34 protein-coding genes and 1 pseudogene are annotated in these 45,396 nt (G+C 53.8%); 17 read left to right on the top strand and 18 right to left on the bottom strand.

Going from position 1 to position 45,396, the window contains the following annotated elements:
- Positions 1 to 370: 370 nt before the first annotated feature.
- The 5 genes from PHQ58_RS19745 to PHQ58_RS19725 all read left to right on the top strand — a co-directional run bounded on the left by PHQ58_RS19745 (position 371) and on the right by PHQ58_RS19725 (position 6,706).
- The gene (locus tag PHQ58_RS19745; protein WP_300114634.1) at positions 371 to 1,273 is read left to right on the top strand and encodes an HDOD domain-containing protein; all 903 of its coding nucleotides are present in this window, start codon (positions 371 to 373) and stop codon (positions 1,271 to 1,273) included.
- A gap of 196 nt (positions 1,274 to 1,469) precedes the next feature.
- Positions 1,470 to 2,693, top strand: coding sequence for an ABC transporter substrate-binding protein (locus PHQ58_RS19740; RefSeq protein WP_300114631.1), 1,224 nt, complete (start codon positions 1,470 to 1,472; stop codon positions 2,691 to 2,693).
- A 111-nt stretch (positions 2,694 to 2,804) separates the two neighbouring features.
- Positions 2,805 to 5,246, top strand: coding sequence for an ATP-binding protein (locus PHQ58_RS19735; RefSeq protein WP_300114628.1), 2,442 nt, complete (start codon positions 2,805 to 2,807; stop codon positions 5,244 to 5,246).
- Complete coding sequence (locus PHQ58_RS19730) at positions 5,243 to 6,238, top strand: diguanylate cyclase (protein WP_300114625.1); 996 nt, start codon at positions 5,243 to 5,245, stop codon at positions 6,236 to 6,238. Before PHQ58_RS19735 ends, PHQ58_RS19730 begins: the two co-directional genes overlap by 4 nt.
- Before the next feature lie 69 nt (positions 6,239 to 6,307).
- A complete protein-coding gene (locus tag PHQ58_RS19725; RefSeq protein ID WP_300114623.1) occupies positions 6,308 to 6,706 on the top strand; it encodes a response regulator in 399 nt (132 codons plus the stop codon).
- Between the two features lie 614 nt (positions 6,707 to 7,320).
- Here PHQ58_RS19725 and PHQ58_RS19720 read toward each other — a convergent pair.
- Positions 7,321 to 8,154 carry a hypothetical protein gene (locus tag PHQ58_RS19720; RefSeq protein WP_300114620.1) on the bottom strand — a complete coding sequence of 278 codons (834 nt, stop codon included), beginning with the start codon at positions 8,152 to 8,154 and terminating at the stop codon, positions 7,321 to 7,323.
- A gap of 719 nt (positions 8,155 to 8,873) precedes the next feature.
- Between PHQ58_RS19720 and PHQ58_RS19715 the strand changes: the two genes are divergently transcribed.
- Together PHQ58_RS19715 and PHQ58_RS19710 are read left to right on the top strand one after the other, a co-directional pair.
- The gene (locus PHQ58_RS19715) at positions 8,874 to 9,701 is read left to right on the top strand and encodes an HDOD domain-containing protein (protein ID WP_300114618.1); all 828 of its coding nucleotides are present in this window, start codon (positions 8,874 to 8,876) and stop codon (positions 9,699 to 9,701) included.
- A gap of 216 nt (positions 9,702 to 9,917) precedes the next feature.
- Positions 9,918 to 10,193: an XRE family transcriptional regulator gene (locus PHQ58_RS19710; protein ID WP_300114615.1), complete on the top strand. Its 276-nt coding sequence runs from the start codon at positions 9,918 to 9,920 to the stop codon at positions 10,191 to 10,193.
- 123 nt (positions 10,194 to 10,316) lie between these two features.
- On the opposite strand, the pseudogene PHQ58_RS19705 reads toward PHQ58_RS19710, so the two are convergent.
- Both PHQ58_RS19705 and PHQ58_RS19700 read right to left on the bottom strand, forming a co-directional pair.
- Positions 10,317 to 10,623 (bottom strand): annotated as a pseudogene (locus tag PHQ58_RS19705) (integration host factor subunit beta).
- 283 nt (positions 10,624 to 10,906) lie between these two features.
- Positions 10,907 to 11,446, bottom strand: a complete 540-nt coding sequence (locus PHQ58_RS19700) for a hypothetical protein (RefSeq protein WP_300114612.1) — start codon at positions 11,444 to 11,446, stop codon at positions 10,907 to 10,909.
- Positions 11,447 to 11,513: 67 nt separating this feature from the next.
- On the opposite strand from PHQ58_RS19700, the gene PHQ58_RS19695 reads away from it, so the two are divergent.
- Positions 11,514 to 11,747: a hypothetical protein gene (locus PHQ58_RS19695; protein WP_300114610.1), complete on the top strand. Its 234-nt coding sequence runs from the start codon at positions 11,514 to 11,516 to the stop codon at positions 11,745 to 11,747.
- Positions 11,748 to 12,236: 489 nt separating this feature from the next.
- On the opposite strand, the gene PHQ58_RS19690 is transcribed toward PHQ58_RS19695, so the two are convergent.
- The 5 genes from PHQ58_RS19690 to PHQ58_RS19670 all read right to left on the bottom strand — a co-directional run bounded on the left by PHQ58_RS19690 (position 12,237) and on the right by PHQ58_RS19670 (position 24,569).
- The gene (locus PHQ58_RS19690) at positions 12,237 to 12,527 is read right to left on the bottom strand and encodes an ATPase with chaperone activity (RefSeq protein WP_300114608.1); all 291 of its coding nucleotides are present in this window, start codon (positions 12,525 to 12,527) and stop codon (positions 12,237 to 12,239) included.
- A gap of 78 nt (positions 12,528 to 12,605) precedes the next feature.
- The gene (locus PHQ58_RS19685) at positions 12,606 to 12,809 is read right to left on the bottom strand and encodes a hypothetical protein (RefSeq protein WP_300114606.1); all 204 of its coding nucleotides are present in this window, start codon (positions 12,807 to 12,809) and stop codon (positions 12,606 to 12,608) included.
- 265 nt (positions 12,810 to 13,074) lie between these two features.
- Positions 13,075 to 13,863, bottom strand: a complete 789-nt coding sequence (locus tag PHQ58_RS19680) for a hypothetical protein (RefSeq protein ID WP_300114605.1) — start codon at positions 13,861 to 13,863, stop codon at positions 13,075 to 13,077.
- Between the two features lie 36 nt (positions 13,864 to 13,899).
- Positions 13,900 to 23,580 (bottom strand): cadherin-like domain-containing protein, encoded by a 9,681-nt coding sequence (locus PHQ58_RS19675; protein WP_300114603.1) that lies wholly within the window; start codon positions 23,578 to 23,580, stop codon positions 13,900 to 13,902.
- A 254-nt stretch (positions 23,581 to 23,834) separates the two neighbouring features.
- Positions 23,835 to 24,569, bottom strand: a complete 735-nt coding sequence (locus PHQ58_RS19670; protein ID WP_300114601.1) for a response regulator transcription factor — start codon at positions 24,567 to 24,569, stop codon at positions 23,835 to 23,837.
- 173 nt (positions 24,570 to 24,742) lie between these two features.
- On the opposite strand from PHQ58_RS19670, the gene PHQ58_RS19665 reads away from it, so the two are divergent.
- Complete coding sequence (locus tag PHQ58_RS19665) at positions 24,743 to 26,659, top strand: sensor histidine kinase (protein ID WP_300114599.1); 1,917 nt, start codon at positions 24,743 to 24,745, stop codon at positions 26,657 to 26,659.
- A 207-nt stretch (positions 26,660 to 26,866) separates the two neighbouring features.
- Positions 26,867 to 27,046 (top strand): hypothetical protein, encoded by a 180-nt coding sequence (locus PHQ58_RS19660; protein WP_300114597.1) that lies wholly within the window; start codon positions 26,867 to 26,869, stop codon positions 27,044 to 27,046.
- Between the two features lie 85 nt (positions 27,047 to 27,131).
- Here PHQ58_RS19660 and PHQ58_RS19655 read toward each other — a convergent pair whose 3' ends face one another.
- A complete protein-coding gene (locus PHQ58_RS19655) occupies positions 27,132 to 28,385 on the bottom strand; it encodes an IS110 family transposase (RefSeq protein ID WP_300114596.1) in 1,254 nt (417 codons plus the stop codon).
- 529 nt (positions 28,386 to 28,914) lie between these two features.
- On the opposite strand from PHQ58_RS19655, the gene PHQ58_RS19650 reads away from it, so the two are divergent.
- Together PHQ58_RS19650 and PHQ58_RS19645 are read left to right on the top strand one after the other, a co-directional pair.
- Complete coding sequence (locus PHQ58_RS19650; protein ID WP_367187355.1) at positions 28,915 to 29,322, top strand: DUF4113 domain-containing protein; 408 nt, start codon at positions 28,915 to 28,917, stop codon at positions 29,320 to 29,322.
- 378 nt (positions 29,323 to 29,700) lie between these two features.
- Positions 29,701 to 30,054 carry a hypothetical protein gene (locus tag PHQ58_RS19645; RefSeq protein WP_300114595.1) on the top strand — a complete coding sequence of 118 codons (354 nt, stop codon included), beginning with the start codon at positions 29,701 to 29,703 and terminating at the stop codon, positions 30,052 to 30,054.
- Positions 30,055 to 30,065: 11 nt separating this feature from the next.
- On the opposite strand, the gene PHQ58_RS19640 is transcribed toward PHQ58_RS19645, so the two are convergent.
- From PHQ58_RS19640 to PHQ58_RS19620, 5 genes are all read right to left on the bottom strand, one after another.
- The gene (locus PHQ58_RS19640; RefSeq protein ID WP_300114594.1) at positions 30,066 to 30,401 is read right to left on the bottom strand and encodes a hypothetical protein; all 336 of its coding nucleotides are present in this window, start codon (positions 30,399 to 30,401) and stop codon (positions 30,066 to 30,068) included.
- Between the two features lie 42 nt (positions 30,402 to 30,443).
- Positions 30,444 to 30,680: a hypothetical protein gene (locus PHQ58_RS19635; protein WP_300114593.1), complete on the bottom strand. Its 237-nt coding sequence runs from the start codon at positions 30,678 to 30,680 to the stop codon at positions 30,444 to 30,446.
- Between the two features lie 303 nt (positions 30,681 to 30,983).
- Positions 30,984 to 32,045, bottom strand: a complete 1,062-nt coding sequence (locus PHQ58_RS19630; RefSeq protein WP_300114592.1) for a hypothetical protein — start codon at positions 32,043 to 32,045, stop codon at positions 30,984 to 30,986.
- Positions 32,046 to 33,173: 1,128 nt separating this feature from the next.
- Positions 33,174 to 33,593: a metal-dependent hydrolase gene (locus PHQ58_RS19625; protein WP_300114591.1), complete on the bottom strand. Its 420-nt coding sequence runs from the start codon at positions 33,591 to 33,593 to the stop codon at positions 33,174 to 33,176.
- Positions 33,594 to 33,920: 327 nt separating this feature from the next.
- On the bottom strand, positions 33,921 to 34,370 hold the full coding sequence (locus tag PHQ58_RS19620) for a hypothetical protein (protein ID WP_300114588.1): 450 nt from the start codon (positions 34,368 to 34,370) through the stop codon (positions 33,921 to 33,923).
- A 300-nt stretch (positions 34,371 to 34,670) separates the two neighbouring features.
- Here PHQ58_RS19620 and PHQ58_RS23695 point away from each other — a divergent pair, with 300 nt between their 5' ends.
- The gene (locus PHQ58_RS23695) at positions 34,671 to 35,153 is read left to right on the top strand and encodes an excalibur calcium-binding domain-containing protein (protein ID WP_367187354.1); all 483 of its coding nucleotides are present in this window, start codon (positions 34,671 to 34,673) and stop codon (positions 35,151 to 35,153) included.
- A gap of 258 nt (positions 35,154 to 35,411) precedes the next feature.
- Here the strand turns inward: PHQ58_RS23695 and PHQ58_RS19610 are convergent, their stop codons facing one another.
- The gene (locus PHQ58_RS19610) at positions 35,412 to 35,744 is read right to left on the bottom strand and encodes a DUF3301 domain-containing protein (RefSeq protein ID WP_300114586.1); all 333 of its coding nucleotides are present in this window, start codon (positions 35,742 to 35,744) and stop codon (positions 35,412 to 35,414) included.
- An 856-nt stretch (positions 35,745 to 36,600) separates the two neighbouring features.
- Between PHQ58_RS19610 and PHQ58_RS19605 the strand changes: the two genes are divergently transcribed.
- From PHQ58_RS19605 to PHQ58_RS19595, 3 genes are all read left to right on the top strand, one after another.
- Positions 36,601 to 37,923 carry an IS110 family transposase gene (locus PHQ58_RS19605; RefSeq protein WP_300114584.1) on the top strand — a complete coding sequence of 441 codons (1,323 nt, stop codon included), beginning with the start codon at positions 36,601 to 36,603 and terminating at the stop codon, positions 37,921 to 37,923.
- Between the two features lie 344 nt (positions 37,924 to 38,267).
- Positions 38,268 to 39,590, top strand: a complete 1,323-nt coding sequence (locus PHQ58_RS19600; protein ID WP_300114584.1) for an IS110 family transposase — start codon at positions 38,268 to 38,270, stop codon at positions 39,588 to 39,590.
- 698 nt (positions 39,591 to 40,288) lie between these two features.
- Positions 40,289 to 41,170, top strand: coding sequence for a PEP-CTERM sorting domain-containing protein (locus PHQ58_RS19595; protein WP_300114582.1), 882 nt, complete (start codon positions 40,289 to 40,291; stop codon positions 41,168 to 41,170).
- Positions 41,171 to 42,105: 935 nt separating this feature from the next.
- Here PHQ58_RS19595 and PHQ58_RS19590 read toward each other — a convergent pair.
- The 3 genes from PHQ58_RS19590 to PHQ58_RS19580 all read right to left on the bottom strand — a co-directional run bounded on the left by PHQ58_RS19590 (position 42,106) and on the right by PHQ58_RS19580 (position 44,405).
- A complete protein-coding gene (locus tag PHQ58_RS19590; protein WP_300114580.1) occupies positions 42,106 to 42,966 on the bottom strand; it encodes an isocitrate lyase/phosphoenolpyruvate mutase family protein in 861 nt (286 codons plus the stop codon).
- Between the two features lie 385 nt (positions 42,967 to 43,351).
- A complete protein-coding gene (locus PHQ58_RS19585; RefSeq protein ID WP_300114579.1) occupies positions 43,352 to 43,669 on the bottom strand; it encodes a DUF6794 domain-containing protein in 318 nt (105 codons plus the stop codon).
- Positions 43,662 to 44,405: a DNA/RNA non-specific endonuclease gene (locus PHQ58_RS19580; protein ID WP_300114577.1), complete on the bottom strand. Its 744-nt coding sequence runs from the start codon at positions 44,403 to 44,405 to the stop codon at positions 43,662 to 43,664. Before PHQ58_RS19580 ends, PHQ58_RS19585 begins: the two co-directional genes overlap by 8 nt.
- Before the next feature lie 454 nt (positions 44,406 to 44,859).
- Between PHQ58_RS19580 and PHQ58_RS19575 the strand changes: the two genes are divergently transcribed.
- Positions 44,860 to 45,285 carry a CBS domain-containing protein gene (locus tag PHQ58_RS19575; RefSeq protein WP_300114575.1) on the top strand — a complete coding sequence of 142 codons (426 nt, stop codon included), beginning with the start codon at positions 44,860 to 44,862 and terminating at the stop codon, positions 45,283 to 45,285.
- Positions 45,286 to 45,396 lie beyond the last annotated feature (111 nt).

Here is a 45,396-nt window from a genome sequence, read left to right as displayed (position 1 = left end):
CTGCCAGATAAGCGAAATTATGTCCAGCGCAACGCTCAAACTAATCGCAAATCGCAAGCGTTTACGCGGCTTGCCAGCCTACTCTGAAGGCGAACTTCTCATAACTGGGGTCTTTGCATAACGCTGCTTATGGAAATCTTTCCATAAGCGGCGTTAAGAGTCAGTCACGAGTACCCGCTATGGGGCAGTCCAATTAACCAATTTCTATTGTCGGGCTTCTGCCTGTCATGGCAGATTTCTTCGTGACCACGGTGTTTCGCCATGGGGTAAGGCGGCATTGGTTCAAACCGGTGCATCGAGATCACTAAGCTGGCCTTGGCCAACGATAATCCTGATGCGTGCACCTTGCGCTCTAGAATGAAGCTTACCCATGACTGACTCTGACGATTCAACCGCCAATTCGGAGAAGCTTGTCTTGGCGCTCAAGGATGAACTCGTCTCGATCGGCATTCCCCCGCGCCCAACCATTCTGCAAAGCATTGAGCGGGAGATGCGTAAGGATGAGCCAGATTTTTCGACACTCGAAATCGTCATCAGTCTCGATGTCGGGGTCGCAGCAAGTTTGCTGAAAATCGCAAACTCTTCATTTTTTGGAATTTCATCCACCCACGTCAACACCATCAAAGATGCGCTTCAAATTCTGGGGCTCAAAGTTGTCGGTACGGCCATTGCGGGCCTGTCACTGAGAAAAGCGTTTGCTAATGTCCCCAATCTGGAGCGATTCTGGGATGGTTCTGCCTGTATCGCACAAATATCAGCTTGGCTGACTTTGCAGGTTCCCTGTTCAGACAGAACGGTCAGGCCAGCGGAGGCCTACACGCTTGGTTTGTTCAGGGATGCGGGTATCCCAGTGTTGATGTCAAATTTCTCGGATTACATAGATACCTTGAAGATTGCCAACTCCGACGCGGTTCAACCCTTTACAGCCATCGAGGACCTTGAGTTCGGTGTTAATCACGCGTTCATTGGCGCTAAGTTAGCGAAGGAATGGGCGTTGTCGTCAGAGTATGGGTATGCCATTGAGTTCCATCATGACAGGTCCATGATTGAAGGGGTCGGACCGACCGCAATTCCCGATGTTTCAAGATACTTTATTGCAATATCTCAGTTGGCTGAGCTTTTTCATCAGCGTGCGACACACCAGAGCCATACCCTTGAATGGGATAAGTTGGGCTCGGCTTGTTTGGATGTGCTTCACATCACGCAAGAGCGCCAAACGGAACTGTATGAGCAGATGCTGGCTGAAAAAGTGCCCCTGCGTCCAGCGTTTTGATGACCATGCATTGAGTTGGGCTACCCTCCAACGTCAGCTATCTGATGCCAAATTCTTCAACCAGTCAAATGTTCGACACCTGGGTTTGCGTGTGGGGGTATCATTAAGTCCGGTAGGAAAACATATGAAGCAGTCAACATACCCTATCTCTGCAATTTGAACCCAGCACCGATATGGGTTGCTTCATCAAAATTCAATGAATCCCTCTAAAACCGAAAAAATAGACATCATTGCACGTATGAAGAAGCTGAAGTCCAGTCTGCTGATATTTGGCATTCTGAGCATTCACCTCAGCGTAGTAGCAGCAGGCAATATCAAGATCGCCGTCGATGCCGAGTTTGGCATTCCGTTAAGCACCTCGGCACAAGCCGTTCGCAATGGCGCACAAGTTGCTGTCAACGAGATCAATGCCGCAGGTGGCCTTCTCGGTCGCAAGCTCGAAATCATTGAGCGCGATAACCGGGCGGTTCCAGCCAGGTCTTTGAATAATCTGCGGGAACTGGCGGCCGACCCGGATGTGGTTGCTGTCTTGTGTGCAAGGTACAGTCCGGTCGTTGTCGAACTTTTGCCTGAAATTCACCGACTCAAGATGGTGGTCCTCGACCCATGGGCGGCAGCCAACGCCATCACGGACAACGATTACTCTCCCAACTTCGTGTTTCGCCTGTCCCTGAGGGATTCGTGGGCTTTGCCGGTCATGATGCGCCATGCCCTCAAATCAGGCGCACGCAAAGTCGGGCTCATGCTCCCCAACACTGAGTGGGGTCGCAGCAGCCTCAAGTCTGCTGAAATCACCGCCACTAAAGACACCCACCAGGAAATAGTTGACATCCAGTGGTACAACTGGGGCGACCCCAGCATGATTGAACGCTATCAGGCCATGCGCAAGGCAGGTGCCGAGTCTGTGATCTTTGTTGCCAATGACCGCGAGGCTGTCATTCTGGTCAAAGAAATGGCCAAACTGCCCAAGGAACAGCGCTTGCCCCTCGTCGCACACTGGGGCCTGACCGGAGGCCAGTTCTTTGAACAAACCGGTGCAGCCCTGAGCGCCGTAGACTTATCGGTAGTGCAAACTTACACCTTTATTGGCAAAACCGACCCGGTCGCCAAACGCGTTCTTATGGGGTTGAAGTCAGTGACTGGCAACGATGATCCCCGAAAAGTGGTGTCGCAGGTGGGCGTGGCTCATGCCTATGATCTGGTGCAATTGCTTGCCAGGGCCATCAAGCAAGCCAAGAGCACCGATCGACTACTTGTTCGCAGTGCGTTGGAGAAACTCGGACCGTATCAGGGCCTTCTCGGACAAATCGACAAACCGTTTACATCCAAACGCCATGATGCGTTGACCATCAGCGATGTCTACATGGCGCGTTATGCGGATGACGGTGCGATCGAGCCAGTTGGCAGAACCAATCGCTGAATCGATTCCGTGAACATGCCATGGACCCGTGACGCCCTTCGGCGTTGGAGCCAATATAGTCTGGCCAATGCCTTTGCACTGCGCTCCGCGCTGATTGCCATTGGCAGTAGCATGGTGGTGGCAGCCATTTTCCTTACCGTTGTATTTTGGACAGAAGAGTCCACACTACACACGCATTTGCAAGAAAAATCCAATCGCCTGGCGGAGCGGGTCGAACGCACTATTGATGTCGTCGAAAGTGCCGTCTCTGATCTTGCAACCAGTGCCATGTTCATGACGGCCTTGCTAGATTCCCCGGGCCGTAACACTTACGTTGCACCATTTTTAGAAAACTATAAGTTTCCGATTGCAGCGTCAAGTGGGTTGGCGTTGTGTGACATCAATGGTGCGCGCTTGGCCGGTACGCGATCCTCCCTGTCGAAATGTCATGCGAACTCGCCACTGTTCAAACAAGTGATTGCACAAGGTCAGTTACTTAGGGAATTGACACGACTGAGTAACGGCCACCTTGGATGGGTGATATATCACGCGGTCGTGTTTCCCTATACCGGGACAGTTGAAGGTGTCGTTGTCACCGAACTTGATTTGGTCGACATCTTGGCCAGCGTGCCGAAGGATCTTGATCTGCAGGGTGTCGAGTTGGTGCGTTCGGGCACGTTAGAAAGTATGGTTGGCGTAGGCGTGACCATGTCGGCAAATTCTTCGCTGGAATCAGAACGGACTTTGCTATTCAAAGGGAAACCAGGTGCCACGCCTTTTTCAATTGATGTTGTCGCCACGGATGACATCACGCCTTTTAAGAACGGGCTATTGCCACTCGTCCTTAGTTTCATTTTGAGTGTCTTGCTGTTAGTGTTGGCCGTTGTGTATTGGGCACGCCGCACTTCCCGCCATGCGATCAAGCCACTTACTGAATTGACCGAGGTCGCCCAGAAAATTGCAGCTTCTGGCGACTTGACTATCAAAGTTCCACACTTTGAGGCCAATGAGGTCGGGCAATTGGCCAGTGCGTTCTCGGTCATGGTCGATACGATTCGGTTGTCAGAGGCGTCACTTGAAAGCAAGGTCGCTGAACGCACTGCGGCCTTGGTCAAATCGGAGGCTGCTGCCGAAGCAGCCAACCTGGCCAAATCCCAGTTTCTTGCCACCATGTCGCATGAAATTCGCACTCCAATGAACGGCATTCTGGGTATGGCGCAATTGCTGTTGACGCCGAAGCTCACGGTCACCAATCAGCATGACTACGCACGCACCATATTGAACTCTGGACAGACCTTACTGAGCCTGCTCAATGACATTCTTGATTTGTCCAAAATTGAAGCCGGAAAATTTCAACTCGAGAGTGTGGCGGTGGAGCCAGAACAACTGGTCCACGAAATTCATTCACTGTTTGAAGGTTCTGCCAAAGCGAAAAACTTGCGGCTTGAGGGTAAATGGTCAGGGCCGGATGGCCAGCGCTACATGACTGATTCCCACCGCTTGCGCCAGATGATCTCCAATTTGGTGGGTAACGCCATCAAGTTCACCGAGCGGGGTCATATCCATATTGATGGCACCGAGATCGAACGCGATGACAAATCAGCTCTGTTGGAGTTTTCAGTGACAGACACCGGGATCGGCATACCCGCAGACAAACTTGACTTGTTGTTTAAGCCGTTTTCTCAAACCGACAGTTCCATGACACGTCAATTCGGCGGCTCCGGACTCGGTTTATCGATTGTGAATAGCTTGGCCAAACTGGTAGGCGGTGATGTAGGTGTTCAGAGCGAAGCGGGCAAAGGCTCGCGCTTCTGGTTTCGCATTCGTGCTGATCTCGTTGCCAACGGCGCAAACAGCCGAATGGGCGAACGTTCGCTTGAAGCGGTCTCGCGAACGGAGGTGTCAGACACCGCGTTATCTGGACACGTACTGGTGGTTGAAGACAACCCGGTGAACTGCATGGTGATTGAGGCACTGCTGGATCAGCTTGGGGTGCGTGTGACTCTGGTAAATGACGGTCAACAGGCCGTTGACGCCGTTACCCAAGGTGAATCACCGGATGCGATTCTGATGGACCTGCACATGCCGGTGATGGATGGTTATACCGCCACCGAACAGATACGCCATTGGGAAGTTGAAAACCTGAGGCACCGACTGCCGATCATTGCCCTGACGGCTGACGCCTTCGAGGAGGATCGTCAGCACTGCATGGTGGTGGGCATGGATGACTTCCTGACCAAACCGATTGCCCTGGATGCCCTGAAGCTGACACTTGCCAAGTGGCTGCCCAACACCGCTCAGGCGAAGACAACAAGCAGTGTGCCGCTAAAGCCAGTTGACATTGATGCGTTTATCGCCCTGGTCAGCGAACTGACACCTTTGCTGCAAGAAAACCAATTCGCCGCCTTCGATCGCTTCAATGAGCTTCAGAATCTTGTAACTGGCACCCACTTGGCCGAAGCGGTTGAAGCCCTGGCACCCATGCTGCAAGAAATGCGTTTCGACCAGGTGCTGACGCGCCTGCGCCTCATCTCCACTGATTACGTCACCATTGCCAGTGAAATCCCGTCATGACAGCCCGGCGAGCGCGAATTCTTGTCATTGATGACACACCAGCCAATCTGATGACGCTGTGCTCGGTGCTCAAGGACGAGTTCGAGTTGCAATTTGCCACTTCAGGTCCGAGTGGCATCGCGTTGGCCTTGCGAAATCCGCCTAATCTGATACTGCTGGATGTGATGATGCCAGAGGTTGATGGTTTTGAAACCTTCAGCCGACTTGCGGCACAACCTACTCTGCAGGACATTCCTGTGATATTTGTGACTGCGTTGAATGATGAGGATTCCGAAGTGACTGGCCTGTCGCTTGGTGCCGCCGACTACATCACCAAGCCCATCAATGTGACCATCGCGCGCCACCGTATTCGTAATCTGGTGGAACGTGAGCGCTTGCGTAAAGAAGTCGGGGTGCAGCGAGATCTGCTGCAAGGAGAAATAGCCCGACGCGTGAAGTCCGAGGAGCGGGTGCGCCATCTCGCCTTGCACGACACACTCACTGGGCTACCCAACCGCCGTATGTTGGGAGACCGCCTAAATCAAACGATGGCCGCAAGTAAACGCAGTGGGTTATATGGTGCGCTGATGTTTTTGGATCTTGATAACTTCAAGCCCCTCAACGATGCCCAGGGCCACGAAGTAGGCGACTTGCTGTTGATCGAGGTGGCCCATCGCTTAACCGACTGTGTACGTGAAATGGATACAGTGGTTCGATTTGGGGGCGATGAGTTTGTGGTGATGCTCAGGGAGTTGGATGCCGACAAAACCATGTCAACTGAACAGGCCACAGCCGTGGCGGAGAAGATCCGCCTCAGGCTTGCGAAACCCTATCAATTGACAGTATCGTTACCAGGACGAATCGAGCACATCGTGGAGCACTATTGCAGTGCCAGCATTGGTGTGGTCGTGTTTAACAACCACGAAGAGTCTCAGGCCGACATCTTGAAATGGGCTGATGCGGCGATGTACCAGGCCAAAGGAGCCGGGCGCAATGTGGTTCGGGTTCATTAAGTGACCATGGCGACGGGGGCAACCTTGTCAAAATACTAGCCACATTTACAAAAAATCAGGGAATAAAAAATGAATTTCGACACTGTAAAAGTCCTTGTGATTGACGATGATCCAATAATGATCTCTTATGTGGTCAACTTGCTGCAGCGCATTGGCGTTGGTCAGGTGATACAAGCCAAAGACGGATCAACAGGATTGGCCATTGCTGCCAGCGACAAGCCCGACGTCATCCTTTCTGATATTCACATGACACCCATGGATGGACTTGAGTTTGTCAGGAACCTACGCAAACACCCGGTGACCGACCTGCGTAGAACCCCAGTTCTGATCATGAGTGCAGACAGCAGCACTGACAAGCTCAATGAAGCGCTGCCCTTGGGCATCGCCGGGTACATCGTCAAGCCACCGGCGATTTCGGCTTTGCAGGTGAAACTGGAACAAGCGTTGAAGTTTCGATATGTTCGATAGATCCATGCACTTAAGCGTGTCGCAGCAAGGCACTTTATTGCCGAGGGTCAATTGAGCCAAGGATCGACGCGTTGGGCATCCAAACCGAAATACACAAAAATACTGACAAACCGGCTGCCGACTCTCTCTTGTTGATGACTGGTATAGGGCGACAAATTCAACAAGTCTATTGACCGGAGTGGGTCTTTATGCAGAGATGTACATAGAGGCTGTTATGCACAGTTCCCAGTTATGGGCAATTGCCGTTTGAAGTGAGTTGCCTGTCATTGGCAAATTCATACCAATGCAAGGTTTCTTTCTCTACATAATTTCATCGGTCAGCATTTGACTAAGCCTCGGAACGGCGAGCCAATGATGAGCGTGGTTTTACGTGTTCTGAGCACTATTTGATACTCGCCTCCATTGGGCGGGGGTGACTTTGACACAAATGCGTGGCATGTACGCACTACAGCGGAAACGCACGACTAGAAAATTTTGAGGTGTAAGAATCAGCAGAATTATGGTGAGTTGCAACTTCCAGACATCCGAAGAAAGTCAACATCCATGCGGCTTCCACGCGAAATGCCAAATCAAACTGTTCATAACTGGGAACTGTGCATAAGGGTCTTGAAGAGTCAGTCGCCCTCCCTAGATAACACAGACTGTGCCGCTGCCTTCAGTAACATCCATACGCCCATCGCCGCTGTCAGCACAAACAGCCCGATCCAGAGCCACACCTGCCAAGCAAGCCAATCCACGCGATGCAACTGAAGATCGACGATTACAAGCGCAAGAATCGGCAACAGTCCCCAAGCAAGTTGCGTGAAACCCAACGTGAACCAGTCGATACGGGTTACCGAGCGCAGCAGAGAGAGCGCGCCGACCGCCGGTGTCAGGAAGGTGACGCTGTAAAGTTGTGCATGGAAGGCATCAAGCTTCCAGGGCCAGAGACGGGCGGATGGTTCAGGTGCTATCAGAAGTGCAAGCCCGTAACCACCGAGCACAATTGTCTGAGCGAGCAGAACGACACGTGACCGGGAGCTGGGCGAACTGCCCGCTGCCGCAATGCTGCGATACCACCAGAGGTGCGCACCAGCGTTCAGGCAAACGCCGATATAGAGGACAAACCAAACCCAGACTTCCACCTTGGCTGGATCGAAGCGATCCCAGTGAAGGAAAGAACAGGCTGTCACCACCAATGTAAAGACGAAGATCATCGTCGTCACGGTCCGGGCTGGTGCCCATTTTCCGAACCAGGACTGCAGGAATGCCGCCAGCAAAGCGGCTGTGTATAGCGCCCCAAGGAAACGCAGATTAAATGGTGCCAACGTCCACGGCCAAATACCAATCACAAGTGGATGGGCAATCAACAGCCCGCCACCGGCGACCACAAGCACGGCAACTTCCAGCCAGGTTACAGCGCTGAGTAAGGGCGAAATCCGCGGATTGCTGGAAGATGGACGGATCATGGAGATCTCAGCGTTGGACCTTCAAGTTGATGACATGAAAAATGCACCAAAGAATATTTTCAATGTCCACCATTGGTGACTGATATGCACTGGAGCAACAGGTCGGAAAGTCGACCTGAAAATTATTATGGCATTACTTTTCACGCCATGCGCCCATTTTGACAACGCAGAAATGCCCTTCGGCTCACAGATGGCCACTCAAAGTGCTCCGCTTTTGGCCAATCAAACTGCTTTGCTAGCGGATGTAAAAAGGGCGTAAATCTGGCGGAGATTGAAGCTGTCTGCGCGCAAAAGCTAAGGGGCTTAGCGTTTTTTGAGGTTCTGACTTACTGCATCGACATAGACTTGACCAGCCTCACCAAGTCGCCAAGTATCAATGTCCGTAAATTCAAGTCGGCAACCTGTGCATTGATACGTTCCCGACATCGTCATGGCACCAAGTTCATCACGTTTGATGACTGGTTTGTAGCTCGTCGCACCACATTGGTGGCATCTGTTAATTGACTTCATTCTCCAAGGATACCCTCTCTGACGCTGGGCAAACGCGGGCGCATTGCCAATACCCCAAAGCCAATTGCGCACATGCTGATTCGTCGAGCTTCACAAACATCCCACGTGACCGGACCTGGTGTTCAAATCATGGTGCGGGAGCATAATTCACACGAACACCAAGCAGTGTCAGATAGTGACCCGAAACAACCTCCACACGGCTGATCAATATGAACGCATCCGACCGTTACCTGCACAACTCCGACGCACTGCCAGTGATGCCCGAAACGGCTGTCCAGCTCATGCGTACTCTGGAGCGCGATGACACTTCAATGACCAACGTGGCGGCGCTGATTGAGCGTGATCCCAGCCTGGCTGTCAAGGTCCTGCGGGTAGCCAACTCAGCCGGCGTTGGGGCACAGCGTGAAGTGGCGAACCTACGCGATGCAGCCAACCTCATTGGCATGCGACGCCTACGCGATTTGTCGATGGCTGCCTGTGTGGCCAACATTTTTCCTACGGACGGCAATTTTGACCGCGAACGCTTCTGGCGACACGGGCTTGCTACCGCCGGCCATGCCAAGGTGCTGGCTGGCTTGTGCAACATCGACCCCGATACCGCCTACCTTGCCGGCTTGGTGATGCGTATTGGCCGGGTGCTGATGCTGATGGTGGAGCCGGAAATTGTGGCCCGCTGTGACGAACTGAATGACAGTCCCGACAGTCTGATTGGCCATGAGATTGAGTGGCTGGGTTGCAGTCATCTGGAAGTGAGCGCGGCACTTGCCAAGCACTGGAACTTCCCCAAGGAAATCGTGGATGCACTGGTGGCTGCCCGTGATCCGATGAGCGCCCTTCCATTTTCTGTCCTGGGCGCAGTGCTGCGCCTTGCCAGCACTTTGGCTGACGCCGGTGACCTGAAACTCGCTGAGGTCGACACTCTGGTTGCCATCCACCCTGAGTTAATCGCCCGCATGGAACTGTCCGCCGATGATTTAGTTGCATATCTGAAGCCCTGGGACAGCCTTACGCTGGGGGTCGATCAACTGTTGTCCTGAACGGTTCGGACGAGCGCTGCCAGCGCGTTGGATCTGACCAGACTCACCATTAACTGCAGTGATCTTCGCGGGTGAAACCAAACGCATAGACTGGTTTGAGAATTTTGGCTGTCAAATTTTTAGCGGGTGAAATTGGTCAAAAATCGGTATGCGCCTATTTGAATTGCCTGCCCTCCCCTGATCTCAACCGAAGCCATCATTTCCATGCACATTCAAATGACCACCCCGACTGGCGATGAACTCAAAGCGGCGAGGGTCAAGGCAGGCTTGAGCCAGGTCGAAGCTGCGATTTTGATGGGCTACCCCGTGCAGTCAGGCAGTCGGGGAGGACAGCAATCCCGCACTTGGCAAGCACTTGAGAGTTCCAGTGATCCGCGAAATATGCCAGGCCCCATCTTTGCAATGTTCCAACTGCTTACAGACAGTCACCCGATCTACTCGCTGATCAAGAAAAATGCCTGCGCTGAGTTGGATGTTGATGAAATCGGTTGACGCAGTACACCAACCCAAGTGGACGGTGGTTGCCGCTTAAACTTGTCGCGGCCACTGTCGACGGTGATTGGAAATTCTTCAATTTGTTGTCTCTCGTAGCCAATGGCGCGCATCCTCAGTCAGTCAAATTAGCGGACCACCATTCGCATGGGCCTCATTGACCTTTTCCCGCAACTCTTTTCCTGGCTTGAAACGGGCTACACGCCGTTCTGGCACGGCAACGCTATCACCCTTTTCGTGGATTTCGCCCCATGCGCGGTGCTTGTTGCTTGACGGAGAAAGCGCCAAACCCACGAATCTCAATGCGGTGTCCACGCGCAATTGCAGCGCCCATCGCCTCCAGAAGTGTGGTCACGGCCATGGAGGCATCACTTTGGGAGAGTTGCTCAAACCGAGCTGCCATTTCTGTAACAAGATCAGAGCGATTCATTGGGGTCTAGTGGGTCAGTGGGTTGTGGATGAGATTCGTATTCAAGTATCACCGCTGGGCAGTTCGCAGTGGATAAAGTCAGAGACTTGATCTTTTGGCCCAACAAACCGCTCCAGTGAATGTGTTCACACAAGGCATTTCACTGAAGGGGTGTTTTTCATATTCATCTCCAGTCAGAGCAGACCATTCTGTCGATTTAAGACGCGCTGCCTGCCTCGGCGGACAAAGCATCATCCACAGCAACAACCGGCTCAGCGGCTTGTACGCTTTGGGTGTCTCTTTCTTACTTGAGCGGTGTCAACTGGAACAACTTGGACCCATCACGCATCCCAGCTTCAATGAGGTCACCTTTCTTGACCGCCGAGTAAGCCCAGGCCTTGGCACGGGTAACGATGACATTTTTCGCTGAGTCATCTAATTTGAGTTTCTTCAGTGCCACATCTGCCAACTGAGCGACCGTGACCTTTTTACGTCCAAGGCATTTAAACCAAAGCACTGCACCTGTTGCCGGTAACTTAACCGGCACAGCCACTGGCTCTGGCACAACAACCTTTGCTTTTGTCACCTTGGGTTTTTCCGCTTTGACCTTGACAGTCAATTTGGATTTGGCTTTCTTCTTCGCTTGCACTTCAGCATTCACAACGTTCAGGTCTTCAACGGGTTGCGCTTGGGAAGATATTGTGAATGTCAGAGTAGTTGTCGCAGCATCAACGGTGATGAGAGGCTTAAGACCTTCGAGCGCCTGCTCCAAGTTTGTCAAGTGCTGGCGAGTGCGTTCAATCTCTTGGGCAATGTGGTTGGCCGCTTCGAACAATGTTTGCATGAAGTATGTTTCCTTCTTGAGTTATGCCGCACGACGTCCGGCTTTGTAAATAGAAAATGATAGTCGAATGTTGACATTCTTATTGTTAGCTACACCGCACACGATGTTGCAAACTAAGGATTGCCCAGCTACCGCTCTACTGGCCACCGTAACAGCTTCGGGCAAGATTGCCGAAGTTGAAGCCACATGCAGCAAGACATACATTTCTCAAACATGGCGCCCCGAAAAGGACAATATTTCCTGCCTCAACATCGATAGCAAATTTGCGCGAAAATGGAGCAACCTTAGACAAGCCAAGTGACTGCACAGTCAGTCTCTCAAGCCAAGTGTCACAGCAAATGCGACCATGCTCGCACTCGCAAAACTGGACTCCAACCGGGTTCAGCCATCAGCACATTGATCAACCGCTAACCACACACGGTGTTCTCACATCTCGTTGTGTCTGGCCTATGCATTTTGCAAACATGACACATGGACGTCACAAGCCAAAGGTACGCTCACGAACAGAAAAGACAAAATATCAGGAGAACTTCATATGTCTGCAACCACTTACCGAGTCGAAAGCTCACACCCCATCGTGGGGCCACTTTGGCCAAGCTTCAAAGCATCCAAATTCCATACCTTTGTTGACCGTGCCTTCGCAGTGGTGATGGCTGCAAAAAGTATGACGTCCCCTTCAGGTCATGAAATCAGGGTGGTCCACGTCCCCACTGGAGAGGTTGTATTTCGCAAAACTACAGCGTGAATTTTGGCACCATGGGATTTAGTCGTAGCGATTGCTGGATTGACGTCACCACCCCAGGAGCTCAGTGAGTCTGCGAACAATCCAATCGGCCTCAGCCTCAGTCACAACTGCGCCCTCACCTTTCAAGCCGAGTCGGCACCGCTCAATGACTTCGCGCTCGCTGACCAAGCTGAAAACCATGTTGCCTGCAGATGTTGTCAGCATATTCGCGAGGTCTTCACACAGCTCATACCTTGCAGCAACCTCATCCCTTGGCGCATTCGTTTTGGTGCGAACGGGATCAACAAACAGTGCCATGAAAGACTGCGGGATTTCGACTTGGTACTCTTCATACATGCAATTGAACTCCAGTTATGGCACCTTACAGGGTAACTCTTTCAGCCGCTTTATCTGCTCTGGCCACAAGGCAATCATTCAAATAGCCCAACGCTCGACGCCGCGCTGTAAGGCCGTGACTTCGACAGCCTCCCTGAAGCGTGAAAACAACCCACTCGTGCGTGACCTGATCACCTGAGTGGGAAACCCCAGCAGATGGCTGGCCTGGCGGTCAAACATATATGGCAACGCAGATCGCAACACGTCCCAATCCTCCAAGATGGCATGTTTTCTGTCAGCCAAGAGCTTAACGCCTGTGGCAAGACAGCAACTTTCCGTGTGAAGTTGAGTGAACGCCTGCTTTGGAGTGATTTCTACAGCCGGATCGCAGCGTATCCGGTCACAGAGATTTGCGATCTACTTTCTCCTAAGTGGCCATTGCAATCTAGGGATCGACAGGCAGCTATGTGGCGAACCTTTCGTCAAAGTGAACTCTGGACTCAACCATGAACAATCGTTCAACTCAGGCCTCTTGGTGATTGGAGTCAGAGGTACCAAAATCCTCACCCTAATGCAGTCCAATGACCACGGCTTGTGCATCACCCGTTGTGGTCATCAACAGCGTAATGCCCGTGTTGTCTGCCGATTTGACTGCGATACCACTCAGTTGCGTCACCGTTGGGCAACTCTCAGTGATGACTGCGTCCACCACGGCCTTGGCTTCTGGGCGCAAGCTTACCTGGCCGGTGTAAGTGCAACCCGTGGTGCGGGTGCCGGTAATTACACCAGAGTTGCTAATTGTCCAATTCACAGTGCCCGGCCCCAGGGTGGCGCTCCAGCTGCCAGCAAAGCTCGCTACAGTGATTGGCGTGTCATAGCGACTCTGGTACGCCAGGCTGTAAGACTCAGTTTGCGCTGTGCTGCTGATAGAGCCGCTCAAGCTGCTCTTGGCCACTGCCGTGGCCGTCAGTATGATGGCCTCGACCGTGTTAGCGCCCAGCACAAACGCTTTGCCGGTGCCAGTAAAGCCCGTACCACTCGCGGCCAAACTGGCTTTGACCAGCCGCGTCGCGCCCGCGGTAGTGAACACGCTCCAGACTTGTCCGTTGTCCGTGACCACGGTTGAGGTGACGGTTTCCGCACCTGCTCCACTTTGCCAGAGTCCTTGGGCAGTGATACCCGTCAGGGTGATTGGGGGTACTGGATCGGGCAAGGGGGCTGGCGTACTACTGTCACCACCCGGCGGGACTGGATCGACGAATGGGGTCGGTGAACCACCACCGCCTCCACACGCTAGTAAAAAGCTGCAGGCCAAGGCAGCAGCCGCTGTTTTATAAATAGTTGTTGGGTTCATCATGGGTAAAACGTCAGGGTGTTGGTTGATTAATCAGGCTTAAAACCAGAAATAAGTGCCTGCTGCCAGCTCAGGCGCGTAGCCGACCAGACTCAAAGGTATGAAGCCCGCAGCACCAGGGTCGGTGATCGTGCCGTTGACAGTGTGGTCGGCATCAAACTCACCGCCATCTGTGAGCTTGAAGTCCAGCCGCGTTTTTCCACCCTCGGGCACGATCTGGCCGCCATAGACTGCACTGGCCAGATTGACCCAGGTGCCTGCTGCACTTTCTTTCCAGTAACCGTTAGTACCCAGCGCGGGGTCCACATATAGACTAAAGGTCTCGGTGATACCTGCGCCCAGAGTGCCGCTCAATCCCACGATGGCGTCAAATGAGATCAAGCCCAGCGGCATCTTGATGGCTGCGGGCAGATTGACTGGGGCGTCGAGCTGCTTCACATTGCTCAAAGTGGCTGTGTTGGCGTCCATCGTGTCGATCTTGCCGTCTTTGGCATCGGCCACCAAGCTCATATACACCGGCGCGGCATTGCCGGGGCTAGTTTGTGCGGTGGCGGTATTGAGAAAGGACACGGAGGTCACGTTCGACTGCAAAGAATCAGCCACACCATCGCCATTGCCGTCACCCATCTTGTTGCCAGTGAGCGCTGGCGCATGGTCCTCGACATTCTGCGTGCTGCCATCGGAGTCATTCATGACCACCGGACCGCTGCCGGAGATACGTACGATCACACCATCAGGCAGGTTGCTGATGTTGACGGTGCCAGACCCCAGGTTGTCGATGGTGACCACCTGGCCGGCCTTCATGCCCGACAGATCAACCATTTGAGCACCCGTGCCCGTGACGTTCAAGGTTGTGTCGCCCTGAATGCCGCTGGTGGTTACCGTGCCGGTGCCGGTGTTGTTGAGTGTGACCGTGGCGCCGGGGTGGTTGACGGTTGTATCGCCACTGCCCGTGGTATTTACCGTGCTGCCTGTGCTTGGGTTGGGTACGGTGGTGGTACCGGTGCCGTTGTTATTGACGGTGGTGTTGCCGTTTGCGTCGGTGGTGACGCTGCTACCACCAGTGGGTGTCGGTGTCGGTGTCGGTGTCGGTGTACCGCCACCACCTGAATTGATACCGGCCGTGATGTTGCTTGCCGTCGTCGCCGTCAGTGTGGCTGCATCGTTGCCTGCGGCATCCTGTAACGCCAACGTGTCGTTATTGGCCGTAGGGTCGTTGTAGGCCACCGTGACGGCTTGCCCGTTGGTGATGGCTGAAGCCAGGGTCAGGGTCGCAGTCTTGGCAGTGCTGTTGACCACCACGCTGTTGACCACCACGGCGCTGCCAGCCACTTGCACGGAAAAGGTGCTGCCTGCAGGTGCGTTAGTGGCATCAAGGTTGCTGGCATCGGTGTACGTGATCGTGAGTGTGCTGGCGTTGACTGTGGCGAAGCCGAAGACGGGGCCTGCGGTATCGCCCGGTGCCGGGCCGGACTCGTTGACGATATTGACCACATTCACCGCCAGGGCTGACTCGGTGTAAGCGCCTTCCTTGTTGCTGGCTCGCACCACCACGTTGTAGACGTTGTTAACGCCAGAGTCGGTCGGTGTTTCGTAGTCTGGTGCCGCTACAAAGCTCAGCGTGCCCGTAGTCGCATCGATCGTGAATTTGGCAGAGTCGGCATTGGTGCCGCCCACGATCGTGCTGACGCTGAAGATGATGGGTAGTTTGGGTGCCGTGTCCGACGCCGCCATTACCGTCACCAGGCTGGTGTTTTCTGATACATAAAAGCCGTTGCCGCTCAGGAACGATGGGCCACCCACCGGGATATTCACCTGCACTTGCGACGCCAGCGAGGTCGCGCCCTGGTCGTCAGACAGCGTGATGCGAATGCCGCGCGAGTTGACCGCAGGTGCCACATCGGTGTTGTTGAACTGGATGGCGTGGATCAACGCCTCGACGGCGGCCTTGTCGGCGCTGCTGTTAAGCGTGACCTCCAGGTCAGCCGCGCTGGTTCCGCCGGTGTAGCTGCCGATCACCGTTGTACCAAGGCGAACGTTTGCGCCAGACAGGTTGATCTCACCGCTGGCCGTGCCCACGTTTTTGATGCTCAACACATCGTGCACCGCATCGCCATTGAAGAACAGGCTCACGCGCAGTACCCCTCCGGTGAAGACGGTCGAGTCCGGGTCGGAGACGGTGGCGTTACTGCCCACATCAATCAGCATGGCAGCGCTCAGTGGCGGGTAGGTCAACACATCGCCATCGAGCCCGACCAATACCGGCGCGTCGTTAACAGCAGTGCGGGTAACTGCAATCGTTGCGGCGCTGGACGAACCATAACCATCACTGACGGTGATCTGAAAGCTGTCATCTTTCTCGTTGCCATCGTGCTGGTAGCGCACTTTGCCACTGGTCAGGTCGGCCTGCAAGAAAGTGCTGTTGAGCGCCAGCGTGGTGTCGCCCGCATCGTTCACCGCATTGCCGTTGTTGTCGATGTAGAGCAGGCCAGCCGACTGGGCGCTGGTAATTTTGTAGCTGAAGCTGCTGCTGGACGAATCCGCATCCGTGGCCGCCAGGTGCGTGGTGTTCAGGGTAAACGCGCCGCCCTCCAACATGGCCTGGGTCTGCGCGCCGGTGCCGGTTTGCAGGCTTGGGGTGTCGTTGACCGCACTCACGGTCACGTTGCTGCTCACCGTCAGTGAGGCTGTGTTCAGGTTGGGCAAAGTGCTGCTACCACTGTCAACCAACTGCGTGATACTGACAGAACGAACACCCATGGTGGGGTTGGTGCTGGTGTTCTCGTAGGTCAGGCCAGTGACCAGGGTTTGCACCTCTGTCGCGGTCAAACCGGTGTGGGTTAGCGTGATCGTGACTGTTGAGCCTGAGACCGATGCGCTGTAGCCCAAGTTGACGCTGTGGAGCGTGCCAGCGTTGCCGGTGGTGGTGGCGGTGCTCAAACCCAGGGCTGTGCCGTTGATGCTGAGTTTTTCAAGCGCACCGTCGCTCACATTGCTGACCCGAATGGTCAGGCTGGACAAGGTTTGTGCTGTGCCCAGCGTGTCGCCTGTGCTTGCTGTGGCGGCGCTGAACAGTGCTTTGGCGCTGTTGCCTTCGGCAAAGGCTGGGTTGCTTGCCGTAGCGGTCAGCGTAGGTGCATCGTTGATCGGCGTGATGCGCATCACAAATGGCATGGCGGTGGTGGTCGCCGTGCCATCACTCACAGTAAAGCTGAGCTGGTCGCTGGCGGTTTCGCTGCTGTCGTGGCGGTATTTGATGCTGCCATTGATCAACTCCAGCTGCGTGAAGCTGCCATTCAGGGCGATTGCTTCTGTGCCATCGACCAATCCATTGCCGTTGCTGTCGCGGAACAAGGTGCCATGCGTGGGCAAAGCCACCAGTTTGAAGACCAGACTGCCCGCAGACTGCTGCACGTCGGTGGCGGCCAGTTGGGTGGCGGTCAGGGTAAAAGTGTTGCCCTCATCGACCGTCAGCCCGGCGTTGGTGCTGACCACTGGTGCGGTGTTGGTGACCGTGCCTACCGGCACAGTGCTGTGGACACCCGGAACAGGCACCGTGGTTTGCTCGTGCGGCTCGGCGGCGCTTTCTTTGACCACATCATTCACCGTCACATCCCGTGCACCGGGTGTGGGTGGATTGGACTTGTTGGTGTAGCTGATGCCGTCAATGATGGCATTGGCCTCGCTCTGGCTGAAGTTTGGCACCAGGGCAGGCGTGCCCAGCACCAGTGTGGCATTGCCATTGCTGTCAAGGGTCACCGTGTAGGTATAGCCCTTGGCATCGGTGGTCACGCCTGCCACCAACGGGATAGCCTGGCCGTTGATGTTGACGATTTCATTAACGCCGTCTTTCACACCCGACACACCAATCGTCAGGCTGTCTATGGTGTCATCGTTGGCAATGGTCGGTGCAACCGGCAAGTTGGCAGCCGGAAGGGTAAACACATCGATGCTAGGGGTGCCCACCACGGTCACCGGACCGGTGATGGCTGGGCTGGGTGCCACATGGCTGGTTGTGCCTGCCGGGCTGCCCACGCCAGTTTCTTCCTTCACGTCGGTCAGCGTCACGTTGCGTGGGCCACCGGTTGCAGGCGTTGCGCTGTTGTTGTAAATCGCGTCCTTAACAACGGTGTCCGCTTGGACTTGGGTGTAATTGATGGCATCAGCATTTGGCGCATCCGGCGTGTCAATCAGCACCGTGGCTGTGCCAGCGGCATCGACCGTGACGGTCACCGTGAACTTCACGCCACTGGTACCGGTGTACAGCGTACCCGCCTCTGTGGCTACCAGCGGGATCACCTTGCCATCGACTGTTAACGATTCGTGGGCACCGTCTTTGACACCGCTCACGGTGAAGGTCAGGGCATCTACCGTGCTGCCGCTGGTCACGGGCAGTGTGGCGGGAGACAAGGGCGTGCTGGCGGGTACGGGGGCGTACGTGACGGGGCCTGTGTCTGTGGGCACGTCGTGCGTCAGCGTGGGCGTGGTAATGGGCGTCGGTGTAGTCGACGGAATCGGGGTGCCGCCACCCCCTGGCGTTTGAGCCTCCACCACACTCACCAGCGACACCACGCGGTTGCCTGCTGTCGCCGGATTGCTGTTGTTGCTGTAGGTGGCAGCGTCGAGCAACGCTTCGGATTGCACTTCGGTCCAGCCAGCGGGGTTGGTCACCGCCAGGGTGAAATTGCCGCTGCTGGCCGGGCTTTCTGCCACGGTGTAGTTCACGCCGCTCACCGTGGTAATACCCACCGCCATTGGTACCTCATGGCCGTTAATCTTGATGAATTCGTTGCTACCGTTCTTGACGCCGGTCACCGTGAAATTCAGCGTGGTGATGAGGTCATTGGGTGTGGTGGGTGCGTGTACTGCTGCTTGTGCCTCAGTCAGCGTCCACAAGTCGGTGGACGATGCCAGCGTCACGACGGTGCTGATGGCTACCGGTGTGGTTGGGCCTGTCGTCCCGTCTGCTAGCCAGTCCGTTACCTCGCCCAGCGATGCGCCGCGCACACCGGCGGTGGCTGGCACCTGGGTGTTGGTATAGCGGGCTCCGTTGACGATGGCGCTGGCATCAGCGCTGTTCCAGCCGAGGTTGGTGGTATCGGTCACCGTGATGCTAAAACTGCCTCCGGAGTTGTTGACCACGGTGTAGGTGATGTCGCCTACCGTCATCGTTCCGGCTTCCATTGGAATAGCCTGCCCATTGAGCGTCAGAATTTCCTTGTTGCTATCCGCCACACCGGTCAAGGTAAAGCCCATGCTCTTGATGGTATTGCCCGGCCCTGGCGTAACAACCACGCCACTGAACAGCGGGTCGCTGCCGTCGGTGCTGTTGGCGCCGCTGCTGCCACCGCCAGTGGCACCCGGTGTCGTCGTGCCTGCCGCAGTGATGCTCAGGTTGAAGGTGGCCGCCGTCAGTGTGGTGGTGGCGTCTTTGACAGTGAAGGTGAAGCTGTCTGGGTTGTTGTCAGCTCCGTCATGGCGGTATTTGATCTTGCCCGCTGCCACGTCGGCCTGGGTAAAGGTACGGCCTGCGCTCAGGGCTTCGCTGCCTTCGATGGTGCCGCTGCCATTGGCATCCAGAAACAGCGTGCCTTTGGTGGCGGCGGTTCCCACGGTATAGACGATGGCGCTGGCGGGCGAAGTGTCGCTATCGGTGGCACTGAGTTGCGCCGTGCTGAGCACCGTCAGTGCGCCGTTGATCAGTGTGGCACCGGTGTTGGTCGCCAGCACCGGTGGCGTGTCGTTGCCAGTGACATGGATGGTGGAGGTGATGTTCAGGGCGGTGGTGTCCACCCCCGTGCTGGTGCCGCCACTGTCCTGCACCGAGACCAGCATTGCCACGCGGTCGGTGCTGGTGGGCGCGGTGCTGGTGTTGCTGTAGGCCAGGTTGTCGATCAGCGTTTGCGCCTGGGCAGCCGTCATACCGGCGTGTGTCAGGGTAATGGTGACGGTGCTGCCGCTCAGGGTAATGGAATAACTCACACCGGTCAGCATGCCGCCGGTCACGGCTGTTGTGCCAATGGCCTGCAGTGCAAAGGCCGCGCCACCATCAACAACCAGCATTTCTGCTGCGCCATCAGCCAGCCCGCTGACCGTGAGCACCAGTTGCTTGATGGTCTGCGTGCTCTCAACCGCACTGACGGCGCTGGCGCTGAAAAGTTTGACGGACGTGCCGGGGAACTCCACAAACGTCGGGCTGAGACCAGTGGCGCTCAAAGTGGGCGCATCGTTCACGGCCGTAATGGTCAGGGCCAGCGTGCCGGTGGGCGCCGTCACGCCGTTTTCCATGCCGTCTTGCACCTTGAACGCGAAGCTATCGCTGGCGTAGTCGGTCACGCTGCCCGCCGCTGTGTCAGTCTGCTGGTACTTGACCAGACCAGCCGCAATATCGGCCTGGGTAAAGCTGGTCATCACGCCCGTGGCGGCCACTGCTGCCAGGGTCTCGCCCGTGTCGATCAGCCCGTTGCCGTTGCCATCGCGAAACAGCACACCCTTGGTCGGCGCGGTGGTCACGACAAAGTTCAAGGTTGATTGGGTGTCGTCCACATCGGTGGCGTTGATGTCGGTGGTGGTCAGCGTAACCAATCCACCTTCAAGAACGGTGGCAGCCAGATCAGGCGTGCCGCCGCCCGGAATCACTGGCGCATCGTTCACCGGGACGATGTTGATCGTGGTCTTGGCCCCCACTCCGCTGTTGTTAATGTCCACCACGGACACGTTCACTTCACGGTTGGCGACGTTGGGGTTTTGTGAACTGTTCACATACTGCACAGCGCGCAGCCCCAACTGCATGTTTTCAGCAGATACGCCGCTGTTGACCGCACCATACGTGCTGCCGCTGTACCCACCCACCGAGTTGGTGGCTACCAGTGTGACCGTGTGGCTGTCGTTGCTCTGCACCGTGATGCCGCGGTTGGTCAGGAAGGTGACCAGATCGGTACCGATAAACAACTTTTCAGCACTGCCGTCCGGCACCGGGCTGAGCGCCAGTGTGACGGTCTTGATATTGACGGCCTGGTTGTCCAGGCTGGCGGTGGAAACCGCGACCGCTACACCTGGAGTGTCTTCGGTGAAGGTGGCTGTGTGGTCGCGCCCGGTGGCCGAGCCGTTCAGATCGGCGACGGTGGTCCAGGGGGTTTGCACTGTGGCCGTTGCCGGTGTCGATGCCAACCTGGCGCCGCTGGCTTCGCCCACCGTCAGAGCGCCGTCGGTCACCGTGACCGTGACCGTGCGGTCACCGGTGGCGGCGTTCGGGTTGGCGTTGATGTAATACACCGACTTGATCGCGCTCTGGTAATCGGCCCAGGTGCCCTTGCCGGTCAGCGTCAGTGACGGGGTGCCATTACCTGCGATGGTGATGGCGCCCTGGCTGCCTGCGTATGTGGTGACATCGGTGCCTAATGCGCCACCGCTCTTGAACGACAGGGTCTCGAACGTGGAACCAAACAAGTTGTCCACTGCGCCATGGGTGATGGACACCGTGGTGCCCGAGATGTAGTCGGGCCCGGTGGCCAGTTTGTCCACATCGGCAATGGTAATGTCGGTATCCACCACAGCCACGGCTTCGCCACGCGGGCGGAAGGTGGTGGTGAAACTGGTTCCTGCGGCTGTGGAGTCGTTTCCGTCCAGGTCCAGCGTGGGGTTGTCGTTGACGTGCGTAACCGTGATAGAGGCCACATCACCCGCACTGGAGAATGCCGACGTGCCGCCACGCGTGCTCACGTCCACCTTGCTGCCGGCGCCGCCAGAAGACCCGTCCCAGACGTAGTAGCTGAATGTGGCCGTGGTGCCATTAAGCGTGTCGGGCAGGAAGCGGATGCTGTCCGCGCTGCTCAGAAGCAGTGCGGAGGATGCGGACACCAAACCAACATCGGTCCAGTTCCCCCCCCCTGTTTTGTACTGCCATTTGCCGCCATCGGCAGGGCCGTCATTGGTCAGTCCGTAGATGGCCACCCCACCATCCCACGCCTCGTTGGGGTTGCCGCCGGTGATGCCCTGCGTGACAAAGTCGACGTCGGTGATAACGCTGCGGAGGTTGTCAGTTGGGTTGGTTTCATCGACCGCGCGCACCAGCGTGCTGATCAGGTTGCCGGTGTTGGCGGTGGCGTTCTCATCAATAGTGACCAACACCGGCGCGCTGGTACCGGCGTTTTGCAATACGGGCGCGTCGTTGACAGCAGTCACCGTGGTGCCCAGCGTGACGGCAGTCTGTGCAACCGAGCCGGTGGCCGAGTAATCGGCCGTGGTGTAGGTGGAGCGGGTCGTACCCGAGGTGTAGGTGTACGCCGTGCCGCTGTTGTCGATGGCCAGCACCGACAGGCCGCCGGGGGTTCCGTTCCAGTTGGTGTCTGTGGGCACAAAGCGCAGCATCGAGGTGACTGCGCTGGAGAGTAGCAAGGCCGTGGTGGTGGAAACGGTGCCGATAGCAAACCATGTAGTGCCGGTGTCGGTGGAGTATTGCCAGACACCATCGGCAGAGATACTGGCATCGGCGGTGATGGCTATACCGGCGAAGGTATTACTGTCAACATCGGAAAACTTGGCGCTGAGCAACGCGGTCACTGTCGCGCCCGCTGGGGCGGTGGCACCCTCGTTGACGGCGGCGAGCGTGGCACCGGCCGTAAAGGTGGGCGCATCTGCGACGGCGTTGACCGTGATGGTGGCGGTATTTGTACTGTTAGCGTACGAATCAGTCACCGTAAAAGTAAAGGTGGTGGTGCCGTAGAAGTTGGCATTTGGCGTAAAGCTGAACGCACCGGTTGCCGTATTGGTGATGGAAGCCGTGCCGTTAGCGGATGGGGTGGTGACGGCGTAGCTGATGTTGTTGTCAGCGTCTGTCGCAGACAAGGTTCCCGTGATGGTCGTGTCTTCGTTACCGGAGGCGCCGCTGGCGTTGGCGACGGGAGGGTAGTTGTAATATGTGCCACTCCAGGTCGTCCAGCCAATCTCAGTGTCATACTGCGTAATGCTCCATGACTCTCCAGCATGACCTGTGTAATATGGTATTAACCACTGTATTTGCTCAGCGTCGGCATTGTAAGAAACTACAGAGTAACCGACAACATTGCTCGTTGAATCAAGTCCAGCAATCCCAGGCGTGCCACCCTCCCAGTCGGCTATCACATAATATCCTGCAGGGTAAATGAGGTTACCGAAAAATGGAGTGGTGAAAGGAGCGTACCACGCCAACGTACCGCTGTAATTAGCAACCGCAATGGCAGTTGCCTCAATGGCCCCGGTCTGCGCCTCCAACACCCAATCGCCGCCTTTATTCGCCGCCCCGGTCAGGTTGGTGGAGGCCGCCACATCGGCTCCGCTCAAGGTAGCCAGTTGCTGGATGAACGCCGCGCCCTGCACGCCCTCGCCCACATTGCAGCCATACAGCAGGATGTCGCCGGTGGCAGTGAGCGCACGGCCAAGCGTGGCAATGTCGGCGGCGCGCTCTGTGAGTGTTTGTGTGGTCACGCTGGTGCTGCCCAGGTCAATCAGCCCCGATGCGCCGTGGCCGATGAGGTGAATCGCGTCCAGTCCGCTGCGCCCGTCCAGCGCGGTCAGCATCTGGCTCAAGCCGTCTTGCGTCGGGTCCAGCAGCACCACCTCGGCCCCCTGCGGCACGCCCGCCAGCATTGTGGCCAGGTCGGCCAGGTCGCTGTTGACGAAATAAACCGCGTTGAGTTGATGAATGGCAAGCTGGCTGATGGCGGTATCGGTAGAAGACATGCGAGAACTCCGGCAGGAAGATATTTGAAGTTCGCGATGCTAGTGACGAACACCCAAAACATCACGCATCAAAAATCACGCGCAGCGCACGTTTATTCACCGAGATTCACATTCCTGCGTTTATTGCCTTGGGCGCCGCCGTTTTTTGCCACACAGGCCGGAAAATCGACGAAAATTTATGATAAATCAGCCTCTAGCCCCCGTCCTACTTTCGTAAGCAGCTATTTAGTTAATAGCAATTTATTGAGGCCACATCAGGCATTAAAGACGTAACCCACGCCCCGCACCGACTGCAGGGGCAGGCTGCCCAGCCCGGCTTGCTCGGTGCGTTTGCGCAGGCGGCTGATAACGGCGTCAAGCCGGTGCGGGTCGTAGTCGTCAACGTCTTGCGCGAAGGCGGCGATGAGCTTTTCGCGTTCGACCATTTGGCCGGAGGCCGCCACCATGATTTTGAGAAAACGCCGCTCGGCTTCGCTGACGCTTAACTCGTCACCCTGCGGGTTACGCAAAGCCCAGTCACCGGGGCTGAGCGTCCAGCGTGCAGCCTGGGTTGCCGTTTGAATTTCGACGGCGTCGGGCGGGGCGACCAGCAGGGGTTCCGCTTTGGAGCGCAGGCGGCGATTGACCGCGTGCAGGGTGGCGGCGAGTTCCCTCACGTCAACCGGTTTGACCATGTAGGCATCCGCCCCCAGATTAAGGCCGTGCAGGCGGTCGTCAAGCGTGGCACGGGCGGTGAGAAAAACGATACCCAAACTGGGATTGCTGCGCAGGTGTTGGGCAATAGAGAAGCCGTCCTCGCCCGGCAGACCCACATCAATGACGACCAGGTCGCAGTCCTTCACGGCCAAGTCTCGGTAGAGTCCGACTGCATCGCCAAAGCCGCTGACTTCCAGGCCCAACGCGGTCAGACCAAAGACGATTTCCTCGCGCAGATCAGCGGTGTCTTCAACCAGAAAAACGCGCAATTTATCGGGGACGGTGGGGGTCATTTCAATAGCCCAATTAAATGAGCCAAGTCTATCGGCGCTGGGGTCATCGGTCACGTACGCTGATTGACGTTTATTCACCATTTCTCACCTATTTTTCACATTGCGTTATGCAAAATAAACACGCAGATGCGCGTGATAATTGCGTTTTAACAACGATGCATCCATTTTTTTTCATGTTGAAAATCCTGCTTGCACTGTTGATCGCGGCTTTTTTCTGGCCCGCCCAGGCGCTGACGCTGTCGCCGCAAATGGGGCTGCATGAGCCGGCCAGTTTGGTGGGGCATTTGACGGCTTTGGTTGATGCGAGTGGGACATTGCGGATTGAAGATGTTGTGGCGTCGGCCAAAGCCACTGAGTTTTCGGCGCTGCCTGGTTTTCTCGGTGCCGGTTACACCGCCGATACTTACTGGCTGCGCTTTACCCTTCAACGGACACCCGAGTCTCCCGCAGCTTGGTTCATCGAAGTTTCACCACCCTACCTCGATGAGGTGACGCTGTTTGTGCCACGCGATGGTGGCGGGTTCCATGCAACGCACCTGGGTGATTTGCAGCCTTACACAGAGCGACCCGTACCTCATCGCAACTTCGTTTTTCCGCTTGTCCTACAGGATGTTCAACCCGTCACGCTCTACCTGCGCGTGAAAACCACTAGCACGATGCTGGTGCGTGTACAGGCCTGGCAGTACGCAGGCTTGCTGGCGGACTCGCAAGTAGATACCAGCCTGTGCAGCATTTATTTCGGGATTTTGGTGCTGGGCTTATTGTCCAATTTAATATTTTGGTTTTGGCTTCGCGAAAGCCTTTACTTGGATTACTGCGGCTATCTGGCCATGATGGCGATGTCGGGGCTGGCAACGGGTGGGTTCGCTTCACAATGGCTGTTTCCGCACTCACCGCTGGTGGCTGACCGCCTGGTCGGCGTCTGCATCAGTCTCGTTTTCTTGTTTGGAGCGAAGTTCTTTATCGGGGTGCTACGCCTGCGCGAGCACTTTCCAAAACTCAACCGGTTCTTTGATGCCATCTTCATTTTTTACGTTTTATGTGCGCTGGCCGCCATGTCGGGCAATTATGGGCTGATTGCGCCCTGGCTCATGCGGCTGGCGTTTGTCGTCACTGCTGGCGTCGCCCTGGCGGGCCCTTGGTTGCTGTGGCGTGGGCACCGTGAATACCTGTTTTATACCTTGGCTTTTACCGCCAACTTCGCTGTAACCCCAATCATCATCGCGAAGCTCATGGGGTGGATTACGATCAATCTTTCCACTGATTACATCGGGATGCTGGGCGCTTTCATCCACATCGTCCTACTCAACGTTGCAGTTGTAGACCGGATGCGTTTATCTGAGCGAAAAATGCTTGCTGCTGTCAAACTGACGGCAGAACTGGCGGCCGAACGAGATGCGGCGCAACAGCAACGACAGTTCGTGGCCATGGTGTCGCATGAATTCCGCACGCCGCTGGCGGTGATTGATGCGACCGCTCAGTCGGTAGAAATCGCCTGTTCGCAGGCGGCAACGGCGTCGTATGAATTCATTGCCCCAAGGCAGGAGAAAATTCGCCGTGCGGTGCGCCGCATGGTGTCGCTGCTGGATAACTTCCTGACCAGCGAACGGCTTGATTTTCACCAAACCAAGGCCCAGGGTCAGACCATGGATCTGCGTGACCTGGCACTGGAGGCCGCAAAAAACTGGTCCCACTTGTTGCATGCCCCCGGTCAGTTGCAGCTTGAGTTGGGAGAAGCGGCCATGCCGGTGTTTGCCGAGCGTTCAATGATGTCATTGGCACTGTCCAATTTGATCGACAACGCCATTAAATATTCGCCACTGGGTAGTCCCATTACGCTACGCGTTGGCCAGTCCCATGAGACCGGATGGATTGAGGTCGAGGATCATGGCGTCGGTGTCTCGGCGAATGAGATCGGGCTGATCTTTGACAAGTTCTACCGCAGCGGCGATGCCCAGATCGTGCCGGGCGCTGGCCTGGGCCTGTACCTGGTGCGCACCATCGCCCGCAGCCAGGGCTGCGAGATTGACGTCGAAAGCAAACCAGGCAAGGGCTCAAGGTTTCGCATTCGGTTTGCGCTGGTGACGTAGTTTCTGTCTTTTACTGTTGCCTTCTGTCAAATAACGGCCCGCGATTTTGTGTGTGTTCAATGAAATTGTTGCCGTCAAATTTATTTGTTGCTGACCGGTAATACAGAGATAACACTGATTCTGGAAGGGTTGATTGACGCCACATAATTATCGTAATGAGCTGCAGGTTTCACTTTGAGGAGACCGGCCATATTCGAGAGTATTTTTGTGGCACCACAGACTCAGCAGCGGCATCGTGAGACGGGCTTTACTCGCTATTCATTGAGGCAAACCGCAGTGCATCTGGTGTGGCTGGCATTGCGGATGCTGCCTGAAGCGCGCAATGGCATGGATACGGATGGGCTGACGGGCATCCACACCGTGCTGGACTTGGCTCGGTTAACGTGAAAGACACCACTCACAAGGCGCGACTCACCCTGGCCTGAGGTTGGCCAAACCGCCACGAAGTAGAAGGTAAACAGCTACGAGACCATCAAGCGGCAAATGCTGCTGAAGTTGTCGCAGTAGTTTCGGTGGTGGGCAAGAATCCGTATTTCTTGAGCATCTTCAGCCAGCGTGGTGCGTTTTTCTGGACACTCAACGCCTCGTAATCGACTGCCAAGTCGCGATACGGCTTATTGTCTTTAAGCATGGCAAAGATGATGCGCAGCATCTTGTGCGCCAGCGCCACGATTGACTTCTTGTGCCCCTTGCGAATGCTCAGAGCCACAAACTTGTCCTTCAAGGCACAACGACTTCGGCTGGCGGCTTGGGCGAACTCGCATAACAACCGCCTGACCCAGGCATTGCCCTTGCGGGTTTTGCCACTCTTACGTTTACCGGCGCTCTCGTTGTTGCCCGGACAAATGCCCACCCAAGAGGCCAGTTTCTCGGCGCTGCCAAAGCTGTCCATGTCGGCACTGATCTCCACCAGCAGCATGGCTGCACCCATTTGGTCGATGCCGGGGATGGTCTGCAGCAGGGTCAACTGAGGTTGCCAGGCAGACAAACCTTGCAGCAACGCATGCTCGAAGCGACCCATGCGCGCCTCCAAGTCCTCAATGTGCCCCATGATCTCAGTCAGCACAAACAGATGGGCGTCGCTGAGTTCCTCGGGTTGCAGGGCTTCAAACAACTCCGAGCGACTCGCGCGCAGGCGACCAGCAAGATCGAGAACACGGGCCATTGGTTTACCAGAAATGATCGCTTTAACCATGGCGCGTGCAGCTTGACCGTGAATGTCCGACACCAAAACGCCCAGGCGGATGCCCGCATCGGACAGGATTTTGTGCAGCCGGTTTTTCTCGCTGGCGAGCATGCCGCCGAGCTTTTGGCGCTGGCGGGCAATCAGTCGCAAGTGACGGATGTGTGCTGGGGGGATAAATGAGCCGCGCAGCAGACCGGCACGCGCCAAGGTGGCAAGCCACTGGGCATCGGCCACATCCGTCTTGCGCCCGGGCACGGTCTTGACGTGGCGGGCGTTGACAACCCAGGCGACAATGCCCACGCTCTCCAAGGCTGCATACGGGCTTTTCCAGTAAATGCCGGTACTCTCCATCACGACAATCTCGGGGTCAAACGACTTGGTCCATTGGGCCAGCGCTCGCCGGTCACGCTTGAAACCACCAAACTCCTGCATCTCCACGATCACTGATCCATCGCTTTGTTCACGCACTGCGCAGGCGCTGATCTTGGCTTGGTGAATGTCCAAGCCAATCACGCGCCGGTAGATCGGTTTGAGTTCCATCACAGTTCTCCTTTGACGATAAACACTACACTTCCATGCGTGTTGTCGCCCAGGGGCACTGCCATTCAACGGCCTATCAGGACAAAGCCCGACGGCTCTTTTTAACGTGCGCTGTCCACCACCTCGCAAGAAGTGGCGCCAAGCAATCCGGGGTACGAGTGAATGGCTGCGGGTCGAGTTAGATTTCGCGGTCGCAAACCATCAAAGATTTTCACGACCTCAGCCTCTGCGCGACTGCACACCCTCACAGTGTCTTTCATCATCGGGGGTGCTGCTCACTCGATGCATGACAGTTAGACCCGGCAATGGTGCGCAACCGCTGGGGCGTGGTGCTGGAGCACACGGTGAGTGAGTTCCAGGGCATGCCGTGCATTGAGCTGTAGCATGCACCACCGCCAAAGCAAGAGATTGCCTGTACCCGTTCGTTTGGCCACCTCGTGACAGAACTGGTGGATTAGCGAAAGCAATAACCGAATTCGCCAGTCTGGCGGCCACCAAATTGCGCAAGCAAGGACGTCTGGCCGGATAAATACTGGTCTTTATTCGAACCAGCCCGTTTCGCCCGGACGCTCAATACAGCCGCTCCACTTGCTTACCATTGCGACGCCCAACGGCTGACACGGCGGTTCTGGTGGCGGCAGCACTTGTCGGTTTGCGTTCAATCTACCGGCCAGGTTTTAAACTGGCCAAGGCCGGAGTCATGATGCAGGAGCTGCAGCCCGACACGGTGCAGCAAGGAGAGTTGGCGCTGGAAAATGAAGAGGGACCGGACCGCACGCTTTTAATGTCAGCCCTCGATAAACTGAACCAGCGCTATGGCCGAGGTACGGTACTAATGGCCAGTGCCGGACTGGCCGGAGAACGCCGTGTTTGGTCGATGAAGCAGGAACGCCGAACGCCAGGGTACACCACCTGTTGGGCGGACGCCAGTAGCTAGGGCATAGGTAAGGAGGTTAAGCGTCAACGTTGAAAGTCGGCAATGGAACTGTACTTCTGTTGCACAGCGATTGCTGTGTACAAGCCAAACTCAATTGACGAACTGGTCCGGGCACGTTGAAGTCCGCCACGAACGGCTTCTGACGGGTAATAAATTTGGCAACCCGTAAGCTGCCTGTCGTGACCAGCGGCAACGGGTCTTTATGCAGAGCGCCCAGTTATGAATAGATCGGCACTGGCAAGCATGTTGGCCGCTGGCATTGCGGCCAAAAACACACTCGTCAGCTATTCATAAGTTCGGTGGATTGCCCCCGGACCCCTGGGCATGATAACTTTACTGCCAGACTTGGTTGGGGTTTGGAAAGTTCAGGTACAGATGGTGTCCGATATTGCGGCGACATACGGCAAGACGGGAACATTGACCCAAGAACAGATGGTGTTCTGCCTTTTCAAACACTCTGCTGCCCAATTGTTGCGTGATGTCATCGTGCGCGAAGGAGGACGATACCTGGTGCTCCCGATGAGCTTGCGCATGATGCGAAGCTTGGCAACAAAGATTGGCATCAAAGTCGGTCAGCGCAGTGTCGGCAAGGCAATCGCGCGTTACGCACCCTTGGTTGGCGCCATGGGTGTCGGAGCCTACGCATACTATGACACGCAGAAAGTGGCCGATACCGCCATAGCGTTGTTCAGCAGCGAGGTTGTGGTGCGAACCGAAAGTCCCAAAGATTAAGGTAGGCTGAGTTACTGGCCAGTCAAAGCAATCGTACTGACAAAAGTGACCTTGACTATCAGCCAAGTTGCTATCACTAAAGCCCATGTTTTCCATTTAACCCGTGGCGTATTGAATGCATTTTCCGCAGGAGTGAATACGACAGTGCATGCAGCGCCAAAAAGCAAACCAGCCAAAGCTTGATTAACCTTTTGTTGCCAAAGTTGGTCGAGGTTATCAACGACCGGTTGAAATACGCTGACTGCCAATCCAAACAATATCCATCGAACCGCATAACCTCGCCATCTATACCAAAGTCCAAGGGGCGCACCTGACCAATGCGTCTTTGTATGCGTTGTCGTCATCATTCGTTGTATTCAGTGGAGTTTTCCAAGGGCTTTAGATGCCGCCTACGCAATTTCAGGAATCCGTCTTGAGGCCAGAATTGAGTCAATCGACTCGGTTTTTCTGAAAATTTTAAGGATTTCATCGCGCTCAGACACAGAGCCACTGATGACAAGGCGCTCCAGAAACTCCACAGAGACCATCCCGGATGCGTCATCAAGATTGGTATTGCGTCTCAAAAGTGCCAACTGAGTCAGTGCGCCAATTGTCAAGACGGCCCTTTGAGTATTGTCAATTGTCATTAGAAACCTGTAAATTTTTGATGCGCTTGGGCTCACTCAACTAAAAGTTGGGCAGCAATATAGTTCAATGATTCATATTTTATCTGCAGCGTGTGACTGTTCAATGAATCCATGTCCGGTATGTCCACATGACGCAATCCGCCACATTGCTGCTTTTAAGACCTCCATAAAGTGCGTGTGGCTGAATACATTTACGGTCCACATGGTTACCACGTGTGTGCTTTGACTGGTCTCATCGAATGGTTCACTACCATCAGACTGTCTGTTGGCACAGACAACATCATCACAAACGCCATCATTTCTTCAATCCGATATTGCTAATCCGACCACTGGTTGCATGAACTTTTTGGCATAACCAGTCGGAATTTTTGCTACGGTTGCAGCCTTCTTTCTTGAGCGTGGCGTTGACTGCCCAATGACAACTTTGCTCGATGCTTGACCTTTATTTTTTTTTCCAAGAAATTTAGACTGTACGACTACTGAATATCCAGCAGCTTTAACATTTGAAGCACATTGGTACCGAAAGCTGTAGGGTGTGACGCCCTTATTTTCACCAAATAGCTGAATCTGCGCAACACGAAAACCATTTGAACTCAGCGCAAGATATTTTTTGTTGAAGTCTATTCCAGAATTTTCAAAACCAACTTCTTTTTTCCACTGATTGATTGATTCGACTTGTTGGCGGACGGCGTCACATGCATCAGCACCAGTGATCAATATTTTTCTACTCACAGTGCGTTCACCTCCCGTCTGATTTTTAAAATCAGGGATGACAAGCTGAAATTTTGATTCGTCTTCTTCAATGCGCGCATGTTCCCACTCACACGGACGCAATCCCGTGTACAGAATTGCAATGCACATTTTTAATCCCCGATGTTGCCAAATGCTTCTGCCCTCTTTTATGTACTGTTCAATTCGAAACAAAAAATCTGCATTGACTAACTTCTGTTTACCACTACCATTTTTCTCTGGCAACTCTTTTGAACGCTGTGCAGCGCTCTTGCCGACGTTTGTGCTTGCGTCGGACCATTTGAATTTTTTTAAATGAAAAATTGAGCCCTCAAGTTCATTCAGCTCTTCATTGATCGCCTCTTCTGAAATGAGATCGTTCTGACTATCTGCGATAAGGTCAAGATAAGTGAGTGCCCGTTCAAACAAATTTACTATGCTTGCCTTGGCAAATCTCCATGCGTCTACTCTGTACACCTGTCGAAGTAAAGATATATGATGAAGGATTTCTTCGCAAGTGATTTCATCGATCGATGTCTTATTGTTGTCACGCCTAATTTTCTCCACCAAATATTTCGAGTTAGCGATGTAGGCAGCTTCTGTAGAATGTGCCCGATTTGGCTTTGATAATTCCATCTTTTCCTCAGGTTGACATGCATCCACAAAAGATGTCGATTTCAAACTGTCAAGATTTGACCATTTAATGTACATCACCTAGTTACCCCACTTTTTTTCAACATTATTTGAATTGACAAATGAACAATCTTTTGGTTGACAAATGACAAAGAATTTGATTGACAAATGAAATTTTACTGGAATTCAAATGAACAAATAAAGGATAAAAAAGCAGATTTTTAACCGAAATTTTGTGCACTTGACAAAGGAAAACACCAAAAAACATTGATTGCAAAATTGGTCTTCACGTCAATTTAGTGGCAAAAAACACTTCGTTTACTGTTTGATGTCGCTCATCTAATGAGTGTTTATCTACAAATTGTGGAGAAGTTTTAAAAAAAATCAACGTACATGTGCTTACGTTAGATGCATCCAATGCACACAGATGATCATCCATTGATAATTTATTCGTAGAAAAAACGCAGTCTAAGAACACTCGTTCAACACTCGTCCAACACTCGTCCAACACTCGACCAACATTAAAAATACAGACTGTCATCATCGATTAATGATTACGACTGCATTGTGTTGTAGCCTTACATGTTTTGGTAATTGCGTGGTCAATGTGCTCAATCGATATCTGGTGTGTTACGGAAAATCATCCATGATACAGATGTCTGTAGCTTTCAATCCAGCAAAGGAAGCGTGTCAAGTTGATGGCGACGCGATATCAAAACGATCTCTGACAGCAGAAAATTTTATTGCAGATGCTGTATTAAAATCAACGGCGACGACATCTTGTGGAGATTCGTACACGTCATATTTTTGATACGCGGCATTGGCACATCGTATGTTTTAGCGATAGCGCTTGTGCCTGCATTGATGTAGACGTGTTGATGTGGCGTCATCTGACGTTGCACCTGTTCATGTAATGCGGAACACATCTTCTGTACAGTCGGCACACACTGCTGCAACAGTTGTTTCAGTTTTAAAGCAGAATTTATGAGTCGATCAGTGCATGCGTCGGAAGAAAATTATGTGGCTGACGGTAAAAAAAACACACACTAAATAAAAATTTAGTAGCTGCCAATGTGAATGATATTAACATTCGATGTTGCAAAAATTAATACTTGGAACACATAGACGCCGCTATGCGGGACGGAGAAACCATTGCATCGCCACGCATGCGATAGTCCCCAAAACACCGGCAATTGCACACAGTTGATACACACCGTCGTGACTCACCAGACCCATCAATGGATTTCCATTTGAAAACGGGAACAAGGGCTGAATGTCGTGGTGAATCAGGCTGTCAAGGACAACATGGCTCAAGGTGCCGAAAAAAGCACTTGCAGTCATGGCAGTCCTGGAGGGCGTGTCGGATTGTGCGAGCCATGACAGCTTATGGTGAATGACCTCGTTGTTCCAATTTCTCAACAAAAATTTGCAAATGCCTGGGGCAACAAGCCTGACTAAGAATGCAATGGCGATTGCGCCAAGAATAGTGTGTGAGTGTCCGTGAAGAACGTCCGCGCCGGTTAGCATACCAACGCCTGGTTCAATATCCATGGAAACCTGAGCAATTCCGAAAGTGATCAAGCTTCAGTTTTGATTCAGCCCAGGCTTGGCGAAAATCGCAACCCCCATATGGAAAGGCGTGAAAGGCAAGTTCAATCTCCTGACACTTCACACAATGCTCCGATTGATTTAAAAATCGGCTTGCACGAGGACGCGCTGAATGGTAGCTGAATGTCGTCTGAAATCTAAATTTCTCCAAACAAAGCGACATTGAAAAGCTTGCAACCGTAATGGAAGCGTAAACCTTCAAATGCGGCGAGCGATGACAAACGCCAGTTCCCGCTATCTGACTACCCAGCTTTTCGGGGTGCCGACTGGTTACTTTTTTTTGTTATTTTTCGAGTGCTGCAACGGTACCGCGTATTGCTCTGACAGTGCGGCAATTCTCATCTTTGCGAGCGCTGATGCCTCAGGGTAATCTTTTTCATCGCACCACTCGACGCGAATATTGCTTTCACGCATTCCGCAAATTAAAACGACTCGACGGTCCATTGGATAAAGTTGTTCCTTTGCCATGCACATGGACTCGATGAGTGCCTCCGTTTTACCCGATCGAAGCTCTGACCAGAGCTCTGGCTTTGAGCGAGTGAAGACCATTAATAGATCTTCATAGTCTGGAACTTCACGACCCAAAGCTCTGTTCCAGGCAACATTTGCTAATAAAAGTGATGCATGTACGGCTTCCGAAGATGGCACAGTTTTGGTGTCTCGAAAACACAGCATTGCCAAATTCTTCATGATTTCTGACATTTTTGAATCAATCGCCATCACTTCCAAACCTCAAAAAAGGTTTAATGGTAAGGGGAGATGCCATCGGTAACCTGTCTGCTGGAAAAGTCTGAACGAAACAGCCATACGGAGTCCACCACTTTTCTCTGAATCTGACCTTCATAATTGGACGGCTGCAATTTCGAAATATTTGGACCAGCAACACTGACGCTCTCCCCCCAACCGAGTTACCAACAGCTTTTGCAATGGTGTGAAAATAGCCGTTTGTCCAGATAAGGCCATCCGATGGAATTGCAGGCATCTGCCACTTACTAATTTGATTCAAAGCATACTTCGTTTATGTTCAAGACTTCTTCGCTAGCCGTCGTGATTGCTGTCTTGATAGCACCACTCGCTCTTGAAGCTGCAGCTCCGGTGTTCAAGTGTGCCATCGAAGGTTCAGTAACCTATCAGAGTGTTCCATGCCCATCAAGTAAGAGAAGTGCTGCTCCAACTGTCGAAAAACTAAATGCCGATCGCCAGAAAAAGCTGAGTCAAGGTGGCATCAGGCCCCCAGTCTCATCAACGAATGCCCCGGAAGGGGAACCATCAACGACCACTGGTGGCACTTGGTCGAGTTCTTCGGGAAAAAAAGTACGTCCTCAAGCCACTGTCGCACCAACTGCATCACCAATCGATTCGTTCAAATGTGATGGTCGCATTCACTGCTCCCAAATGACTTCGTGCCCAGAAGCGAAGTTCTTCCTGAGTCACTGCCCAGGAGTCAAGATTGACGGAGACGGGGATGGAATACCCTGTGAAAATCAACTGTGCAATAAGTAGTCAAAGTTGAAATTCGGTAATGGGTGGAGAGTGGCGTACTTCACTTGAGCAGCGTTTGCTGTCGCCCACGATCAGGCAACTGTAGTGAAGTCCAATATGACAGTTCGTCAGTTCACTTTCCCATGCGTTTGTCGGACTTTGATTTGTGGACTGTTGAAAAGCACCTTCGACAGCACCATTTTCACCTCTCCCTCACCGCCCTGAGTGACCTGCCAACCATGAAACCGGACCAGACGAACAATTTCATTACCAATTTATTCAATGCAGGGTGATGTCTGCGCCGTCCAGTCGCGGGCTGATACTCAGGAACTGAACTTCCCGGCCAAGCATGACGATGCTGCCTGACTGTCGATTATTCCCAGTGTCACTGTACTCAAAAGTGTAGGTGCGTTTGAGTATGCGGCGTCCGTCTTCATCTCGTACCGGTTTGATATTCGCGAGGGCGACAGTATCGTCAAGGAATTGCACCTCATTCACATGACATTGGCTGCGGGCGCGCTCCACTGCGATCTCGTGGACACGGGTACTGTCGAACCATAGCCAAAAAAGAACTCCCAGAATGACTACGCTGATGATTTCAAACCATGACATGATAAAAAAGGGTGAGCCTGCCGCCTTAATGGCTACAGGTTAAAGATCAAGGCAGCCACGGGTAGCTGATATTTGGGTAGATTGGCATTGCAATTTTCCCCGCTGCGATAGCCAATCGTTGTACTCGCAGAAACAAACACACGTGAACCGAGATGAATTTTTGGCCCATCTGGCCGATCATGTTTGTTGGAGAGTAACACTTGCCCAAAGAAACTGCCCGATGCTGCCATTTTCTGCGGATTCATTGTTGCCCTTACGACGCAAACATCGTTTGCAGCTTGTTCTCGAACGTCTAAGAGGCAGATATCTAGTAAATCGTAGACCCGCATGGCAGCGTAAAGAGTCGCTCACCGCGTGCCAGGAATTTCTGTCAGGTTCTCCTGAGCGGTCATTGCCAGTGCTGGTCCAGTTTGGGCATTCGTCGATCCCAGGAACTCGGAAGCTGTCGCTCAACTCTGGACGCCAGTTTTCTCAGTCGACAGACTCTTGAGCAGCGATTCCGGTCGTTCGCGGCGAAGACGAAAATCGAACAGTTTTCTCCATAGCATCCCAACCCCGCACGCGGGCCAGGCGTTCTCAAAGAAACTAGGGGCTATGGCAGTGCTGTTGTTACGCCACCATGCGACCTGCGCAAATTTGCGCTAAAAAGGTGAATGGCAGCGCCGACATGACCGACACAGCATTGGTGTGAGCTCACAGTGGTTACTGCCACAGTTGGGTAAGCCCGCCCCATAGCATGGTCCGGGAATCGTCGGCGACATTGGTGAGCGCAGCGATGTGCATCCCGTTTGTGAGATTGAGTCAAATTCGACGCTTCCCATGGCGCTGCCATTCATCGACTATTTTGGAGGATGACATGGCAGTTCGCAAGAGAGAAGACGAGGTATTTCCCAACGCTGCAGGAATTGATGTGGGTGGATCAAGCCACTGGGTGGCCGTTCCCGCACGATCAAGCCCTGAGCCGGTACGCGAGTTTGGTGCGATGACGGATGACTTGAACGCGATGGCGACCTGGCTGATCGCGTCTGGTGTCGATACGGTGGCACTGGAATCTACCGGTGTGTACTGGATCCCCGTATTTGAAGTGCTCGAGCAGCGAGGACTCAACGTCTGGCTGGTCGATGCGCGACAAATGAAGTACGTGCCCGGACGCAAAAGTGATGTGCAAGACTGCCAGTGGCTGCAAAAGCTCATGAGCCTGGGCTTTTTGCGCGCTGCATTTCGCCCCGACGTTGAGGTGTGTGAATTGCGCGCCGTGGCGCGTCAGCGCGACATTTTGGTCGCAGAGCAAGCCAGTTGGGTACAGCGCATGCAAAAGGCACTGGTACAGATGAACATCCAGCTCACCGAAGTCCTCAGCGACGTCATGGGCCGGACGGGCGAATTGATCATCCGCAGCATTGTGGCGGGTGAGCGCGACCCCAAGGCACTGGCACGTCATCGGGACAGCCGTGTCAAAGCCAGCACTGAGGAAATCATCAAAGCCTTAACCGGTAACTGGCGCGAAGAGCACCTGTTTGTATTGCGTCAGTCGCTGGGGATGTATGACGACATCGCACGCCACCTGGCTGACTGCGATACCAAGCTCAACGCCGGACTGAAAAATTTGGGCCAAAAGAGCATTGATCTGGGCAAGACACCGCGTGCGGGCAGCAAACAGCGCAAAGAATATGACATGCGCCAGGTACTGGCCAACTGGGCCGGTGTTGACCTCACCCGCATCAACGGCCTTGGCTTGGCGGCAGTGACGAAGATACTCACAGAAATCGGCCCGGATTTGAGTCGCTTTCCAACTGTCAAGCACTTCTGTTCATGGCTGGGACTGTGCCCAGGCACCAAAATCAGCGGGGGCAAGGTGCTATCAGCCAAGACCAAGCGCTCGGTCAACCGGGTGCGACAAGCTCTAAAAGTGGCGGCGATGAGTTTGTCGCACTGTGACTCTGCCTTGGGCGCGTTCTACCGACGGCTGTGCGCCCGCATGGACAAACCTAGCGCCAACACGGCGGTGGCACACAAGCTTGCACGCATGGTGTACTTCATGATGACGCGCGGTGAAGCCTTCGTAGATCAAGGGCAGCAGCGCTACGAAGAGCAGCAGCTTCAGCGCAGTGTCGCCGCTCTCAAACGTCGTGCCACGGCACTGGGGTTCGTAATCGCTCCGGCTATAGCTGGAGTCTGAAAATTTCAGTCAGCAGGTTTTGTTTCTTGTGAGCATCCCAACCCCGCACGCGGGCCAGGCGTTCTCAAAGAAACTAGGGGCTATGGCAGTGCTGTTGTTACGCCACCATGCGACCTGCGCAAATTTGCGCTAAAAAGGTGAATGGCAGCGCCGACATGACCGACACAGCATTGGTGTGAGCTCACAGTGGTTACTGCCACAGTTGGGTAAGCCCGCCCCATAGCATGGTCCGGGAATCGTCGGCGACATTGGTGAGCGCAGCGATGTGCATCCCGTTTGTGAGATTGAGTCAAATTCGACGCTTCCCATGGCGCTGCCATTCATCGACTATTTTGGAGGATGACATGGCAGTTCGCAAGAGAGAAGACGAGGTATTTCCCAACGCTGCAGGAATTGATGTGGGTGGATCAAGCCACTGGGTGGCCGTTCCCGCACGATCAAGCCCTGAGCCGGTACGCGAGTTTGGTGCGATGACGGATGACTTGAACGCGATGGCGACCTGGCTGATCGCGTCTGGTGTCGATACGGTGGCACTGGAATCTACCGGTGTGTACTGGATCCCCGTATTTGAAGTGCTCGAGCAGCGAGGACTCAACGTCTGGCTGGTCGATGCGCGACAAATGAAGTACGTGCCCGGACGCAAAAGTGATGTGCAAGACTGCCAGTGGCTGCAAAAGCTCATGAGCCTGGGCTTTTTGCGCGCTGCATTTCGCCCCGACGTTGAGGTGTGTGAATTGCGCGCCGTGGCGCGTCAGCGCGACATTTTGGTCGCAGAGCAAGCCAGTTGGGTACAGCGCATGCAAAAGGCACTGGTACAGATGAACATCCAGCTCACCGAAGTCCTCAGCGACGTCATGGGCCGGACGGGCGAATTGATCATCCGCAGCATTGTGGCGGGTGAGCGCGACCCCAAGGCACTGGCACGTCATCGGGACAGCCGTGTCAAAGCCAGCACTGAGGAAATCATCAAAGCCTTAACCGGTAACTGGCGCGAAGAGCACCTGTTTGTATTGCGTCAGTCGCTGGGGATGTATGACGACATCGCACGCCACCTGGCTGACTGCGATACCAAGCTCAACGCCGGACTGAAAAATTTGGGCCAAAAGAGCATTGATCTGGGCAAGACACCGCGTGCGGGCAGCAAACAGCGCAAAGAATATGACATGCGCCAGGTACTGGCCAACTGGGCCGGTGTTGACCTCACCCGCATCAACGGCCTTGGCTTGGCGGCAGTGACGAAGATACTCACAGAAATCGGCCCGGATTTGAGTCGCTTTCCAACTGTCAAGCACTTCTGTTCATGGCTGGGACTGTGCCCAGGCACCAAAATCAGCGGGGGCAAGGTGCTATCAGCCAAGACCAAGCGCTCGGTCAACCGGGTGCGACAAGCTCTAAAAGTGGCGGCGATGAGTTTGTCGCACTGTGACTCTGCCTTGGGCGCGTTCTACCGACGGCTGTGCGCCCGCATGGACAAACCTAGCGCCAACACGGCGGTGGCACACAAGCTTGCACGCATGGTGTACTTCATGATGACGCGCGGTGAAGCCTTCGTAGATCAAGGGCAGCAGCGCTACGAAGAGCAGCAGCTTCAGCGCAGTGTCGCCGCTCTCAAACGTCGTGCCACGGCACTGGGGTTCGTAATCGCTCCGGCTATAGCTGGAGTCTGAAAATTTCAGTCAGCAGGTTTTGTTTCTTGTGAGCTGACCTTGCCGATGCGGGTCCAATTTCATCGGGTTTCAACCACCGAATCTAGGGGGAAGCCGCCATACGTGGGGCCGCCTTCGATTTCTCTTCGTGGCGGACGGCACGGCAGCGTAAGCGGACTTCCAGCGGATTTGATTCTTTGACTTGATCAAACAGACTATCCAAGACCTTTAGCACTATGGACTGTCGTGGGAGACTGCCTAAATAGTTTGTTCCATCATTCATACACTCATGGTCAGGAATTTCCCATCATTGCTGCCTTGGGTTTTCATTTTTTGCTTCAGGTGCATCACATTGGCTTGGAAAATTCTATAACAGTGTCGGATTTGTTGACATATTTAATTTTCAAATCTAACCGTCAGATGTAATATGCGGCACGAGCCGTTGATTTTATTGAATTTTGTCAAATAATTTGACTAATGGCCCGAAAATTGCTTGCTTAGCTGCGGGGTATGCGTCGCGGTTTTCCCAGAGTTTTTTATTAGTCCAAACCTTTCAGGGCCTACTCAGTGATCAAAAGAATTTTCTTGGCTTTAGGCCTCTTGTCTGCTGGCTCAACATTTGCGAGCCCCAACAACTTAATTAGATAACTCTCATTCTCTCAATCACTTAGGGCAATTCTTGCCTTTTTTATGCAATATTCAGGATAGATGGTGATTCGGTGAAATACTTTTCTTCTGTGATTTTAATGTTGGTTTTAAGTAGTGTTGGGATCAATGCCCAAGCTACATTGGTGGCCCATACAAACATCCTCCTACCAACAGCGCCTGGACAACCAGTCACGCTATCAGCTAATCTGTTCGCAGGAGTCAATCCCTTGCTTGGTTGGGTACCGACCGCGCAAAATTTCGACTCAATTTCCTATTCGTTTTCGTCAGGCGATGGTCAGACCGCAAGCGGAACTTATGATGGCTCAAGTGGCTTGGGTCCTTATTTCTCTGCACCATTCACATATTCACAGGCTGGCACCTACGATCCGACATTTACAGCCGACGCTTCGGTCACAACTAAATACTCTCTGTTCGAAAACGTTTCGACCCCTCACGTTATTTTGGTACCGAAACAACCTATAACTTATTGCACCCCCGTTCCCTACTATCCTTTTACGATTTGTTACACTGCGCCTAGTAATGGTTTTGATGTTTACACTTACTATACGACAGAGAGACGGCTAGCTAACACTACGTCAATAACAACTCTTGAATCCATAACGGCGACGTTCCCTGCACTGAGCTTTTCCGTTGATTCAGCATCAGGATTAACGAAGTTGACCCAAGCTGGATCATTTGCTCCGTCCGGAGGTGCGAGATACAATCAATTCGGCGGGTGCAATCAGGGCGATACAATAGCTCCGGATGGGCTATGCATTTCTCCCACAGTAGTCGGACCTGTCATAACGACTGACTACTCAAGCGTACCAGAGCCAGGCACATTAACATTGTTAGCAATTGGCTTCTTGTTGATTCTTGTGTTCAACGGTCGTCGTGCGCGTGTACAAAAGACTGGTGACCTTGCAGGCAATGTCTCCACATCTCGTGTTTAGCGTTATTTGCTACCCAACGATCTTCACCCACCGCTCTGCAGGCGCTGACTCTGCCCTATCATTCAGGGGCAAGCGTGTTGGCGCTGGCTCCGAATTGACCCAGCTCCGTAGGGCGGGTGCAACCCGCGCGGCACAATAACGAACGTCGTGTCAATTGATGCAAGCCCGATTTTGCCGTCCGTTGTGGCTATCTGGCAGGCAGATCAACAAGTTTAATTTCGGTTAAGGGTCTTTACAAGACTGCCACGATCGCAAATCCTATGACTGGTATCGCTGCTCAAGAGCCGGACAGGTAAGACCACTGGCAACCTCGTTTGGTTGACAGCTTCCAAGTTTTTTGCACTGCCGGTGAGCGACTGCTTCCGGCAAAATTGAAGGTCAGCTTTCCCACTTATCGGTGGGTTTCATGCGTATCCCGTGTGCGGCAGGTATGGGTCTTGGCCTGCCGGCTGCCCGAAAAAATGCCCGGCACCCAGGCTCATGACTCTTTAAGACACAAACCCGACCCTTAGCCGACCATCAACTTTCAGAACTGCCTTCTCTAGACCGGTCATTCGCCTATACATATCGTCGGTCAGCAAAGTGGCGTTGATTTCAGCGACCTCGGGACCCCCCCCGACCAGTTGCGGGTACTCATGGGTGCCGGCTTTCGGGCAGCAGAAAGATTTTCACTGCCGAGGTTCCATAAAGCTGTCATTCAATTAGCGGTGTCCGATCCGCATTGCTGACATTGGCCACAGGCAACAATGAGACAGGACTGCAGCGGGTCTACAGAAATTGAACTTGCCCGCCTGACACCCGACTTTGGCGCCTGCAAGTAGTTTGGCAGCTATGTGCCGGCGGTTTTGTCCCAGGTAACACCTGCAATCGACCAGCCGCTGTTGGTCATGTTTGTGGTTCCGGGCATCCGCTGAACACTGTGGACTACGCTTGGATTAGTACTGGGCGTCAGAATCTGCTTTCTGAACACTTGAAAAAAATGCACAGAGTTCGGCATCTGGAATTTGGTCATTTGCATATTTGAAGGTGCCCTGCTGCATTATCTCTAGGGCTGCTTTTCGAATCAGTGCGAATGTGGCGCGGGCGAGGCTGCCCCCAATTGAGACGCGCCGAACGCCCAAATCTTCCAGTTGGGTGACCGTGAAAGTCTTACCCTTCAACCCCATAACAACTGAGATTGGCCCGTCAATTTCCTTCACCAACTGAGCAACTATTTCCGGCTCCGCAGCGCCTGGGATAAACAGGCAATCTGCCCCAGCCTCCCGATACAGATTCGCTCTGCGAACTGATTCAGTAAACGGGTTGTCAACTCCAACGAGATAGCAGTCTGTGCGAGCCGTCAACGTGAACGGAATGCCTTTATCATCGGCCGCCTTTCGGGCCGCCCGGATTCTTTCGACAGCCATAGATACGTCGAATAGTGGGAGGGCAGCATTGCCAGTGAAATCTTCTATGTTTCCTCCGACGATGCCCGCATTTATGGCAAGGCTTATGGTTTCGCTTACTTGGTCTGAATTTTCTCCGTAACCTGCTTCCAAGTCGGCACTTACCGGAACTGCAACAGAATGAGCAATCGTTTTAATGCAGTCAAGCATTTCTGCACGACTTACTGACCCTTCGCTATCTGGTTGCCCCTTTGAAAATGCGATACCCGCACTTGTGGTTCCAATTGCTTGAAAGCCATGAGAAGCGAGCATTCGTGCGCTCCCGGCGTCCCAAGCATTGGGCATTACAAACAGTTTCGAAGATGTATGTAAATCCAAAAATTTTTGAGCTTTACATTCTTGAGTGTTCATGTCGTATTGTGTCGTGTTGGTTGGTCTGCGGTGCGAGCAAACGGTGCATCTATCGGCCAATTCTGACATCTGAGCTAGAGTGAAGTCGATTTTCGGCTCAACTACTATGCTCATCGGTAGTCAATTGAAACCAGTACTGACTATCTGTGGCACGACGCAAAATGCCCAAACGGCTTCTGCCTGGAGCCGCATTGGACAGCCCGCAAGCTGCCGTTCGTGAACGACGCCTGACAGCCTGTTGAAGTCAGCCGCCCAAAATTTCGACCGTTTTCACTCAACGGGCTCCAAAAGACCCTTGTGTATAGCTATACATAAGGGTCTTCTGAGGACAATCAACTCTCTCCAAGCCGACTACCAAAATTGATCGCCAAGAATGCAGTAAACCTCAATCAGTGGATTTTTGGTCGATCATCTTGCAGTCTCTTCTTGCAGTCTCTTCTTGCAGTCTCTGCCAGAACGCACAAATGATCACTATAGATGCATCATCCGCGTTGGATTCGCCGGTGGCAGCAAGCAACGCGGGGTTGACTCCCCACAATCCAAGGTGGTTCTGGACCCATTGACCAAGCCCAAAGTGGAGCGTCATCAAGTCACCTTCCAGCATGGCTACGAGCTTTGACTGTTCACTTTCAGGTACAGCACCCTGAAGCAGTCTGACGGCGGCCTCCACCGAAGTCGGGAATGCGTCTTGATGATCAGTCATTTGGTCGTGCCCCCGGTAAAAATGTTATCCCTGTGCGTTTGACCAACTCCGAGTAGCTGATGGGTCGGGATCCGCGGGTTGAATCGTCATTGAGGTGCCAATGTGCCCAGGCTCGGTTCCTGTCTTCGTCATAGACAAGTTTAAATAGATATTTGGGCACCCTCACCTGCCCAGGTCCAATGCCTTGACTTGCAGTAAAGCTGGGTTCATAAACTGGGCCAGTAATGACAAACACATCCCCACGTGCCCGAGACGCATATTTTCGTGTTGCTTGCTCAACAGTTTTGGCCCATGCACCCCCATTGTGTTTGGCTGCTTGCGGCACCATGTTGGCCAACGAAAAACTTTGAGCCATCGCCTGTACGGTCGGCATGTCACCCGCTGGCGCCATGTGCCCGCGTGACCAGCCACTGTGTTTGTAATCCTCCAACGTGGCTCGCTCCGCCTCTGGCAAGCGCGCATCAGCAAAAAACTTGGTAGCCCGCTTTTCATCGGCATCTTCCACCGATGCACGATTCAGCTTTTGTGCCACGAAAACTGCAGTCTTGCTCTCGCCTGAATGAAGGATCGCAAAAGCGTCGTAACACAGGGCACGGTTGGTGGGATTTGGTGCTACTTTGGGCGGTTGGGATTTGGCGAAAAATTGCGGACAAGCTGAAAAATCAGTGGTGGCGAAGCTGGTGGCGGCCGTTGTCGAAAACAACACGCTGAGAACGAAACGGAAAAGAAAGTGCATGAAATATTGCAATGAAAACTTAAGCGACAAGTAGAACACGCGGGCTAGGCTTTCGCTCGAACTACACCTGCTAACTGAGCAACAGCTATGTGGATCAGATCAAGTGCTACTGGGTCTTTGAAGTGCCAGCACAGGTTTACCAACCAACCAAAGTGAAAGACGTCCAGAACTGCTTCACCGGCCCTTGCCGTCAAGTCGTCCCTAGTGAATAACTTGCATCGACCAAGAGCCCGTCAGGCAGCAATTGAGCATCGAACAGGCTAAAAATCGCAATTTCGCAGTGAGACTATGACAGTACTGTCAAAACTGACAAAACTCGAATGCTTGAACTATTGGTAGTTTTGTCAGTTTCGACAGTGGCAACCACTTCGGCTTATCATCAAATGCCGGATCAACTTTTATCAGTTTTGGCAGTGTCTACCCTCCCCTTTTTTTGAAATATACAGGGACTTCAATGAAACCAATTTCTGAACTTCTGAAAAAGCATGACTCAATGCTTTACCAAATAGCCCCAACGGTCAGCGTTTTTGAAGCGCTGCAGTTGTTGGCCAAACTGGAGGTGGGTGCCTTGCTCGTAATGCAGGACGGCAAACTACTGGGCGTGGTGTCGGAACGCGACTACACCCGCAAGGTTGCCTTGCAGGGCCGCAACTCAAAAGAGATGACCGTTGCCGAGATCATGACGCGTGACGTGATTACCGTTGTGCCTCAAACCGGTACCCGTGATTGCATGAGCCTGATGAGCCACAGGAAATTTCGGCACTTGCCAGTGGTCGACAATGGCAAAGTGCTTGGACTGATCTCTATTCGTGACATCATGGACGACATCATTGCTGCCAATGAACAAACCATTTCACAGTTGACCGTAAGTGCTCCATGAACCCCAGACTTGTTGTTGGCGGCTGAAATAGACAAGCTCAATCCATCACAAACCAGATGGAGAGATGAGCATGAAGAACGCGCGGCACTATTGGTCAAACCACGTAGCGGC

This window comes from Rhodoferax sp. (genome assembly GCF_028688795.1).
Taxonomy (GTDB): domain Bacteria; phylum Pseudomonadota; class Gammaproteobacteria; order Burkholderiales; family Burkholderiaceae_C; genus Rhodoferax.
Note: the sequence above shows the minus strand (reverse complement) of the source record. Positions and strands in the feature narration are given on the sequence as shown.

Excerpts from the sequence above, each read along its gene's own strand:
- PHQ58_RS19670 (WP_300114601.1), bottom strand. The coding sequence starts at position 24,569 with ATGACCCCCACCGTCCCCGATAAATTGCGCGTTTTTCTGGTTGAAGAC.
- PHQ58_RS19730 (WP_300114625.1), top strand. The coding sequence starts at position 5,243 with ATGACAGCCCGGCGAGCGCGAATTCTTGTCATTGATGACACACCAGCC.
- PHQ58_RS19655 (WP_300114596.1), bottom strand. The coding sequence starts at position 28,385 with ATGGAACTCAAACCGATCTACCGGCGCGTGATTGGCTTGGACATTCAC.
- PHQ58_RS19620 (WP_300114588.1), bottom strand. The coding sequence starts at position 34,370 with ATGGCGATTGATTCAAAAATGTCAGAAATCATGAAGAATTTGGCAATG.
- PHQ58_RS19580 (WP_300114577.1), bottom strand. The coding sequence starts at position 44,405 with ATGCACTTTCTTTTCCGTTTCGTTCTCAGCGTGTTGTTTTCGACAACG.
- PHQ58_RS19605 (WP_300114584.1), top strand. The coding sequence starts at position 36,601 with ATGGCAGTTCGCAAGAGAGAAGACGAGGTATTTCCCAACGCTGCAGGA.
- PHQ58_RS19715 (WP_300114618.1), top strand. The coding sequence starts at position 8,874 with ATGAACGCATCCGACCGTTACCTGCACAACTCCGACGCACTGCCAGTG.
- PHQ58_RS19640 (WP_300114594.1), bottom strand. The coding sequence starts at position 30,401 with ATGATGACGACAACGCATACAAAGACGCATTGGTCAGGTGCGCCCCTT.
- PHQ58_RS19735 (WP_300114628.1), top strand. The coding sequence starts at position 2,805 with ATGGTGGTGGCAGCCATTTTCCTTACCGTTGTATTTTGGACAGAAGAG.
- PHQ58_RS19675 (WP_300114603.1), bottom strand. The coding sequence starts at position 23,580 with ATGTCTTCTACCGATACCGCCATCAGCCAGCTTGCCATTCATCAACTC.
- PHQ58_RS23695 (WP_367187354.1), top strand. The coding sequence starts at position 34,671 with ATGTTCAAGACTTCTTCGCTAGCCGTCGTGATTGCTGTCTTGATAGCA.
- PHQ58_RS19740 (WP_300114631.1), top strand. The coding sequence starts at position 1,470 with ATGAATCCCTCTAAAACCGAAAAAATAGACATCATTGCACGTATGAAG.
- PHQ58_RS19720 (WP_300114620.1), bottom strand. The coding sequence starts at position 8,154 with ATGATCCGTCCATCTTCCAGCAATCCGCGGATTTCGCCCTTACTCAGC.
- PHQ58_RS19625 (WP_300114591.1), bottom strand. The coding sequence starts at position 33,593 with ATGGATATTGAACCAGGCGTTGGTATGCTAACCGGCGCGGACGTTCTT.
- PHQ58_RS19600 (WP_300114584.1), top strand. The coding sequence starts at position 38,268 with ATGGCAGTTCGCAAGAGAGAAGACGAGGTATTTCCCAACGCTGCAGGA.
- PHQ58_RS19585 (WP_300114579.1), bottom strand. The coding sequence starts at position 43,669 with ATGACTGATCATCAAGACGCATTCCCGACTTCGGTGGAGGCCGCCGTC.
- PHQ58_RS19695 (WP_300114610.1), top strand. The coding sequence starts at position 11,514 with ATGTTGACATTCTTATTGTTAGCTACACCGCACACGATGTTGCAAACT.
- PHQ58_RS19700 (WP_300114612.1), bottom strand. The coding sequence starts at position 11,446 with ATGCAAACATTGTTCGAAGCGGCCAACCACATTGCCCAAGAGATTGAA.
- PHQ58_RS19690 (WP_300114608.1), bottom strand. The coding sequence starts at position 12,527 with ATGTATGAAGAGTACCAAGTCGAAATCCCGCAGTCTTTCATGGCACTG.
- PHQ58_RS19680 (WP_300114605.1), bottom strand. The coding sequence starts at position 13,863 with ATGATGAACCCAACAACTATTTATAAAACAGCGGCTGCTGCCTTGGCC.
- PHQ58_RS19575 (WP_300114575.1), top strand. The coding sequence starts at position 44,860 with ATGAAACCAATTTCTGAACTTCTGAAAAAGCATGACTCAATGCTTTAC.
- PHQ58_RS19745 (WP_300114634.1), top strand. The coding sequence starts at position 371 with ATGACTGACTCTGACGATTCAACCGCCAATTCGGAGAAGCTTGTCTTG.
- PHQ58_RS19665 (WP_300114599.1), top strand. The coding sequence starts at position 24,743 with ATGTTGAAAATCCTGCTTGCACTGTTGATCGCGGCTTTTTTCTGGCCC.
- PHQ58_RS19635 (WP_300114593.1), bottom strand. The coding sequence starts at position 30,680 with ATGACAATTGACAATACTCAAAGGGCCGTCTTGACAATTGGCGCACTG.
- PHQ58_RS19610 (WP_300114586.1), bottom strand. The coding sequence starts at position 35,744 with ATGTCATGGTTTGAAATCATCAGCGTAGTCATTCTGGGAGTTCTTTTT.
- PHQ58_RS19590 (WP_300114580.1), bottom strand. The coding sequence starts at position 42,966 with ATGAACACTCAAGAATGTAAAGCTCAAAAATTTTTGGATTTACATACA.
- PHQ58_RS19725 (WP_300114623.1), top strand. The coding sequence starts at position 6,308 with ATGAATTTCGACACTGTAAAAGTCCTTGTGATTGACGATGATCCAATA.
- PHQ58_RS19710 (WP_300114615.1), top strand. The coding sequence starts at position 9,918 with ATGACCACCCCGACTGGCGATGAACTCAAAGCGGCGAGGGTCAAGGCA.
- PHQ58_RS19630 (WP_300114592.1), bottom strand. The coding sequence starts at position 32,045 with ATGGAATTATCAAAGCCAAATCGGGCACATTCTACAGAAGCTGCCTAC.